At 67.8% G+C, this 48,423-nt stretch carries 47 protein-coding genes and 1 pseudogene (1 of these 48 cut by a window edge); 23 read left to right on the top strand and 25 right to left on the bottom strand.

Annotated elements, in window-relative coordinates:
• The 4 genes from A5767_RS14640 to A5767_RS14655 all read left to right on the top strand — a co-directional run.
• Positions 1-489: the 3' portion of a 1,6-dihydroxycyclohexa-2,4-diene-1-carboxylate dehydrogenase gene (locus A5767_RS14640; RefSeq protein ID WP_006553153.1), read on the top strand. 309 nt of this gene lie to the left of the window's left edge; the window shows 489 of its 798 coding nt (coding positions 310-798); the start codon falls outside the window, past its left edge; the stop codon is at positions 487-489.
• Between the two features lie 100 nt (positions 490-589).
• Positions 590-1,933 carry an MFS transporter gene (locus tag A5767_RS14645; RefSeq protein WP_019288830.1) on the top strand — a complete coding sequence of 448 codons (1,344 nt, stop codon included), beginning with the start codon at positions 590-592 and terminating at the stop codon, positions 1,931-1,933.
• Positions 1,930-4,659, top strand: coding sequence for a helix-turn-helix transcriptional regulator (locus A5767_RS14650; RefSeq protein WP_064852577.1), 2,730 nt, complete (start codon positions 1,930-1,932; stop codon positions 4,657-4,659). The genes A5767_RS14645 and A5767_RS14650 overlap by 4 nt, the downstream gene beginning before the upstream one ends.
• Before the next feature lie 12 nt (positions 4,660-4,671).
• A complete protein-coding gene (locus A5767_RS14655) occupies positions 4,672-5,913 on the top strand; it encodes a benzoate/H(+) symporter BenE family transporter (RefSeq protein WP_064852578.1) in 1,242 nt (413 codons plus the stop codon).
• Here A5767_RS14655 and A5767_RS14660 read toward each other — a convergent pair.
• The 3 genes from A5767_RS14660 to A5767_RS14670 all read right to left on the bottom strand — a co-directional run bounded on the left by A5767_RS14660 (position 5,903) and on the right by A5767_RS14670 (position 9,248).
• Entirely contained in the window at positions 5,903-8,302 is a 2,400-nt protein-coding gene (locus A5767_RS14660; RefSeq protein ID WP_064852579.1) for an ATP-binding cassette domain-containing protein, read from the bottom strand. The genes A5767_RS14655 and A5767_RS14660 overlap by 11 nt on opposite strands.
• A gap of 80 nt (positions 8,303-8,382) precedes the next feature.
• On the bottom strand, positions 8,383-8,793 hold the full coding sequence (locus A5767_RS14665) for a VOC family protein (protein WP_033097560.1): 411 nt from the start codon (positions 8,791-8,793) through the stop codon (positions 8,383-8,385).
• A gap of 5 nt (positions 8,794-8,798) precedes the next feature.
• On the bottom strand, positions 8,799-9,248 hold the full coding sequence (locus A5767_RS14670; protein WP_033097561.1) for a helix-turn-helix transcriptional regulator: 450 nt from the start codon (positions 9,246-9,248) through the stop codon (positions 8,799-8,801).
• A 157-nt stretch (positions 9,249-9,405) separates the two neighbouring features.
• Here A5767_RS14670 and A5767_RS14675 point away from each other — a divergent pair, with 157 nt between their 5' ends.
• Together A5767_RS14675 and A5767_RS14680 are read left to right on the top strand one after the other, a co-directional pair.
• On the top strand, positions 9,406-10,413 hold the full coding sequence (locus A5767_RS14675) for an NAD(P)H-dependent glycerol-3-phosphate dehydrogenase (RefSeq protein ID WP_064256437.1): 1,008 nt from the start codon (positions 9,406-9,408) through the stop codon (positions 10,411-10,413).
• Between the two features lie 110 nt (positions 10,414-10,523).
• The gene (locus tag A5767_RS14680; protein WP_039958294.1) at positions 10,524-11,198 is read left to right on the top strand and encodes a nitroreductase; all 675 of its coding nucleotides are present in this window, start codon (positions 10,524-10,526) and stop codon (positions 11,196-11,198) included.
• A gap of 22 nt (positions 11,199-11,220) precedes the next feature.
• Here the strand turns inward: A5767_RS14680 and A5767_RS14685 are convergent, their stop codons facing one another.
• A complete protein-coding gene (locus tag A5767_RS14685; protein ID WP_006553144.1) occupies positions 11,221-12,408 on the bottom strand; it encodes an ATP-binding protein in 1,188 nt (395 codons plus the stop codon).
• Positions 12,409-12,625: 217 nt separating this feature from the next.
• On the opposite strand from A5767_RS14685, the gene aztD reads away from it, so the two are divergent.
• Both aztD and A5767_RS14695 read left to right on the top strand, forming a co-directional pair.
• Positions 12,626-13,867 carry a zinc metallochaperone AztD gene (gene aztD / locus A5767_RS14690; protein ID WP_064852580.1) on the top strand — a complete coding sequence of 414 codons (1,242 nt, stop codon included), beginning with the start codon at positions 12,626-12,628 and terminating at the stop codon, positions 13,865-13,867.
• Positions 13,868-14,099: 232 nt separating this feature from the next.
• The gene (locus A5767_RS14695) at positions 14,100-15,338 is read left to right on the top strand and encodes a glycosyltransferase 87 family protein (RefSeq protein ID WP_064852581.1); all 1,239 of its coding nucleotides are present in this window, start codon (positions 14,100-14,102) and stop codon (positions 15,336-15,338) included.
• Here A5767_RS14695 and A5767_RS14700 read toward each other — a convergent pair.
• Both A5767_RS14700 and A5767_RS14705 read right to left on the bottom strand, forming a co-directional pair.
• Positions 15,308-15,637 carry a branched-chain amino acid transporter permease gene (locus tag A5767_RS14700; protein WP_064852582.1) on the bottom strand — a complete coding sequence of 110 codons (330 nt, stop codon included), beginning with the start codon at positions 15,635-15,637 and terminating at the stop codon, positions 15,308-15,310. The genes A5767_RS14695 and A5767_RS14700 overlap by 31 nt on opposite strands.
• Positions 15,630-16,328 (bottom strand): AzlC family ABC transporter permease, encoded by a 699-nt coding sequence (locus A5767_RS14705; protein ID WP_006553140.1) that lies wholly within the window; start codon positions 16,326-16,328, stop codon positions 15,630-15,632. The genes A5767_RS14700 and A5767_RS14705 overlap by 8 nt, the downstream gene beginning before the upstream one ends.
• Before the next feature lie 53 nt (positions 16,329-16,381).
• Between A5767_RS14705 and A5767_RS14710 the strand changes: the two genes are divergently transcribed.
• Positions 16,382-17,113, top strand: coding sequence for a M50 family metallopeptidase (locus tag A5767_RS14710; protein ID WP_006553139.1), 732 nt, complete (start codon positions 16,382-16,384; stop codon positions 17,111-17,113).
• On the opposite strand, the gene A5767_RS14715 is transcribed toward A5767_RS14710, so the two are convergent.
• Positions 17,082-18,866: a 2-isopropylmalate synthase gene (locus tag A5767_RS14715; RefSeq protein WP_064852583.1), complete on the bottom strand. Its 1,785-nt coding sequence runs from the start codon at positions 18,864-18,866 to the stop codon at positions 17,082-17,084. The genes A5767_RS14710 and A5767_RS14715 overlap by 32 nt on opposite strands.
• Before the next feature lie 187 nt (positions 18,867-19,053).
• On the opposite strand from A5767_RS14715, the gene A5767_RS14720 reads away from it, so the two are divergent.
• On the top strand, positions 19,054-19,725 hold the full coding sequence (locus tag A5767_RS14720) for a FadR/GntR family transcriptional regulator (RefSeq protein WP_064852584.1): 672 nt from the start codon (positions 19,054-19,056) through the stop codon (positions 19,723-19,725).
• Positions 19,726-19,774: 49 nt separating this feature from the next.
• Here the strand turns inward: A5767_RS14720 and A5767_RS14725 are convergent, their stop codons facing one another.
• Positions 19,775-20,425, bottom strand: coding sequence for a cyclase family protein (locus tag A5767_RS14725; RefSeq protein ID WP_064852585.1), 651 nt, complete (start codon positions 20,423-20,425; stop codon positions 19,775-19,777).
• 19 nt (positions 20,426-20,444) lie between these two features.
• Positions 20,445-21,251: an acyl-CoA thioesterase domain-containing protein gene (locus A5767_RS14730; protein ID WP_006553135.1), complete on the bottom strand. Its 807-nt coding sequence runs from the start codon at positions 21,249-21,251 to the stop codon at positions 20,445-20,447.
• A 59-nt stretch (positions 21,252-21,310) separates the two neighbouring features.
• Between A5767_RS14730 and A5767_RS14735 the strand changes: the two genes are divergently transcribed.
• Together A5767_RS14735 and A5767_RS14740 are read left to right on the top strand one after the other, a co-directional pair.
• Positions 21,311-22,387: a nucleoside hydrolase gene (locus A5767_RS14735; RefSeq protein ID WP_006553134.1), complete on the top strand. Its 1,077-nt coding sequence runs from the start codon at positions 21,311-21,313 to the stop codon at positions 22,385-22,387.
• Positions 22,388-22,424: 37 nt separating this feature from the next.
• Positions 22,425-22,823 carry a histone-like nucleoid-structuring protein Lsr2 gene (locus A5767_RS14740; RefSeq protein ID WP_006553133.1) on the top strand — a complete coding sequence of 133 codons (399 nt, stop codon included), beginning with the start codon at positions 22,425-22,427 and terminating at the stop codon, positions 22,821-22,823.
• A 63-nt stretch (positions 22,824-22,886) separates the two neighbouring features.
• Here A5767_RS14740 and A5767_RS14745 read toward each other — a convergent pair whose 3' ends face one another.
• Positions 22,887-24,299 (bottom strand): FUSC family protein, encoded by a 1,413-nt coding sequence (locus A5767_RS14745; RefSeq protein WP_064852586.1) that lies wholly within the window; start codon positions 24,297-24,299, stop codon positions 22,887-22,889.
• Between the two features lie 70 nt (positions 24,300-24,369).
• On the opposite strand from A5767_RS14745, the gene A5767_RS14750 reads away from it, so the two are divergent.
• On the top strand, positions 24,370-24,882 hold the full coding sequence (locus tag A5767_RS14750) for a MarR family winged helix-turn-helix transcriptional regulator (protein ID WP_006553131.1): 513 nt from the start codon (positions 24,370-24,372) through the stop codon (positions 24,880-24,882).
• A 13-nt stretch (positions 24,883-24,895) separates the two neighbouring features.
• Here the strand turns inward: A5767_RS14750 and A5767_RS14755 are convergent, their stop codons facing one another.
• Together A5767_RS14755 and A5767_RS14760 are read right to left on the bottom strand one after the other, a co-directional pair.
• A complete protein-coding gene (locus tag A5767_RS14755) occupies positions 24,896-25,411 on the bottom strand; it encodes a hypothetical protein (RefSeq protein WP_082937707.1) in 516 nt (171 codons plus the stop codon).
• On the bottom strand, positions 25,408-26,220 hold the full coding sequence (locus A5767_RS14760) for a DUF72 domain-containing protein (protein WP_064852587.1): 813 nt from the start codon (positions 26,218-26,220) through the stop codon (positions 25,408-25,410). The genes A5767_RS14755 and A5767_RS14760 overlap by 4 nt, the downstream gene beginning before the upstream one ends.
• Positions 26,221-26,318: 98 nt before the next feature.
• Here A5767_RS14760 and A5767_RS14765 point away from each other — a divergent pair, with 98 nt between their 5' ends.
• Entirely contained in the window at positions 26,319-26,900 is a 582-nt protein-coding gene (locus A5767_RS14765; protein WP_064852588.1) for an HdeD family acid-resistance protein, read from the top strand.
• A 25-nt stretch (positions 26,901-26,925) separates the two neighbouring features.
• On the opposite strand, the gene A5767_RS14770 is transcribed toward A5767_RS14765, so the two are convergent.
• On the bottom strand, positions 26,926-27,333 hold the full coding sequence (locus A5767_RS14770) for a TIGR03618 family F420-dependent PPOX class oxidoreductase (RefSeq protein WP_006553127.1): 408 nt from the start codon (positions 27,331-27,333) through the stop codon (positions 26,926-26,928).
• Positions 27,334-27,460: 127 nt separating this feature from the next.
• Between A5767_RS14770 and A5767_RS14775 the strand changes: the two genes are divergently transcribed.
• Positions 27,461-27,790, top strand: a complete 330-nt coding sequence (locus A5767_RS14775) for a GYD domain-containing protein (protein ID WP_006553126.1) — start codon at positions 27,461-27,463, stop codon at positions 27,788-27,790.
• Between the two features lie 75 nt (positions 27,791-27,865).
• The gene (locus tag A5767_RS14780) at positions 27,866-29,164 is read left to right on the top strand and encodes an MFS transporter (RefSeq protein ID WP_019288841.1); all 1,299 of its coding nucleotides are present in this window, start codon (positions 27,866-27,868) and stop codon (positions 29,162-29,164) included.
• A 38-nt stretch (positions 29,165-29,202) separates the two neighbouring features.
• Here A5767_RS14780 and A5767_RS14785 read toward each other — a convergent pair whose 3' ends face one another.
• The 5 genes from A5767_RS14785 to A5767_RS14805 all read right to left on the bottom strand — a co-directional run bounded on the left by A5767_RS14785 (position 29,203) and on the right by A5767_RS14805 (position 34,388).
• Complete coding sequence (locus A5767_RS14785) at positions 29,203-30,900, bottom strand: AMP-binding protein (protein ID WP_033097484.1); 1,698 nt, start codon at positions 30,898-30,900, stop codon at positions 29,203-29,205.
• Entirely contained in the window at positions 30,897-31,772 is an 876-nt protein-coding gene (locus A5767_RS14790; protein ID WP_024102387.1) for an alpha/beta fold hydrolase, read from the bottom strand. The genes A5767_RS14785 and A5767_RS14790 overlap by 4 nt, the downstream gene beginning before the upstream one ends.
• The gene (locus A5767_RS14795) at positions 31,769-32,509 is read right to left on the bottom strand and encodes a hypothetical protein (protein WP_064852589.1); all 741 of its coding nucleotides are present in this window, start codon (positions 32,507-32,509) and stop codon (positions 31,769-31,771) included. The genes A5767_RS14790 and A5767_RS14795 overlap by 4 nt, the downstream gene beginning before the upstream one ends.
• Positions 32,506-33,702, bottom strand: coding sequence for an acyl-CoA dehydrogenase family protein (locus A5767_RS14800; protein ID WP_064852590.1), 1,197 nt, complete (start codon positions 33,700-33,702; stop codon positions 32,506-32,508). Before A5767_RS14800 ends, A5767_RS14795 begins: the two co-directional genes overlap by 4 nt.
• A gap of 86 nt (positions 33,703-33,788) precedes the next feature.
• Positions 33,789-34,388 (bottom strand): TetR family transcriptional regulator, encoded by a 600-nt coding sequence (locus A5767_RS14805; protein ID WP_064852591.1) that lies wholly within the window; start codon positions 34,386-34,388, stop codon positions 33,789-33,791.
• A gap of 125 nt (positions 34,389-34,513) precedes the next feature.
• Here A5767_RS14805 and A5767_RS14810 point away from each other — a divergent pair, with 125 nt between their 5' ends.
• The 3 genes from A5767_RS14810 to A5767_RS14820 are packed head-to-tail and all read left to right on the top strand — an operon-like array spanning position 34,514 to position 36,995.
• Positions 34,514-35,011, top strand: coding sequence for a nuclear transport factor 2 family protein (locus tag A5767_RS14810; protein WP_006553119.1), 498 nt, complete (start codon positions 34,514-34,516; stop codon positions 35,009-35,011).
• The gene (locus A5767_RS14815; RefSeq protein ID WP_006553118.1) at positions 35,008-35,382 is read left to right on the top strand and encodes a DUF485 domain-containing protein; all 375 of its coding nucleotides are present in this window, start codon (positions 35,008-35,010) and stop codon (positions 35,380-35,382) included. Before A5767_RS14810 ends, A5767_RS14815 begins: the two co-directional genes overlap by 4 nt.
• Positions 35,379-36,995 carry a solute symporter family protein gene (locus tag A5767_RS14820; protein WP_016692584.1) on the top strand — a complete coding sequence of 539 codons (1,617 nt, stop codon included), beginning with the start codon at positions 35,379-35,381 and terminating at the stop codon, positions 36,993-36,995. The genes A5767_RS14815 and A5767_RS14820 overlap by 4 nt, the downstream gene beginning before the upstream one ends.
• Positions 36,996-36,999: 4 nt before the next feature.
• Here the strand turns inward: A5767_RS14820 and A5767_RS14825 are convergent, their stop codons facing one another.
• From A5767_RS14825 to A5767_RS14840, 4 genes are all read right to left on the bottom strand, one after another.
• The gene (locus A5767_RS14825) at positions 37,000-38,346 is read right to left on the bottom strand and encodes a phosphotransferase family protein (protein WP_064852592.1); all 1,347 of its coding nucleotides are present in this window, start codon (positions 38,344-38,346) and stop codon (positions 37,000-37,002) included.
• A gap of 79 nt (positions 38,347-38,425) precedes the next feature.
• On the bottom strand, positions 38,426-38,608 hold the full coding sequence (locus tag A5767_RS14830) for a hypothetical protein (RefSeq protein WP_006553115.1): 183 nt from the start codon (positions 38,606-38,608) through the stop codon (positions 38,426-38,428).
• Positions 38,609-38,650: 42 nt separating this feature from the next.
• Positions 38,651-39,037, bottom strand: coding sequence for a VOC family protein (locus tag A5767_RS14835; protein ID WP_006553114.1), 387 nt, complete (start codon positions 39,035-39,037; stop codon positions 38,651-38,653).
• Positions 39,038-39,050: 13 nt separating this feature from the next.
• The gene (locus A5767_RS14840) at positions 39,051-39,809 is read right to left on the bottom strand and encodes an arsenate reductase/protein-tyrosine-phosphatase family protein (protein WP_024102393.1); all 759 of its coding nucleotides are present in this window, start codon (positions 39,807-39,809) and stop codon (positions 39,051-39,053) included.
• A 68-nt stretch (positions 39,810-39,877) separates the two neighbouring features.
• On the opposite strand from A5767_RS14840, the gene A5767_RS14845 reads away from it, so the two are divergent.
• The gene (locus A5767_RS14845; RefSeq protein ID WP_064852593.1) at positions 39,878-41,161 is read left to right on the top strand and encodes an APC family permease; all 1,284 of its coding nucleotides are present in this window, start codon (positions 39,878-39,880) and stop codon (positions 41,159-41,161) included.
• 94 nt (positions 41,162-41,255) lie between these two features.
• Complete coding sequence (locus A5767_RS23770; protein ID WP_064061480.1) at positions 41,256-41,459, top strand: hypothetical protein; 204 nt, start codon at positions 41,256-41,258, stop codon at positions 41,457-41,459.
• Here the strand turns inward: A5767_RS23770 and A5767_RS23155 are convergent.
• Together A5767_RS23155 and A5767_RS14860 are read right to left on the bottom strand one after the other, a co-directional pair.
• A pseudogene (locus A5767_RS23155) lies at positions 41,438-42,040 on the bottom strand (carotenoid oxygenase family protein); the annotation flags it as partial. The gene A5767_RS23770 and the pseudogene A5767_RS23155 sit on opposite strands and share 22 nt — an antisense overlap.
• A 342-nt stretch (positions 42,041-42,382) precedes the next feature.
• Complete coding sequence (locus A5767_RS14860; protein WP_006553109.1) at positions 42,383-42,862, bottom strand: TspO/MBR family protein; 480 nt, start codon at positions 42,860-42,862, stop codon at positions 42,383-42,385.
• A 98-nt stretch (positions 42,863-42,960) separates the two neighbouring features.
• Between A5767_RS14860 and A5767_RS14865 the strand changes: the two genes are divergently transcribed.
• Positions 42,961-43,959 (top strand): MBL fold metallo-hydrolase, encoded by a 999-nt coding sequence (locus A5767_RS14865; protein ID WP_039583916.1) that lies wholly within the window; start codon positions 42,961-42,963, stop codon positions 43,957-43,959.
• Positions 43,960-43,966: 7 nt separating this feature from the next.
• On the opposite strand, the gene A5767_RS14870 is transcribed toward A5767_RS14865, so the two are convergent.
• On the bottom strand, positions 43,967-46,342 hold the full coding sequence (locus A5767_RS14870; protein WP_064852594.1) for an FdhF/YdeP family oxidoreductase: 2,376 nt from the start codon (positions 46,340-46,342) through the stop codon (positions 43,967-43,969).
• A gap of 122 nt (positions 46,343-46,464) precedes the next feature.
• On the opposite strand from A5767_RS14870, the gene A5767_RS14875 reads away from it, so the two are divergent.
• Positions 46,465-48,036 carry an FMN-binding glutamate synthase family protein gene (locus tag A5767_RS14875; RefSeq protein ID WP_197483251.1) on the top strand — a complete coding sequence of 524 codons (1,572 nt, stop codon included), beginning with the start codon at positions 46,465-46,467 and terminating at the stop codon, positions 48,034-48,036.
• The last annotated feature ends 387 nt before the right edge of the window (positions 48,037-48,423 follow it).

Raw genomic sequence — 48,423 nt, forward strand, 5'->3', positions numbered from 1 at the left:
AAGCCGTACGAGCACTATGCGCCGGAGGAGATCGAGAAGGAGATCCGGCGGTCGCTGTTCCCCACTCTGTGGACGTGTCGCGCCGCCGCTCCCCATCTGATCGAGCGACGCGCCGGCACGATCGTGAACGTCTCGTCGGTCGCGACCCGCGGCGTCAACCGCGTGCCGTATTCGGCGGCGAAGGGTGGGGTCAACGCGATCACCGCGTCGCTCGCCCTCGAACTCGCCCCCTACGGGGTCCGCGTGGTGGCGACCGCCCCGGGCGGCACCGTCGCTCCCGAGCGGCGGATCGCGCGCGGTCCGTCGCCGCAGTCCGAGCAGGAGAAGGCCTGGTACCAGCAGATCGTGGACCAGACCGTCGATTCCTCCCTGCTCAAGCGGTACGGCACGCTCGACGAGCAGGCCGCCGCGATCTGTTTCCTGGCCTCCGAGGAGGCCTCCTACATCACCGGCACGGTTCTTCCCGTCGCCGGCGGCGATCTGGGCTGACCGCCCCTCGCTCGGCCTCACCGGAGGCGCCAGTCCCCCCGGTGAGGCCACTTTTCTCCCCGAATCCTCTTGTGACTCCACCCACAGACCGGAGCAACGCATGCCCCACGCCACGCAGACCTGGGCCAGTCCACAACATCGGCGCAGCGTCATCTGGATCGTCGCGCTCGCCACCCTCGCGATCATCTTCGACGGCTACGACCTCGTCGTGTACGGCACCGTCCTTCCGACCCTGATGGCCGATCCGACCCAGCTCGGGGAGATCTCCGCCCAGCAGGGTGGTGCCCTCGGCTCCTACGCGCTCATCGGCGTCATGGTCGGCGCGCTGCTGACCGGTGCGTTCGGTGACCGCGTCGGCCGCCGGAAGATGATGTTGATCAACATCGTCTGGTTCTCCGTCGGCATGGGTGCGGCGGCCTTCTCCACGAGCATCACGATGTTCGGCGCGCTCCGCTTCTTCACCGGCATCGGCGTCGGCGGTCTCGTCGCCACCGCCGGAGCCGTGGTCGCCGAGTTCGCTCCGCCCGGCAAGCGCAACCTGTTCAACGCCATCGTCTACAGCGGTGTCCCCGCCGGCGGTGTGATGGCCTCGCTGCTCGCGATCCTGCTGCGCGACGCGATCGGCTGGCGCGGACTGTTCCTCATCGGCGCGTTGCCGCTGCTCATCCTGCTCCCGCTGGCACTGATGAAGCTTCCCGAGTCGCCCGCCTGGCTGCAGTCGCGGGGACGCTCCGACGAGGCGCAGCGTGTGTGCGAGAAGTTCGGTTTCCCACTGCCGTCCGCAGCACCTGTCGCTTCCACCGAGAAGATCGGTTTCGCGGCACTCGCGACCCGCAAGTACGCCCTCGGTACGGGACTGCTCGGCATGATGAGCTTCGCCGGTCTGCTGCTCACCTACGGCCTCAACACCTGGCTGCCGAAGATCATGGCCGACGCCGGTTACAACGCCAACGGCTCGCTCGCCTTCCTCCTCGTCCTCAACGGCGGCGCCATCCTCGGCGGCCTGCTCGCCTCGAAGGTCGCCGACGGCCGCGGACCGCAGTCCGTCATCGTCACCACCTTCTTCCTCGCGGCCGTGGCCCTCGTGCTGCTCACGCTCGGTTTCCCGCTGCCGGTGCTGCTCACCGCCGTCGCGATCGCCGGTACGGGCACGATCGGCACCCAGGTGCTCATCTACGGGTTCGTGTCCAACTACTACGACACCCCCGCCCGCGCTGCGGGCGTGGCGTGGTGCGCCGGCTTCGGCCGCCTGGGCGGCATCGTCGGCCCGGTCATCGGAGGTCTGCTCATCGGCGCGGGCTTCGCGAACAACGTGAACTTCTACATCTTCGCGGGTATCGCGCTCGCCGGTGGTCTGGTCACGTGGTTCGTGCCCCGCCCGGTCCAGTCCGTCTCGCCGGTCCGCAGTTCCGATCGCCCCGTGCCGACTACCGTGGATGTGTGACGGACAACGCTGTGCTGATCGGCCGGAACTCCGAGTTGTTGCAACTCGAACGCCTCCTCGACGAAGCCCGCGCGGGTGTCCCCTCGCTGGTCCTCGTCGAGGGGGCGTCCGGCGTCGGAAAATCCTCCCTCGTTTCGCATTTCGTCGCTCGCCACGACGACCTCGCCGTACACGACGCGACCGGGGCCCGCTGGGAAGCCGGCCATCCGTGGTCCGTGCTCGAACAGCTGCTCGGCGACACCGTCACGGCGGGCGACCCGGTGGGGGCGGCACGCACGCTCCTCGACCGGATCGACGACGCGACGGTGATCGTCGTCGACGACGCGCACTACGCGGATGCCGAGTCGTTGCAGTCGCTGTCGTCGTCGCTGAGGCGAGCGCACGGACGTCCCCTGCTCATGATCTGGATCGTGCCCGACGTGCTTCCCGACGATGTCGCCCCGGCGACCGCCGACCTCCTCTCGAACAGCCACCGCGTGGACACCCTCCACGTCGGCGCGCTGGCGCCCCCGGATGTCGCGCAACTCGCACTGCATCGCATCGGCGTCGACCTGTCCGCGTGGACGGCGCGTCGCCTGCAGGAACACACGCTCGGGAACACCCGCTCGATCCTGCAGCTTCTCGACGAGATCCCTCGCGACGAATGGCACCGCTGGCAGGCGCGTTTCCCAGCACCGAGACAACACGCGGGGAAAGTGGGTCGCATCCTTGCCCGGTGTTCACCGGACACGCGCGCGCTCGTCGAATCGGTCGCCGTCCTGGACACCGCCGCGACACGGGGAGCCACCGAATCCCTCGCGCTCGTCGCCGAACTCGCCGAGGTCGGCGACACGACCAGGCCGCTCGACGAGGCCCACCGGCTCGGTCTGCTCACGATGCGTGAACAGCGTGGCGTGGTGTCGTTGTCGTTCCCCGACCCCATGACCCGCGCCGCCGTGGCCGACGAGATCGGCCCGGCCCGCTGGCACAGCCTGCACGCGCGGGCCGCTTCGCTCGTCGACGACGAGGGCGCCCGGTTGTTCCACCTGGTGTCCGCGACACCGACCGGAAACGAGGAACTCGCCGCCGACCTCGACGCTTACGCCCGGCGATGCGCCGCCGACGGCGCCTGGTCCCAAGCGGCCGAAGCGCTCATCACCGCGAGCCGTATCACTCTCGACCGAGAACTACGGACCCGCAGGATGATCCGCGGTGTCGACGCACTGACCGGTGCGGCGGACCTGCCCCAGGCCCAGACGTTCGTCCCCGAGATCGAGAGCGTGCCGAGCGGACCGATGCGCAACGCCGTGCTCGGCTATCTCGCGATCCAGCGGGGGCGGGCCGCGGAAGCGCACCACCTTCTCACCGAAGCGTGGTCGATGCTCGACGATCCGGAATCCGAACCCGAACTCGCCGCCACTATTTCGCAACGCATGGTGTTGCATTCGTTGGCACGGCTGCGCGGCGACGATCTTGTCCTGTGGGCCGATCGTGCCGCGGACACCCTCCCCGAGACGGCTCCACCCGTCGTCGAGTCCCGGGCCATCCGCGGACTCGGGCTGGCGATGACCGGTCGCGTCGATGAGGCCGTCGAGTCGTATTCGGCTCTGTCCGATGTCATCCGGCTCGGAGCGCAGAGCCAGCGCATCCGCATGGCCGAGGGGTGGCTCGCATTGGTGCTCGACCGGCCCGATCTCGCCCGGACCGAACTCGAGGCGGCCGAACCGACCATCTTCCGCGGCGGGTCGCTGCGCATCTCGCTGTGGGCGCAGGCCTGGCTCGCGCGAACACAATTCGCGCTCGGTGCGTGGTCCGACGCGCTGCGCACCGTCGATCGCGCGGCGGCGCAGCTCGACGCGACACAACTCGATCTGCTCCGACCGCTCGTCCACTGGACCGGCGCCCAGGTCCAGGCGCTGCGCGGGAACTGGACCGCGGCACGGGAACACGCCCACCGTGCCCGCGCCGGGAACAACGACTACCCGCTCATGCTCGTACCGGCCTGCCTGTGCCTGGCGCAGTGCGCCGAGGTCGTCTCCGACTACACGAGCGTGTTGCGCTATCTGGAACCGATCGTCACCATGCGCGAGCGGGGCGCCGTCGACGAACCCGGCCACTGGCCGTGGCCGGATCTCTACGGCAACGCCCTCGTGATCACCGGACGCGTCGACGAAGCGGACGAATTCCTGCGGCCGCACGAGGAACTCGCCGCCGAACGCGGTCACCGCTCCGCCAAGGCCCGCCTCGGTTACGTGCGCGGTCGCATCCTCGGAGCCCGCGGCGACATCGACGCCGCCCGCGACGCTTTCGAACACGCACTCGACGAGATCGACACGCTGCCACTGCCCTACGACCGTGCACGCATCAACTTCGCGTACGGCCAGACGATGCGCCGCGCGGGGCGTCGCCGCGACGCCGACGCGGTGATCCGCACCGCCCGTGAGCTGTACGCGTCGCTCGGCGCCGTCTCGTACGTGGAACGTTGCGACCGGGAACTCAAGGCCGGTGGTCTTCGTACCGGCGACGGCGAGACCGAGACCCCGCGTTCGGATTTCACGACCCTCACTCCGCAGGAACGCGCCGTGGCCACACTCGTCGCGTCGGGCCGCACCAACAAGGAAGTCGCCGGTGAGCTGTTCCTGTCCGTCAAGACCGTGCAGTACCACCTGACCCGCGTGTACTCGAAGTTCGGCATCCGCTCGCGCAGCGAGCTCGCCGCGAAGTTCCGACAACAGGATCGAGGTTGATCATTGACCGCCGTGGACGATCGCCCCACCGCCGAGACCGATCTGTTCGAACGCCCCGTGCGTCCCGTCGTCGGACCGCGCGGGATACTCCGGGATCTCGGCCCACGATACGCCGCGAACGGCTTGATCGGGCTCGTCTTCTCGTGCACCGGACCGGTCGCCGTGATCCTCGCCGCCGGCGCCGCGGGCGGGCTGAGCGCACCGCAGTTGGCGTCGTGGATCTTCGGGGTGTTCGCCCTCAACGGGCTGCTCACCATCGTGATGAGCGTCGCCTACCGGCAACCGCTCGGGTTCTTCTGGACCATCCCCGGCACCGTGCTGGTCGGCGGGTCGCTCACCCACCTGAGCTGGGCGGAGGTGGTCGGCGCATTCTTCGTGACAGCGGCCGTCGTGACGGTACTGGGGGCCTCGGGACTGGTGCGCCGAGTGATGGAAGCGTTGCCGATGCCCATCGTCATGGCGATGGTCGCGGGGGTGTTCCTGAAGTTCGGCATCGATCTGGTTTCGGCGCTCGGTTCCGACGTCGCCATCGCCGCACCGATGGTGATCGTCTTCCTCCTGCTCAGTTCCGTTGCGGTCCTCGGTAAGTGGATGCCTCCCATCCTCGGCGCTCTGCTCGCCGGGGTGGGCGCGGTCGCGCTGTCGGGCCGGTTCTCACCGTCCGGGACCGACAGCGCGGTCTTCGCCGCACCGGTGTTCACCGCCCCGCAGTTCACGTGGTCGGCGATCCTCGAACTCGTCGTGCCGCTCGCGATCACCGTGCTGGTGGTGCAGAACGGGCAAGGCATCGCGGTGCTGCGCTCGGCCGGGCACAATCCGCCCGTCAACGTCTCGGCGATCGCGTGCGGACTGTGGTCCTTCCTTGCCGCGTGCGTCGGCGCCGTGTCGACCTGTCTGACCGGACCGACCAACGCGCTGCTCGTGTCGTCGGGCGAACGGTCCCGTCAGTACACCGCGGCGATCACATGCGGGACGCTGGCGATCGTCTTCGGACTGTTCGCGCCGCTGTTCGTCCGGTGGATGATCGCCGCGCCCGCCTCGTTCGTCGCGACTCTCGGCGGCCTGGCGATGCTCAAAGCGTTGCAGGGCGCCTTCGTGGCCGGGTTCGCGAGCAAGCACACCATGGGTGCGCTCGTCGCGTTCGTGGTCACCGCCTCGAACATCACCGTCTGGAACATCGGCGCGGCGTTCTGGGGGCTCGTCGCGGGTGTGGCCGTGTCGTGGCTGATGGAGCGTCCGGACTTCAGCCGCTGACCCCGACCCCGACGTACTCGGAGAGATGCTCGCCGGTGAGCGTCGACCGCTCCTCCACGAGTTCGCTGGGGGTGCCCTCGAAGACGATGCGTCCACCGTCGTGGCCGGCGCCGGGACCGAGGTCGATGATCCAGTCGGCGTGGGCCATCACGGCCTGGTGGTGTTCGATGACGATCACCGACTTGCCGGACTCGACGAGCCGGTCGAGCAGACCGAGCAGCTGTTCGACGTCGGCGAGGTGCAGGCCCGTGGTGGGTTCGTCGAGGATGTAGGTCTCCCCCTTCTCGGCCATCGCGGTGGCGAGCTTGAGCCGCTGCCGCTCACCGCCCGACAGGGTGGTCAGGGGCTGGCCGAGCCGCAGATAGCCGAGGCCGACGTCGGACAGTCGCTGCAGGATCTTCGACGCCGCCGGGGTGCGTGCCTCGCCGTCGGCGAAGTACTCCTGGGCCTGCGCGACGGACATGGCGAGCACCTCGGCGATGTTCTTCCCCGCCAGGGTGTAGTCGAGCACGGCGGTCTGGAAGCGCTTGCCCTCGCAGTCCTCGCAAACCGATTCGACGGTGGCCATCACCCCGAGGTCGGTGTAGACGACACCGGCGCCGTTGCAGGTCGGGCAGGCGCCCTCGGAGTTGGAACTGAACAGGGCCGGCTTGACACCGTTGGCCTTCGCGAACGCCTTGCGGATCGGTTCGAGAAGACCCGTGTAGGTCGCGGGGTTGCTGCGACGCGAGCCCTTGATGGGGCTCTGGTCGATCGTGACCACGCCGTCGCCGTCGGCCACCGAACCGTGGATCAGCGAACTCTTGCCCGATCCGGCCACGCCGGTCACCACGACGAGCACGCCGAGCGGGATATCGACGTCGACGTTCTGCAGGTTGTGCGTGTCTGCGCCGCGGACCTTCAGGGCTCCGCTCGGGGTGCGCACCGTCGGTTTCAGCGACGCCCGGTCGTCGAGGTGACGACCGGTGAGGGTGTCGGCACGCCGCAGTTCGTCGACGGTGCCCTCGAAGACCACCTGTCCGCCCTCGGTGCCGGCGCGCGGGCCGAGATCGACGATGTGGTCGGCGATCGCGATGGCCTCGGGTTTGTGTTCGACGACGAGCACGGTGTTGCCCTTGTCGCGCAGTTGCAGCAGCAGGTTGTTCATCCGCGCGATGTCGTGCGGGTGCATGCCGATCGTCGGTTCGTCGAAGACGTAGGTGATATCGGTCAGCGACGATCCGAGATGGCGGATCATCTTGATGCGCTGCGATTCTCCGCCGGACAGGGTGCCGGTGGGACGATCCAGCGACAGATATCCCAGCCCGATGTCCGCGAAGGAGTCGAGCAGATGACAAAGGTTCTTCAGCAGCGGGGCAACCTGCGGAAGATCCAGTCCGCGCACCCATTCGGCGAGATCGCTGATCTGCATCGCGCACACATCCGCGATGCTCCTGCCGTCGATCTTCGACGACCGCGCCTCGGGGGCGAGACGCGTCCCTTCACAGTCCGGGCATGTGGAGAAGACGACGGCCTTCTCGACGAACGCACGGATGTGCGGTTGCATCGCGTCGAGATCCTTGGACAGGAACGACTTCTGGATCTTCGGGATCAGGCCCTCGAAGGTGACGTTGACGCCCTCCACCTTGATCTTGGTGGGTTCCTTGTAGAGCAGGTCGTGGAGTTGCCGCTTGGTGAACTTCGCGATCGGCTTGTCGGGATCGAAGAAGCCGCAGCCGCGGTAGATCCGGCCGTACCAGCCGTCCATGCTGTAGCCGGGGATCTTCAGGGCGCCCTCGTTGAGGGAGAGACCGTCGTCGTAGAGCACGGTCAGGTCGAAATCGGAGATGTTGCCCTTGCCCTCGCATCGCGGGCACATGCCGCCGAGCCGGTTGAAGGTCACCTTCTCGGCCTGGGTCTTCCCCGCGCCCCTCTCCACCGTCACCGCACCACTGGCCCGCACCGACGGCACGTTGAACGAGTAGGCGTTGGGCGGACCGATGTGCGGCTCCGCAACCCGGCTGAACAGGATGCGAAGCATCGCGTTGGCATCGGTGGCGGTGCCCACCGTCGAGCGCGGATTCGATCCCATCCGTTCCTGGCCGACGATGATCGCCGCGGTGATGCCGTCGAGCACGTCGACGTCCGGGCGGGCCAGGGTCGGCATGAATCCCTGCACGAACGCGCTGTACGTCTCGTTGATCAGGCGCTGCGACTCGGCGGCGATCGTGCTGAACACCAGCGAACTCTTGCCCGAGCCGGAGACACCGGTGAACACCGTCAATCGCCGCTTGGGGATCTCCACGCTGATGTCGCGGAGATTGTTCACGCGCGCTCCGTGAACCCGGATCGCATCGTGGGTGTCGGCGACGTGCGCTGCATGTGCCGGTGTGTCCTTCGTCGAGGTCATGTTCGAAGACTCCAGTGGTCGTACGGATGCGGGGCGGAACGGGTGCGACGATCGGAGAGTAAGGCCGATCGTGGGATCGGTCAGCGCAATTGCTGGATGCGGACCATGTTTCCCGCGGGGTCGCGGAGAGCGCAGTCGCGGACGCCGTACGGCTGGTCGGTGGGTTCCTGAACGATCTCGGTGTCGCCGGCCTGCAGCTGCTCGAACGTCCCGTCGAGATCCTTCGTCGCGAGGATGATCGATGCGAAGGTGCCCTTGGCCATCATCTCGGCGATGGTGGCGTTCTCCTCCTCCGTGATGCCGGGGTCGGCGTCCGGCGGGTACAGCACCAGGGACGTGCCGGGAGTGTCGCTGCGGCCGAGGGTGATCCAGCGTTTCCCGGCGTAACCGACGTCGTTGAGGACCTCGAAGCCGAGGGTGTCGCGGTAGAACGCGAGGGACGCCTCGGGATCGGTGTGCGGAAGGAATGTCTGGTGAATGGTGATGTCCATGCCGATCACGGTATGACCGGCGGACCCGTCCGCGCTTCTCGATTCCTGATCGGTCTGGTGACATTCTTCGCCACGCACGACGGGATGCCGTTCGTCTCCTCGCCCGCCTGCTTGCGGTACACGCTCGGGGGCACGCCGACGAGTTCCGTGAACCGGGTACTGAAGGTGCCGAGCGACGAACAGCCCACCTCGAAGCACACCTCGGTGACGGTGAGGTCGCCGCGTCGCAGCAACGTCATGGCCCGCTCGATACGCCGGGTCATGAGATACGAATAGGGCGACTCGCCGTACGCGAGCCTGAACTGGCGGCTGAGATGGCCGGCCGACATGTTCACGCCGCGGGCGAGGGCCTCGACGTCGAGGGGCTGGGCGTACTCGCGGTCGATGCGGTCGCGGACGCGGCGCAGCAACGCGAGGTCGCGCAGACGCTGATCGGTGACGGGTTTACCGGGCACGGGTCCGATCGTGCCACGATGCGCCGCCTCGATCCTGTCGTCGTGCGCCTCCACAGCACATCCGCCCCGCGAGGATCCCGGGACCACAAACCGGACCCGCCGGGACCGGAAAACTGACACTCTGTCGATACCTGCCCGTACGGACGAAAGGTCACCGATGGCTCGTGCGGTTCGCGTCGTCGTTCTCGGATCGGGATCGTGGGGAACCACGATCGCGTCGTTGGCCGCACGCAACACCCCGGCGACGTTGTGGGCCCGCAACGACGACATCGCGCGTGAGATCGACACCGAGCACCGCAACCGTCGATATCTCGGCGAACGGCCACTGCCGCAGGGCCTGCGCGCGACGTCCGATCTAGAAGAGGCCGCCCGCGAAGCCGACGTCCTGGTAATCGGTGTGCCGTCGCATGCAGTGCGCAAGACACTCGAGCAGGTCGTCGACGAGATCCGCGCGTGGGTTCCGGTCGTCTCGCTCGTGAAGGGCCTCGAGCCGGGCACCCGCCTGCGGCCCACCGAGGTGATCGCCGAATGCCTTCCGGGGCACCCCGTCGGGCTGCTCGCGGGTCCGAACATCGCCGGGGAGATCGCCGACGGCATGGCCGCCGCGTCGGTGGTCGCGATGCAGGACGAAGCGGTGAGTGCGGCGCTGCAACCGCTGTTCGCCACGTCGTTGTTCCGCGTCTATCGCAATACCGACGTGCTCGGCTGCGAACTGGGCGGGATCCTCAAGAACATCGTGGCGATCGCGGCCGGCATGGCCGAAGGACTCAGCGTCGGCGACAACACCCGCGCGATGGTCCTCGCCCGTGGGCTGGCGGAGATGACGCGTCTCGGTGAGGCCATGGGTGCGGATCCGCGCACGTTCGCGGGCCTCACGGGGATGGGTGATCTCATCGCGACGTGCACGAGTCCGTCGTCGCGGAACCGCCGGGTCGGTGAGGCGCTGGCGCGCGGGCTCAGCATCGACGAGGCCGTCGAGGCGCTGGGGCAGGTCGCCGAAGGGGTGAAGACCGCGCCGACGGTCATGGAACTCGCCCGCGAGTACGGGGTGGAGATGCCGATCGCCGCCGAGGTCGCGGCCGTGGTGACCGGGAAGAGCACCCCCACCGATGCCTATCGGGGGCTGCGCCGGGTCACACCCGGCGACGAGAGGGACATCGTCTGACCTTCTCTACAGCTTTCTCGGACGGATCGTAGAAAGCCGAATAGTCGCCTGTAGTGTGCTCCCGACCGGCTGAACGAACGCTCGGTGAAGTGATGTGCCATCGTGGTGACATGACTTCTGCCGCCGACACGCTGTCGTCCCTGCTCGACACCCGTTTCAGCTGCCGCGCCTTCCTGACGAAACAGGTCCCGCGCGAGGACATCGAACGCATGCTGCAGATGGGTCAGCGCACCGCGTCCTGGTGCAACTCCCAACCCTGGCACGTGCACATCGTCAGCGGCGACGCCACCAACCGCCTGCGCGACGCCGTCTACGCGCAGGCCACCTCGGGGAACATGGATCCCGACATCCCGGGACCCGCCGAATACCGCGGCGCCTATGCCGAGCGTCGCCGCGGCGCCGGCTACGCCCTGTACAACGCGCTGGGCATCGCCCGCGACGACTACCAGCGCCGCACCGAGCAGATGCTCGAGAACTACCGCTTCTTCGGCGCACCGCACGTCGCGATCATCACCTCCGACAAGGCCCTCGGCGTGTACGGCGCCGTCGACTGCGGTGGCTACGTCTCGACCCTGCTGCTCGCCGCCGAGTCGCTCGGCATCGCCGCCGTCCCGCAGGCCGCCGTCGCGATGACGGCCACCGCGCTGCGACGCGAACTGAACATCGGCGACGACCGCGACATCGTCTGCGCCATCTCGTTCGGTTACGCCGACGAGGCGCACCCGGCCAATGCGTGTCGCACGAATCGCGCGTCGCTCGACGAGACCGTCGAGTGGGTCGACTGAACTTTCGATCACCCCGGCCGGGTCAGTCGTTCTGGGCGCGCAGGTACCGCCCGAAGTGCGGAACGGTGAACCCGATGAACCCGCGCTCGGCGGAATAGATCAGGCCCTTCTTGATCAATCCGTCGCGCGCAGGTGACAGGGAGGCAGGCTTCCGTCCGAGTTCGACGGCGATCTTCGAGGTCGCGACAGGCCCGTCGTCGCCCGCCAGATCCGCCATGGCCCGCATGTATTCGCGTTCGGCGGGGGTCGCCCGTTCGTAGCGGGAGCCGAAGAAGCCGACGGCGAGTTCCTCTTCCGCAGTCGGTGCCGCGACCCGCACGTCGTCGGCGGTGATCGGCGAATCCGCTGCGACGTCCCAGGTCGTCTTACCATAGGCCTGCACGAAATACGGGTAGCCGTCGGCGGTTTCGTACAGCAGGTCGAGGGCGTCCTGCGTGAACTCGACGTCCTCTCGTGCCGCAGGCGCGATGAGCGCGAGATCCGCTGCCGCACGGTCGAGCCGGTCGATGCGGTGGTAGGTGAACAGCCGCTCGGAGTAGGACTTCGACGCCGACAGCACCGCGGGCAGGTGCGGCAGACCGGCCCCGACGACGATGAGCGGCGCGGCGTCCTGGCTCAGCTCGTGGCAGGCCCCGCAGATCGCTGAGACGTCGTCGGAGCCGAGGTCCTGCATCTCGTCGATGAACAACGCGATGCCCACGCCCACGTCGCGTGCGAGTCCTGCTGCGTCGACAAGCAGTTCGACGAGGTCGATCTCGATGTCACCCGAGTCGGCCCGCCCTTTCACGGCCGGAGCATCGATGCCGGGTTGCCAGCGTTCGCGCATGCCCTTGTCGGCGGTAGCCCGCAGCGCGAACGACTTGAGCACCCCGAGGAAGTACTCCACCGATTCCGGATCCGGATGCGCGGCGGCGATCTCGCGGACCGCCATGTGCAGCGCCGACGACAGGGGGCGTCGCAGTCCTTGATCGGGACGGGCCTCGATCTTGCCGGTGCCCCAGCTCTTCGCGATGGCGGCGGAGCGCAGATGGTTGAGAAGGACGGTCTTGCCGACACCGCGGAGGCCGGTGAGGACGACGCTGCGTTCGGGTCGTTCCCGGGCGATCCGTTCGAGGACCACCTCGAACGCGGTGAGTTGCTTCTCGCGGCCGGCGAGCTCGGGCGGGCGCTGTCCCGCGCCCGGGGCGTACGGGTTGCGGACAGGATCCATCCGTCGATGCTAACGGCGAACTCATCGGATTCTGAGCTCATCTAGTGCGTGTCGTAGACGGCCGTATTCGCGTATGTCCGAGCTCGAAACCGCAGTTGTTGTCGACATTTCGGCGATTTCTCGACAACAACTGCAACCTCGGCCGCCCGGAGCGACATGCACGCATGCGCATTTCAGACTTTGACATTCATTTTCGATAGTAGCTATTTCTTTCCCCATGACAACGCTCTCCCGCTACGGCGGCGCCGCCCTCACCGTCGTCGCTGCGACCTTCGCCGCCGCCTGCGGCGGTACGACCGAGGCCGACACCACTGCGGCCGACACCCCCGAGACGACGACCTCCGCCGCCGCTTCCGAAGTGGCGACGGCGCAGCCGCGCCTCGCCCTGACCTACGACGGCGGCGTCCTCGTCGTCGAGGAAGAAGAACTCACCGTCGTCGACGACTTCGCACTCGACGGTTTCAACCGCCTTTCCCCTGCCGGCGACGGACGCCACGTGCTGATCTCCACCGAAGGCGGATTCCGCGTGCTCGACACCGGCAGCTGGACGGAAGCCCACGGCGACCACGGTCACCACTACACCGGCGCACCCACGCTCACCGACCTGACGTTCGCCGCCGAGAAGCCCGGACACGTCGTGCCGCACGCCGGGGTCACCGCCCTGTTCGACGACGGCACCGGACGCATCGACGTGTTCGACCCCGCCGATCTCGCCTCGGCGACCGACCTGCCGGATCTCGACAGTCGCGCGCTCCCCGAGGCCCACCACGGCGTGGCCGTCCCGATGCCCGACGGCGGCATGCTCGTCACCCTCGGCGATTCCGAGGATCGGACCGGTGTGGCGCTGCTCGACGAGAACGGCACCGAGATCACGCGCACCGAACAGTGCCCGGGTGTGCACGGTGAGACGGTCGCGGCCGACGGGGTCGTCGCCTTCGGATGTGAGGACGGCATGGTGATCTTGCGCGACGGAACGTTCACGAAGGCGCCGGTGCCCGACCCCTACGGCCGGATCGGGAACCAGGCCGGCAGCGAGGACTCGCCCGTCGTCCTCGGCGACTACAAGACCGATCCCGACGCCGAGCTCGAGCGTCCCGAGCGCGTCGCGCTCGTGGACACCCGCACGGCGTCGGTGCGTCTCGTCGACCTCGGTACGAGTTACACCTTCCGCTCCCTCGGTCGCGGACCGGCAGGGGAAGCACTCGTTCTTGGCACCGACGGCAACCTCCACGTGATCGATCCCGACTCCGGCGAGATCGTCCGGCGGATCGAGGTGCTCGAGCCGTGGACCGAGCCCGACGAGTGGCAGGCACCTCGGCCCGCACTCGAGGTGCGGGGCGATACGGCGTTCGTCACCGATCCCGCCACCGATTCCCTGTACGCGGTGGACGTGACCTCGGGTGAGATCCGCTCTGCCGAACTGCCGCACACCCCGAACGAGATCAGCGGCGTCGCCTGACTCCGCTACCGGAGTATTCGTCTTTCTAGCTGTGGAGCTAGAAAGACGAATACTCCCCTCACGTCCGGCCGGTCGAGATCTTTCCGCAACGTGATCCGTCTCACTCCCCAAGTTCGCGAAACGGATTTCCCGACCAAAACGGTTGGGGAGGCGATATTCTCGGCGCCTGATCCCGAAGACAACGATTGTGTAACGTGGCGACGCACCTGTTTCCTACCGGGAGGTACCGCCCGTGCTGTTGACCGAAGTCCGTACCCGACCTGTTCGATCCTTGTTGATCGCCATCGGTCTGACGGTCTCGGCGCTGGCAGTCGCGGGATACCTGCGCGACGCGCTGAACGAGTACCTCATGGATCTCGACGTCTTCCGCGATGCCGGCTGGGCCTTCCTGCACCACACCCCGCTGTACACCGAGGGGTTCTTCAGCCATTCCGGTTTCCGGTTCATCTACCCACCCTTCGCGGCGTTCCTCTTCGCCCCGATGGCGTTGGTGGGCAGCACCGCCCTGCAGGTGTTGTGGACGATCGGACTCATCGCTCTCGTGTGGTGGGTGCTCGAGGTCGTCTACCAGCGACTCGACATGTCGCAGCCGAGCCTGATCGCAGCCGCGTCGCTCGGACCGGTGCTGTGGCTCGAGCCGTTCCGCTCCAACTTCACGTTCGGCCAGATCAACATCGTGCTCATGGCACTGGTGGTCGCCGACCTGCTCGGTGTGATCCCGAAGCGCTTCCGCGGTGTCGGCATCGCGCTGGCCGCCGCCATCAAGGTGACCCCGGCCGCCTTCGGCCTGATCTTCCTGCTGCGCCGCGACTGGCCGTCGGCATTCCGCGCGCTGAGCGCCTTTGCCGCGACCGTCGCGTTCGGCTACTGGCTGCGCCCCGATTCGACCGTCTACTTCTGGACCACGGAGTTCTTCGCGACCGACCGCGCCGGCGACCCGTCGTTCTTCCGCAACCAGGCGCTCACCGGTCTCATCGCCCGTTTCGACTTCTCCGACGGCACCGCCAAGGCGCTGTGGCTGGCCGGTGCCCTGGTCGTCGTGGCCGGTACCGCATGGGCCGCCTACCGCTTCCTGCGTGCCGACGAGCCCGTGGTCGCGGTGGCCCTGGTGGGCCTGGCGTCGCTGCTCGCCGCTCCGATCGCCGTCACCCACCACTGGGTGTACGCGCTGTGCCTCGTGCCGCTGCTCGTCGCGCCGGCCTACCGCCGCTGGTGGCCCGTGCTGGGGCCCGCCACCGTGGTCTTCCTCATCGGACCCAACCACCTGCTGCGTGAGGCGTCCTCCGGCGGCTGGGTCGAGCAGTTGCTCCTCGAAGTCCTCGGGACCTCGCAGTGCCTGGCCGCGATCGCAGTCTTCGTCGCCGCGATGGTCGCCGCGCGCCATCGTCGCCCCGGTGCCGAGAACGCCGTCGAGCGCGAGGAGACCGTCGCCGCGCCGGCTCAGGTCCAGAACGCCGACGCGACGAGATAGAGACCCGTCCCGACAACGGTGCTCAGCGCGGCGTTGCGTCGCCACAGATGCACCGCGATCGTGCCCGCGAGACCGACGGACGCGGGTAGCCAGGTCGACTCCCCCACGTCACGCAGTGTGTACATCACCAGGATCACCATGACGCCCGCGGGCATCGTACGGCCCAGGAAATCGACGAAGGCGGAGTTCTTCAGCGCCGACAACGCGAGGAACGGCGCCGCGCGCAACGCGACCGTCACGACGAACATCACCGCCAGAGCGCCGAGGACATATCCGGCGCTGGGCACCGACTCAGGCACGGGCCACCTTGTTCCGGTAGACGAAACGCACGAACAGGCACACCACGAACAACCCGAGCCCGACGACGAGCATCTGGCTTTTCGCGACCAGCAATGCGACGAGACCGCAGACCAGCGCGAGCACCGGCGCCGGCACGTCGCGGTTGGCGCGGAAGGCATCGATCGCAAGCACCGCGAACAGTGCCGTGAGGGCAAACTCGAGTCCGGCGAGCCCGTCGGGGAGCACTGCCCCGATCAACGCGCCGATCGTGCCCGACACGACCCACATCAGCTGGCAGAGCACCTGGACCGTGAGGATGCGGGTACCCGAGAGCGGCTCACGTGCCTTGGGGGCGACGATCGCGTACGACTCGTCGGTGAGCGCATAGACGCCGTAGAGACGCCCGAGCCGGCTGCGGATGCGGTGCAGCGGGAACGACAGGCCGTAGAAGACGTGCCGGAAGTTCACCAGCAGTGTCGCCGCGGCGACCGAGGCGAGCGGCGTGACCGCCGCGATCAGACCGATCGCGAGGAACTCCATCGACCCCGCGTAGATGACGGTGGAGAAGATCGGCGCCCACCACCATTCGAACCCGCCCTGGGTGAGAACCACACCGAACGCGAGCCCCAGCGGGATCAGTCCCAGCCCGACGGCCCAGGAGTCCTTGATACCCGCGCGGATCTCGAGGGTACGACGGTCGGGCATGCTCATCAGGCTATCGCCGGGCCGGAAGTCTCGGCGCCCGGCCCGGAGGAAGGTGATCTGTGTCCACCTCGTTCACGGAGGTCGTGTCCTCCGCCTGGCAGGCCGTGTCGACCGTCGACCAGCCTGCTCCGACGGTGGTCGTCGTCGGAACGGCGATCGTCGCACTCGTGCTCGTCACCGTTCGGCCGCTGTGGCTGAAGACCCGCCATGTCGTCACGCAGGCGCACGAGGGGTCGCACGCGCTGGTCGCGGCGCTCGTGGGCCGAAAGCTGTCGGGCATCCGTCTGCACAGCGACACCTCGGGGGTGATGGTGTCGTCCGGCAACCCGCGAGGCCCCGGCATGGTCGCGACCACCTTCGCCGGGTACACCGGTCCGGCCGTGCTGGGATTCGCGGCGGCGACGCTGCTGACCCTGGATCGGCCCGCCGCGGTGCTGTGGTCGATCCTCGCCGCGCTCGCCGTCCTGTTGCTGCTGATCCGCAATCTGTACGGATTCGTCTCGGTGGTGATCGCGGGTGCGCTCGTCGGTGCGGCCGCCTATCTCGGGGACCCGATCGTCCGGTACACCGCGGCGTACCTGATCACATGGGTCTTGCTCCTCGGCGCGACCCGCCCGGTCCTCGAACTCGCCCGCACCCATTCGCGCGGTCGTGGCCGGGGTTCGGACGCCGACCAGTTGCGCGGACTGACCCGCGTTCCGGCGGCCGTATGGATCGCGCTGTTCGCGATCGTCACGGCGGGTACCGCCTTCTACGGCGTCACACGGATCGTGGTGACCCAGCTGTCCTGAGTGGCCTCGGGATGCAGGCGGCAGCACGGACGACCGCGTGCAGGCTCGCGGTGAGCACGGAGCGGTGACGCCCCGCTGCCCACCGTGTGTCGTCGCCGCTGCGGAATTCGATCAGGGTGAGTGCGTCGGTGCCGACGCTGCTCTGATGGAGGCCGAGCACCTCGATATCGATGCCGAGACGGGCGAGAGCGTCGGTCGATGCTTCGACGGGACCCACGCCCTCGTGGACACTGCGGTGTTCGGTGCCGCCGACACCCAGCATGATCGTGGTGCCCGCGTCGGTCACGTCGAAGGCGCGCAGCACCGGTGCACCCGGGACGTCCGGCCGTGCGAGATATGCGGTGTCGAAGATCTCCCACAGTTCGGTCGCAGTGACCTCCCCGCCGCTGGTGTCGGTGTGGTCTTGCACGTGGCGAGTGAAGTCGATCTGGAGCCGACGCGGAATTCCGATGCCGTATTCGCTCTCGAGCAGGTAGGCGACCCCGCCCTTACCGGATTGCGAATTGACACGGATCACCGCGTCGTAGGTACGTCCTATGTCGGCGGGATCGATCGGCAGATATGGTACTCGCCAATCGATCTCGGACTCGGGACGGCCCTCGGCGACGGCGCGTGCCCGGTGCTCGGCGAACCCTTTCCTGATCGCGTCCTGATGAGTGCCGCTGAAGGCGGTGTGCACCAGGTCGCCGACATACGGGTGCCTCGGGTGGATCTCGATGCGATTGCAGTATTCGACGGTGCGGCGGATCTCGTCGATGTCGGAGAAATCGATCATCGGATCGATGCCCTGTGCGTGGAGGTTCAGTGCGAGTGTCGCAATGTCGACGTTGCCGGTGCGTTCCCCGTTGCCGAACACGCACCCTTCGACCCGCTGCGCCCCGGCGAGGACGGCGAGTTCGGCGCACGCGATACCTGTGCCGCGATCGTTGTGCGGGTGCACGGACAGGATCACCGCGTCGCGTCGCGCGAGGTTGGTGTGCATGTACTCGATCTGGTCGGCATAGACGTTCGGGGTCGCGATCTCGACGGTGGCCGGAAGATTCACGATCACCGGCCGTTCGGGGGTCGCGTCCCACAACTCGGTGATCGCGTCGCACACCTCGAGCGCGTAGTCGGGTTCGGTGAGGTTGAAGACCTCGGGTGAGAACTCGAACCGCACGTTCGGCAGGTCGCCGGCCAGTTCCAGGACGTCGCGGCCACCGGCGACGATCAGTTCCGTCAGCGCGGGACGGTCGCGGTCGAGGACGACCTCGCGCCAGGTGGGAGCGGTCGCGGTGTACATGTGGACGACGACCTCGTTGCGGACACCCCGGACGGATTCCACCGTCCGCTCGATGAGGTCGCGACGTGCCGGGGTGAACACCACGATGGTGACGTCCGGCGGCGCGATGTCGGTCTCGACGATCAGGCGCACGAAGTCGAAGTCGGTCTGCGAGGCGGACGGATAACCGACCTCGATCTCCTTGTATCCCATCGCGACCATCAGCTCGAAGAAGCGGCGTTTGCGGCCGGGATCCATCGGTTCGGCCAGTGCCTGGTTACCGTCGCGCAGGTCCACCGGCACCCACAGTGGGGCCGCGGTCAGACGTTGTGTGGGCCAGTTCCGTTGCGCCAGTGGAACCTCCACGCGAGAGTACACATCGCGGTAGCGATGTGAGGGCATGGCGGAGTGCCGCTGCCTGTTCCAGACGGGGGCGTCGGCAGGAACCGGACCGGCAGGAGTGAAGATTCGCGGGAACGTGCTGGTGCTCATCGGAGAAGTCCTTCGTCGATCGTCGTTACGAGGGACCGGCGCGTGTTCGACTCCACGACGGGGAGCCGGTCCGGCTAGGCCCCGCCGTGGCGGCGAAGGAGAAGGAACGCGAAGGAGCGCATGTCCCGAAGGCTAACATAACTCCTCGGACAAGTAGAGGAGTAGGCGACTCTGCGATGATGGAACCATGACCGTCGTCCGCCGCGAGCCTCTCGCCGACCAGGCCGCCGAACTGCTCCTCGAACGCATCCGATCCGGAGAATGGCCGCTCGGCGCCAAGCTGCCCGGCGAGACGACGCTGGCTCCGCAGCTCGGCGTCGGCCGCTCCACCGTCCGCGAAGCGATCCGTCAGCTCGCCGGACGCGGCATCCTGACCACCCGGCAGGGCGCCGGCGTGTTCGTCACCGCTCTCGACGCACCCGAGGACTGGACGCGCACGGTCGCGCGCGCCGACATCCTCGCCGTGATCGAGGCCCGCATCGCCGTCGAGGTCGAGGCCTCGGCCCTTGCCGCCGCGCGCCGCACCCCCGCCGAACTGCGGGCATTGAAGAAGTCACTGCGGGAACGCGAAACCCATCGCACGGCCATCGAGGAACACGTCGACACCGACATCGTCTTCCACCGCACCATCGTGGTCGCCGCACACAACCCGATCCTTCTCGACCTGTTCGACGGCTTCACACCCCGTAACCGTCACGCTATGATCGGAATGCTCCGCACGCGCGGCACCCACGGGGACGACGCCGACCACGATACCCACCGACGCATCTACGACGCCATCGCGGACCGTGACGGGGTGACCGCCGCCGCCGTCACCCGCGACCACTTGTCCTCGCTGACGACGGCACTCGGCCGATAGCCGGGCCGGTTCTCTGCGGACGGTTCTCGACCTCCCGGGTGCGGGACGGTCACTTCTCGATCTGCATCGCGACCGCCCTCACCGGGGCCCCGTCGACGCCCGCGAACGGGATCGGCAGCAAGGACACGAGCGGATCCGCGAAGTCGATCGCGTCGAGATTGCGCAGGTTCTCGCAGATGATCGCCCCCGCGTCGGCGAGCACGTGGTGCGCTGCGAGCGTCTCGTCGCCCGTGGGATCCACGCTCGGCGCGTCGATTCCGACCGTGCGGACGCCGCGGTCGAGCAACCACCGGCACGCGTCGACGCTCAGGGCCGGATGCTCGAAATAGCGGTCGGTGCCGAAATACCGCGACCAGCCGGTGAGGACCAGCGCGATGTCGCCGGAGCCGATCGCAGACCCACCCCACATGTCGGCGGTGACGAGCGCACCGGCGCCGACGCGGGCGCGCACGTCGAGCACCACTCCGCGTCCCACGAAGTTCTCCGGCGGTACCGCGTCGATCGCGGCGCTGCCGCTGCGCACGTGTCGCGGCGCGTCGACGTGGGTGCCGGTCTGCGATCCCATGTCGATGCGCATCAGGTCGAATCCGTCGGTCTCGACGGTGGCGTGCGGTGTGAACGTCGGTGCCGGATCCCCGGGATAGACCTGGATGGCCGGGGAGACGATGTGGGTCAGGTCGACGATCCGCCGAACACGCATGACATCACTCCTGTTCGGGTCAGCCGAAATCGACCTGCCGCTGCGCATTCGCGAGCGCGGTGACCACACCGGTGCCGAACGCGCCGAGACGGTCGAACAGCACCGCCGTGCCGACCGCGATGCCCTCGCTGCTGATGTGGTTGTCGGCCTCGATACCGACCTCCGGTCCTTCCGGCAGACGGGACAGTGCCAGGGTGACATCGGAATTGATGTAGCCGACACCTTTGTCCGACCAGTTGGTCACGAACGACGTGCCCTCACCGACGGTCGCGGTGTTGACGAACGGCGACAGCTCCTCGCCGACGATGATCGGCAGCTGCCGCGACCACAGGCGCTTGCGATCGGAGTTCTGGTGTTCCGACCGCACCCGCGTCCATCCCGGGCCGTCGCTGCCGTACCACGACGAGTACTCGAGCGGCCCGGGCTGCGTCTCCGGGGAACCGGGAGGAGGCGTCGGGGACTCGCCGCGCAACCACACCGACCCGGGCGGCGGCGCCGACTTGCGGAGGAAGGTGAGCGTCGCGCGCGCCGACACCTCTCCACCCTGCATCAGGTTCGCGTCGGCGACGCGGATGCGGTTGCCGTCGCGCACCCGGGTGGTGGTGAAGGTGATCGGCTCGTTGCGGACCGGCCTGAAGAGATCGAGCGTGAACCGGGACGGGACGAAACCCTCGACGGCATGGTGGATCTCGAGCTCACGCGCCACCAGACCGCTCACACACGGCCCGTTGAGCATCGTGTCCGACCACGGGCTGGTCGCATACTTCGTGGGCAGGTAGACACCGTCGTCCTCGGTGAAAAAACCGCGGTTCTTGCGCTCGTGCATTCGGGAATTCTCCCAGCACCGGCCGCGGTGCGTTCATCGGGATACCCGAAGATGGGATCGTGCATGTACACGAACCCGATGTTCCGGCTGCCCGTACCCGCCTGATCGTCGACGTCGACACCGGCATCGACGACGCTCTCGCCCTGCTCTATCTCGTCGCGAGCCCGGAAGCCGAGATCGTCGCCGCCCTGTGCACGGCGGGGAACGTGCCGGTGGACCAGGTCACCGCCAACACGCTGTCGTGGCTCGAGGTGTGCGGTCGGTCCGATATCGAAGTGGCTGCCGGATCGCAGGTTCCGCTGGTCGCGCCACTGATGACCACCGAGGACACGCACGGTCCACAGGGGATCGGGTATGCGGAACTCCCCGCTGCGTCGCAGTCGCGGTCGCCGCGATCGGCCGCGCAGGCGTGGGTCGATCTCACCCGCGAGCATCCGGGAGAGCTCACCGGGCTCGTCACCGGCCCGCTCACCAACCTCGCCCTCGCCCTGCGCATCGACCCGGAACTGCCGTCGCGGTTGCGTCGCCTCGTGATCATGGGTGGGTGTTTCCACCATCCCGGTAATACGACGCCGACCTCGGAATGGAACGTCGCGGTGGATCCGGAGGCCGCCAAGGTCGTGTTCGACGCGTTCTCGATCGTCCCTCCGGACCGGCGACCGATCGTGTGCCCGCTCGATGTCACGGAGTCGATCGAGATGCATCCCGAGCATGTCGCGCAGATCGGGGACGTCGTCGGTGTGCCCCGATCCGGGGAGCTGTCCCCGGACGCTCCGCGCGGTACGCGGTCGACGGCCGATGTCCCTCTCGTCCGCCACATCTCCGATGCACTGCGGTTCTACATGGAATTCCACCGTGACCAGGGCCTGGGCTTCCTCGCGCACGTGCACGACCCGTTCGCCGCGGCGGTCGCGCTGGGCACGGTTCCCTACACCTCCCGGCCCGCGACGGTCGACGTCGAGCTCGACGGACGGCTCACCCGGGGCACGACGGTCGCCGATCTGTCCGGTATGTGGCAGAGGACGCCGAACGCGGATATCGTGGCGGGCACCCGTCCGGCAGAGTTCTTCGATCATTTCGTCGAGCGGGTGGGATCGTACATTCGCGACTTGAACCTACCCCCGAGTAAGAACTAGCGTCGACAGCGCACAGTTCGGGGACAAGGAGATAAACGTGGCACAGAAAGTGCGCGTCCAATATTTCGACGATATCGACGGCCAACCGATCATGGACGGCCTGGCGCAGTCGTTCCGCATCACGGTCGACGACGACGAGTACGAAATCGACCTGCGGCCGGCGAACGCAGACAAGTTCCTGGCGGTACTCCGCCCGTGGTTGCACGAGAAGGCACCTGAGAAGCCCGCTTCGAGCACCCGCACCATCACGCCGAAGCAGACGGCAACGAAGGCCCGCACACGGACGGCGGGGACTCACAAGGCGATTCCGCCCACCCGGTCGCCGGAGCAACTGGCCGCGATCCGGCACTGGGCCCGTAACAAGGGTTACGACGTCAGCTCGCGCGGCCGGATCCCGCGTCACATCCTCGAGCGGTTCGAAGCCGCACACTCCTGAGCATCACCCGGCTGCCTCCCCCGCGGCAGGCCATGAACGCCACCGACGACCGGTGCCGCCTCGTCACGCGACGAGATGGTGCCGGTCGTCGCGTCGGATGGTCACCGCAGCGACGATCACGCCCACGACCACGCCGATGACGGTGTCGGCGACCCGGTTGACGGCGAGGCCCGGACCCGCGTGCTGCCCGAGACCGGTGAGCAGCAACGCCATCGTCGTCACCCCGACCGAGGCGAGCCCGTAGTTCCGGGTCACCGTGAGTTCGGTGAGCGTCTGGAACAGCACGGCGGCCGCGACCACCGGCCAGTAGCCCAGGTCGAGCGCGAGCAGCACGGCAGCGATCATGGCGCCGCCGACATTTCCGATCAGACGCTGGATACCGCGCTGAACAGTGTTGCGGTAGTTCAATCCTTGCAGCGCCGCCATGGCACCCATCGCAGCCCACAACGGATGGTCGAGCCCGATCGATGCGGCGAACGACGCGGCGAGCAACGACGCCACGAAGATCCGGGCCGCTCCGATCAGCACGAGACGGTCGAGCAGACGACCGCATCCTGCGCGGACGAAGCCGGGCGGCGTGGGCAGCACCGGCCGCCCCTCGGCATCGACACGCGGAATCTCGATGTCGCGCCGCGCTTTCCGAAGTTCCTTCTCGAATCGGGAGAAATCGTCGCAACGTGCGCGGGAGGTGTCGTGCGACCCGCTGTCGAGAACCGTCTCGGCCGCGTCGAGCAGTGCGGCCAGTTCGTGGACATGGGCGTCCGGACGTCGCGGGGCGTTCAGTGCGACGGTCTCGCGCGCCTTCCGGATGCTCTGTCGCGCAGCGGGAACGGCGTCCGCACCGCGGATCTCGACGGCGGAGACCGCCGCGAGGGCGCGTGCGACCGCCAGACGAGCGGGCGTGTGGGGATGGGAGAGCGCGGGGAGCATCGCGATGACATATCCGAGCAGCGCACCGATGGTCGCCGCGGCGGTGACCAGGCCCGCATCGCCCCATCCGTCGGAGAAACCGGCGGCGCCGGCGGCCGCGAAGATGAGGATCACCGGGCCGGGGCCCATGAGCGAGAAGGCCGTGAACACCCAGTACGCGACGGCCGAGCCCAGCGAGAGCGCAACGATCTGCACCCACAGCGGGGCGCCCATCGCGCCGAGCGCAGCCCCGAAGGCGGTGTAACCGACGATGCCGAGGCCGACCCACGGAAGGCGCACGGCGAGACGCGGATACGGTTCGTATCGCAGGAAGGCACTGGTGAGTGCGCCGAGGGCGGCGAAGCCGGCGACTTGTCCGTAACCGAGCAGACCGCCGCCGACGAGGGCGAGCATCGTCGCGAACCCCACGCGCAGCGCCACGGCCACGGTCGGATCGCCGCGCCGCACTTCGAGGGCGTCCTTCCACGCGCTCGCCGACAGCGGATGCGCGAGCGCTCTCCGGGTGTGACGGAGCTGAGGGCGGTCGTCGAGTCGGCGGTCCAGCATCCGTCCACCCTATTGTTTCACTAGTAAAATATCTATGAAATTGTTCGTCCGCTGCCGTTAGACTTGCCACATGCCCTCCGAGACGCCCCAGCCCGATTACGTCGATCGCGTACGTCTCGGATGGACCGCCCACTACCCCGGCCTCGACCTGCGCCCCATCGACGTGATCGGTCGCATCACCCGCATCGGGTCGCTCGCGCTCACCTACTTCGATCGGGAACTCGAACCGAGCGGCATCAGCCGCAGCGAGTTCGAGGTACTCAGCGCGCTCGCCCGCAGCGACCACCCGTTACGCGCCAGCGAGGTCACCTCGATCACGGGGATCTCCGGTGCGTCGACGACGAAGCACACCGAGCGACTAGCCAAACTCGGTCTCGTCGAACGCACACGACTCGAACGCGACGGCCGCGTCGTCCTCCTCACCCTCACCGACGACGGGCGCGCACTCGTCGAGAAGGAGTTCCCGCGACGCCTGGCACGCGAGCGGCAGATGCTCGACGGACTCGACGACGACGAGGTTCAGGTCCTGTCCGACCTGTTGCGCAAGGTCGTCCGCAACGTCGAGAACCACTATCCGGCCTGATCCCCCGAACAGGTCAGGGCATCTCCTGCGTCTCGGCCCGTTCGATCTCGCTCACGGCGCGGCGCAGATACGCCTCGGGAGCCACGCGGCGTGCAGCGACGAGATCGGCGACGACGAGCAGGCCCGCGGCCAGATACTGCTCGGGACGGATCTTCGGGCGTTCGGCGTCGGAATCGGACACTCCGAGCGCACCCGTGAGCACAGCAATAACGGCTTCGGGTTCGAGCGATGGCAGCCATCGCAGTCCGGAACGGACGGAGCGTTCGAGCACGGCCTGCACGTCCTCACCGGCGAGACCGTCGGGATGCAGTTCCTCGAGCAACTCCCGGACCATGCCCGCGTGCACGGCCGTGACCTGCTCGTAGGGCAGGTCGACCAGTACCGCGACCGCCTCGTCGAAGGGCTCGGCCGACTCGCTGCGGGCAGCGGCGAGCGCATCGGCGGTGGCCGCCGCGATCTCCCGCGGCGTTCTCGGCCAGTGGTCGGGCCACACAGCGATCTCCTGTCCTTCCTCCGGACGCCCGGTCACAGGCGTTCCTGCAACGCGAGCGCGTCGTGCGGTGCACAGCCTTTCATGTCGTTGTCGAAGTACACGTAGACGTCCCGGCCGTCGCCCAGCCATCCGCGGATCCGCTCGGCCCACACGTCGAGAACGTCGGGGGTGTACCCGCTCGCATACAGCTCCTTGTCGCCGTGCATCCGCACGTAGACGAAATCGCTCGTGACGTCGGTGAGGAACGGGAACTTTCCGGCCGTGTCGGCGACGACGAGCCCGATGTCGTGCGCGCGCAGCAACTCCACGGCCTGCGGGCTCGCGAGGTCGGGATGCCGCACCTCGACGGCGTGCCGCAGCGGACGCTCGGCGTCCACCTCCACCCACACCCGATCGTCGGCGAGTTTGCCGGTGTGCCGGCGGGCGAGTTCGCCGGCGGCCATCGTCGTGCGGGGCAACCGGGTGAAGAAGTCCGCGAACCTGTCCTCCTCGAAACCGAGGGTCGGCGGGAGCTGCCACAGCACCGGACCGAGTTTCGGGCCGAGCGCGAGCACACCGGAGGCGAAGAAATTGGCGAGGGCGTCGTCGACGCCCGCGAGCCGTTTCATGTGGGTGACGAACCGCCCGCCCTTGACAGCGTAGACGAAGTCGTCGGGTGCGGCGTCCCGCCACGCGAGATAGCTGCTCGGGCGCTGCAGCGAATAGAACGAGCCGTTGATCTCGATCGATCCGAACCGCTGGGCGGCGTATTCGAGTTCCCGGCGTTGGACGAGTCCTTCCGGATAGAAGTCTCCGCGCCAGCCCGGATAGCGCCATCCCGATATCCCGATCCTCGCCCCGGCCACGTTTCCGAGCGTAACCTCGGCTTCGATTCGGCGCGCGAAGCAGCACGATCGCGCTTATCCTCTGGGCTACAAGATCACATCACACGCCAGGAGCCGTCATGTCCACGAGCTCGGTTTCTTCCAACGATCCGTTCCGATCATTACTGAAGCAGATCTGGTGGGTGGTGCTGCTGCGCGGCATCCTCGCGGTCCTCTTCGGTGTCGTCGCACTCGTCTGGCCCGGCATCACCGTGTGGGCGCTGGTGGTCGTCTTCGCGGCCTACGCGATCATCGACGGCATCGTACTGGTCGTCCAGTCGGTCCGTGACAAGCCCGAGGGCTGGGGCTGGTGGCTCGCCATGGGCGTCGTCTCCGTCCTCGCCGGCCTCGTCGCACTGTTCTGGCCCGGCATCACCGCACTCGCACTGCTGTACGTGATCGCGTTCTACGCCATCCTGTTCGGCATCACCGGCATCGTCGGCGGCATCCGTTTCCGGAAGGTCCCCGAGTCCGGATGGGTGTGGTCGGTGCTCGCCGGCGTCGTCGCCGTCCTGTTCGGCATCGTGCTGCTGATCTTCCCCGGCGAGGGCATCCTGAGCCTGATCGTCCTGCTCGGCATCTACGCGATCCTGTTCGGCGTGCTGCTCGTCATCCTGGCGTTCCAGGCACGCAGTACGGCGAAGAAGGCCGGCGTCATCTGACCACCGGCCTTTTCCCCGATCGATCTCAGGCGTTGCGCAGGCGACCCCACGCGTGCCAGCGGTCGATCTCGATCCACGCGTTGACGCGCTTGCCGTCGCGCGCGTGGTACGGCTTGCCCGTGTAGTGGCGAGCGATCCGGTCGATGTCCTCCAGGGACGGATCGTCGGTGAATTCGACGACCCGCCCCTGGAGGCTCACGTGCGTGATCCAGTCCTGCGGATCCATCGCCGACAGGCTCACCCGCGGGTCGTTCCGCAGGTAGTCGAGGCGCTTACGGGTGGAGTCCATGTTGACGAGGATGCGGCCGTCCTCGTAGACGTACCAGGTCGGAACGGACACCGGATGACCGTCCGGGCGCAGAGAGCTGATCGTGGCGTAGTTGGGCTGGGTGAGGAATTCTGCGACGGCCCCGGGCACGGGTCGTTTCGGCACGGCACTCCCTTTCGATGCGGTGGATGGATCTCGATATCGAGACTAGGCCGCGATTCCCGGCGAAACCGTCCCGGGTGACGAGGGGAGGACCGACCATGGAGGTCGGGATCCTCGAAAGGAGACGATCATGCCGCGATATCTCTGGCAGGTGAACTACACCGCGGACGGCGCACGCGGGTTGCTCACGGACGGCGGTACGTCCCGGCGCGACGCCATCGTCCGGATGGTCGAAAGTGTGGGCGGGACGGTCGATTCGGTGCACTTCGCGCTCGGTGGTCACGATCTGTACGTGCTCGGCGAGGTGCCCGACGAGATCGCGGCCGCGACACTCGAACTCCGCACCATCGCCTCCGGCGCCGCGCGCTCCACGCCGATCGCCCTGCTCACCCCCGAACAGGTCGACGAGGCCGCGCGCCGCGACGCGAGTTACCGGACGCCGGGGAGCCAGGACGGCTGACCGCTCGCCTCCCGCGACGCACTGCTGGGTATCGTCTGCTCATCCTGTTGCTTTCTCGAAGAAAGTGAATTCGTGATGAGCGTGCGCCCGGCCCAGCGCAGTGACCACCGACCGGCCCGCATCCACCCGGCATGGTGGGTCGCCGCGGTGGCCTTCCTCGCGTTGTTCGGCGCCGCCGGCTTCCGGGCGGCACCCGGCGCGCTCATGGTGCCGCTGCACGACGAGTTCGGCTGGTCGACGAGCGTCATGTCGCTCGCGGTCAGCATCAACCTCGTCCTGTTCGGACTCGTCGCACCGTTCGCCGCCGCCCTGATGGACCGGTTCGGCATGCGCCGGGTGATCTCGTCGGCGCTGTTCCTGGTGGCCCTCGGCGCCGGTGGCAGCGTCGCCATGACCGCCTCGTGGCAGTTGCTCGTGTTCTGGGGACTGCTCATCGGTACCGGCACGGGGTCGATGGCCCTGGTCCTGGCGGCGACCATCGCCGACCGGTGGTTCGTCGAGCGGCGCGGCCTGGTGATGGGCATCCTCACGGCCGGTTCCGCGACCGGCCAGCTGGTGATCCTCCCTCCCGTGGCCGCGCTCGCGGAGAACGTCGGGTGGCGGCAGGCCTCCCTCGTGATCGCCGCGGCGGCGCTCGTCGTCGTCCCGCTGGTGTGGGCGGTGATCCGCGATCATCCCGACGAGCGCGGCGTCCTGCCCTACGGGGCCGACCCCGAGACCTACATCGCGCCGGCGCGGGCGACCGGTGGTGCCGTCGGCCGCGCTCTCGAAGGGCTGGTCTTCGCGGTGCGTCACCGGGCGTTCTGGGCCCTCGCGATCGCCTTCGCCATCTGCGGAGCCACCACCAACGGACTCGTCGGCATCCACTTCATCCCGTCGGCCCACGACCACGGCATGCCCACGACCACCGCGGCGAGCCTCATGGCCGCCGTGGGGATCTTCGACATCGTCGGCACCATCGCCTCCGGATGGCTGACCGACAAGTTCGACCCCCGCAAGCTGCTGGCCTTCTACTACACCTTCCGCGGCGTGGGTCTGCTCCTGCTGCCCTGGTTGCTGCAGGAGTCCGTGCACCCCAGCATGATCCTGTTCGTCGTGGTCTACGGCCTGGACTGGGTCGCCACCGTGCCGCCGACTGCGATGCTGTGCCGCCGGATCTTCGGCGACCGCGGAACCATCGTGTTCGGCTGGGTGTTCGCCTCCCACCAGATCGGTGCCGCGGCGGCCGCTTTCGGAGCCGGGGTCATCCGCGACAACCTCGGCACCTACACCTACGCGTGGTGGGCCGGAGCGTCCCTGTGCGCGGTCGCCGCGTCGCTGTCGATTCTCACCAGGGGCCGCGTCGCCACGACCGCACCGATGGGCCGCAACTGAGCGACGCGACCGCGTGCGGATCGTGACGACGCAGGACGCTATCCGGCTCGGAAGTCGCGTTCGCTTCCGGCCCACTCGCGGGCCCACTCGCGCAGTTCCACGGCGCGGATCTTCGAGCCGTTGCCCCCGACCGTGGTGGGCATCCGTTCGATGACATGGATCGCCGTGGGCACCTTGAAGGCGGCGAGGGTCTCGCGGCACCAGGCCCGAAGGGTCACCGACGTCGTGTCCGCGGGTGCGTCGTCGGTGGGGACGACGAAACCGATCGCCTCCGTGTAGCCGCCGTCGCCGGTGATGCCGACGACCTTGGCCGTGGCCACGCCGGGATGCTCCGCCAGACGCGTCTCGATCTCGGCGGGGTCGACGAGGAAGCCGCGCAGGCGCAGGACGTCGCCCATCCGGCAGACGTAACGGAAACCCCCGTCGCCGAGGTCGACGGCGAGGTCGCCGCTGCGGAACCAACCGTCGGCCGTGAACGCGCGCGCGGCGGCGTCGGGGTTGCCGAGATAGGCGTCGACGACGTTCGGGCCGCGGAACTGCAGTTCGCCCTGTTCGCCGGCCGGGAGGACCCGATCGTCGTAGGGATCGGCGACCCGCAGTTCGATCGCCGTGTCGACCGCGCGTCCGCCGCCGTTCCAACGCACCGATTCCGGATCGTCGGCGTTCCACAGCATCGCGAGGGCGAAGACCTCGGACGAACCGAACACACCGGAGGTGTGGGTGCCGAATTCGTCGCGCAGCCATCGGGCGATCTCGTGGGAGCGGCCGAGGAAGTCGGCGATGCCGACCCAGCGCAATGACGACAGATCGACGCGTTCGCCGTCGTGCCAGGCGTCGTAGAGACGGCCGAACAGGTCGTCGGCGCCCACCGCGTGCGTGACCCCGACCTCCCGCATCCGGCGCAGAACCGCATCCGGATCGAAGACCGTCTCCATGAGCAGCGCTCCCCCACCGGCGAGCGCCGCCATCGCGGTACTGAAACCGAAGACACCCGAGACCGGGAGCACGCACAGCGCCACGTCGCCCTCGGCGACCTTCATGATCGCGGCGTCGGCGCGTCCGTGACGGACGACCGCGTTGCCGCGATGTGCGGCCAGCTTGGGCACGCCCGTGGAACCGGATGTCGTGAACGCCACCGCGATCCGATCCTCGGGATCGTCGTCGATCCCGGCCGGGGTGAGTGTCGCGGTGTCGGGGGTCTCGGGAGCGCTCGCGCCACGCGTGTCGCCGCTGCCGGCCGTCCACGCGCCTCCACCGAGATCGAAGTCGGCCGGGGACGCCGAGGGGTTCGCCGGTCCGGGCACCACCGCAACCACCGGGGTGGCCACATCGGGCACGGACGCCGCGGCCTCGGTGAGCCGACCGAACAGGTCGAGTCCGTGGAAGGCGGCCGGCACGGACACGACGGCAGGTCGTGCGGCGGTGAGTATGTGCGCGACCTCACGGGTGTTGTAGCGGGTGTTGACACCGATGACGTGGGCACCGAGCGCGGAGGCCGCGAACTGCCACACGAGTGCGTCGGACCAGTTCGGCAACATCACCGCGATGCACTGGCCGGCGCGCAGGCCGATGCCGTCGAGTTCGCTGCGCACGGCCTCGACCCGGTCGCGGAACTCTCCGCGGCTGCGGGCCACCGCCACGTCGTCGACGATGTCGTAGGCGATCGGGGCATCCGGATTCGCGGCGACGAGCCCGTCGAGCAGTGCGGGCAGGGTGTCGGTGCGGGTGGTGGTCACAGCGCTGCCTCCTCGGGAACAGCGACCCGGCGCAGTTCACCGATCCAGGTGTCGGCGAGCGCGGCGAAGTCGTCGATCTCCTCCATCGGATAGTGCCCGATACCGGCCAGTGCCGTGAAGCGGGCGCGTCCGGGAAGTGCGTCGTTGATGGTGTCCGCTGCCCGGGCCACGGCGTCGGGGTCGATCCACGGGTCGTCGACGCCGGCGACGAGGTGGATCGGTGCGGTCACCCGGTCGAGGCGGTCGCGCACGTCGTGGGTTCCCCAGCCGATGAGGTCGGACGACGAGATCTCCGGGTCCTCCCGCTTGTGCATGAGCGCGATCGTGTGCGCCTTCACCTCCGGAACCGAACGTCCCACGGATGCAAGAGTTCCCAGATAGGTGCGCTCGGAGCGCGACGGTCCGGCGACGTCCTCGAGTTCGCGGCGCAGACCGGTGACGTTGACGCGGCCCGGGCCGGGCTCGGCTTCCATCGCCACGGCCCCGGACAGCGGACGGTCCGGGCGGGTCGCGAGTTCGAGTGTGAGCTTGCCCCCGATCGAGCAGCCCATGACGAACGGCCGGTCGATCCCGAGCGCGTCGAGCACCTCGCACAACCAGTCGCCGTAGGTGATCAGGCTCGTGACGGGGCCGCCGGGTGCCGGTTCGGAACGTCCGTGGCCGGGCAGGTCGGGGACGACCACCCGGTAGCCGCGGTCGGCGAGATCCCGGGCCGCGTGGCGCCACTGCACGCCGCTCTGGCCCGCAGTGTGGATACACAGGACGGTGGGCAGGTCGGTCGCGTCGAGCGCGTTGCCGGATCGTGCGTCGGGAGTGACGATCTCGACGAAGCCGAGCGCTCCGCCGATCTCCAGGTAGCGGGCCTCGATCATGAGCGGGCCTTTCGGGCGAGGGCACGGGCGTGCCCGATGATCGTGTTGAGCGGCTTGGTCAGGCGCAGGTATTCGTATCCGTCTCCGGTGGAGGAGAATTCGCCGCGGATGGCGCGGCGCATGAAGTCGTTCTCCTCGGACAGGACGAGATCGGCCCAGGCGTGGTCGGGTGCGACGAAGGTGAACGTCGCGCCGTGCGGGGTGCGCCGGGTGACGTCGACGATGCGCCCCTTGTAGATGCGCAGGTGCAGTTCGATCTCGCCGCTGCGCAATCCGATGGTGCCGTCCCAGGTGGACAGCGACGAAGTGAATTCCCGGTCTTCCGCGAGGCTCTCGGCGAGCAACGCTCCCCAGGCCGGTGCGCAGAAGTCCAGTTCGGGAACCGTCGGCTGTTCGTCGTCGAAGGTCCATGTCTCGGTGCCGGATTCACGCACCGCGCCGGCCCGGTCCACGAGCCGGATGTAGCGGCGCGCGGTCCGTCCGGATACGCGGGTGATCACGGTGTCCGCGGACACGACGTCCGAGACGGAGACCGGATCGTGTGCGTTCCAGTCGAATACGGTCGGGACGCCACCGGGAACGGGCGAGACGAGCGAGGCGACGGCCAGGGCACCGAGGACGGGTGAGTTCGGCGGTGCCACCGCACCGGAGCCGGTCAGGACATCGGCCACGGTGCGGGGTTCCGAGGAGGTGCGGTCCCCGACGGTGAGCGGGCGGGTGACGGTGTGTGCGCTCATGCCTGCTCGGGCCTTCCCAGGAGTTCGTCGGAGATGATGCGCATCTGGATCTCGCTGGTGCCTTCGAAGATCTTCGTCAGACGCGCGTCGCGCCAATGGCGTTCGACCTGGAAGTCGGTGGTGTAGCCGGCGCCGCCGTGGATCTGCACGGCCTCACTGGTGACCTGCTCGGCCATCTCGGTGGCGACGAGCTTGCACATCGACGCCTCGAGCGAGCACCGCCGGCCGGTGTCGATGTCGGTGGCGACCGAGTACATCAGCTGACGCGCGGCCTCGATGTCGGCGGCCATCTTCGCGATCTTGAACCTCAGATGCTGGAAATCACCGATGGGACAGCCGAACTGGCGGCGGGTGTGCACGTACTCGATCGAATCCTCGAGCGCGGCGCGGGCGAGACCGATCGCGCGGGCGGCGGTATGGGCGCGCCCCACCTCGAGACCGGAGACGGCGAGATAGAAGCCCTTGCCCTCCTCACCGAGCATCTTGTCGGCCGGGATGCGGAAGTTGTCGAACGACAACTCCCAGGTGCTCCACCCGAAGTAGCCGATCTTGCGGACCTTGGTGCCCGAGATGCCCTCGGGGAAGACGCCGCGTTCCTTCTCGACGAGGAAGGCGCTGATCCCGCGGTGCGGCTTGGCCGGGTCCTTGTTCGGATCGGTGCGGGCGAAGAGCACGAGGTAATCGGCCTCGTCGGCATAGGTGCACCACATCTTGGTGCCGTTGACGACCCACTCGTCACCGTCGCGCACGGCGCGGCACGAGATGTTCGCGACGTCGGATCCGGCCTCGGCCTCCGACAGGGCGTACGCGCCGAGGTATTCACCGCGGGCGACCTTGGGCAGCAGTGCCGCCTCCTGCTCGGGGGTGAAGCCGCCGCCCATGCCGTTGCCGCGGGCGAGCAGACCCGACACGCTCATCCATGCCCGCGACAGTTCCTCGGCCACGAGGCAGTACTCGAAGACGCCGAGCCCGAGGCCGCCGTGTTCCTCGGGGATCATGATCCCGAAGAAGCCGATCTCGGCCATCTCCTTCTTGAGGGAGTCGGGGATGGCGCCCTGGACCGGGTCGAGTTCGTTGGCGACGGGCAGCACCTTCGTCATCGCGAAGTCGCGGGCGAGGTCGCGGATCGCGAGGCGTTCCTCGGTGAGATAGCGCGGGGAATCGGTGCGCGGCTGCGAGGGGCGGTGGGTCATGGGAGGTGCACTCCTTCGATGGACCGGAGTAGGTCATTAACGCTTGTTCACCCAGTACAGCACGGCACCCATGACCCGTCAACGGTTCAGCGCGAATATCCGACCAGATTGAGCGCGTATCCGGCGAAATCGTCGGCGACCTCCTGTGCCGAGAGGGGTCCGCTCTCCCGGAACCAGAGGGGGATGCCGGCGCACATCGTCAGCACCGCGGTGACCCCTTGATGCACTCGTTTGATCGTGAAAAGTCCCTGCTCCACACCGTCTTCCGCGATATCGACGAAGAGTTGTTCCTGCGCGTCGCGTGAGCCCACCACGCGCTTGCGGTCGAGCGGGCCGAGATACCGCAGTTCCGAATTCGCCACCAGGCAGGCCCGCGGATTCCGCGCGGTGTACAGCGCGTGGGCCGCGACCGCCGCGCGCCACCGCTCGGCCGGATCGTCACCGACCTTGCGCAGCGCGTTGCGGGTCGCCGTGAACTGCTCGTCACTCGCGCGGCGGAGAATTTCCACGAGCAGTTCCGACTTGTTCTCGAAGTGGTTGTAGACGTTGGCAGCGCTGCAACCTGCGGCGTTGGCGATATTGCGCATCGTCGCCCCGTGGAATCCGCACTCGTAGAACTCGTCGAGCGCGGTCTCGAGAATCCGTTCCCGAATGGACGAGGACGCTCCGTTCGACCGGCTGTTCATCCCTGCACAGTAGGCACACATCGCGCCGACCAGCAAGAACCTTCCCGTTGACGGGCATGCGCACGCTTGTTATGGTCCAGCTCACATGAACGGACGTTAATAAAACGCACAACGGAGGATCTGCCGTGTCCAGTCCCCATCCCGGACCGTCCCTGCTCGACCGCATCACCCACCTCGAAGACCTCGAGGCGATCCGGAAGCTCGATGCGCAGTACTGCCGCCACCTCGACGACGGCAACTGGGACGCGCTCATGGAGCTGTTCACCGATGACGGCGAGTTCGACGGCCTGTCCCACCCGCAAGGAAAGGAGGAGATGCGCACCTTCTTCGCGGGACTCGCCGACGGCGGCCTGACCTCCTTCTGGCACTTCATCACGAACCTCGAGATCGACCTCGACGGTGACCGCGCCACCGTGCGCTCGTTCCTGTGGCAGCCGTGCGTCACCGACGGCACCCCCGCGATCGCGGCCGGTCGCTACAACGACGAGGTCGTCAAGGTCGACGGCCGCTGGCTCTACAAGGTCAAGCAGGTGCGTTTCCACTTCTTCGGACCGCTCGAGGCCGGGTGGGACGAGAACCTCTTCGCGCTCGACAGCGCCCGCGGCGCGGCGGTGCGGGCATGACCGACACCGTGAACGGCGTCCCCACCTCGTCCCCGGAGGACGAGCTCGTCTGGACGCGGATGCTCCGTCTTCCCGAGATCGCCGAGTTGCGTCGCCGACGCGCCCGCGTGACCAACACGCTCGGTGGCATTACCGTCGTGCTGTTCACGTCCTTCCTCGTCGCCTTCATCGGGTTCCCCGACCAACTCGGCGCCACCGTCGTCCTCGGCATCCCGCTGTCGCTGTGGGTGGTGTTCTCCCAGTTCGCCGGAACCTGGGTGCTGGTCTGGGCGTACTTCCGTCTCTCCCGCACCTACATCGGCCCCGCCGTCGACGACGCCGTGGTGGCCGTCGAACGGAACCGTCCCGCATCCGAGGAGGTCGCATCATGACCGGTGACGCCGATTATCTCGCCATCGCGATCTGCAGCGCCGTCATCTCCCTGACCCTATGGGTGACCTTCGCTGCATCCCGGCGCGCGAAGAGCGCCGACGGATTCTTCGCCGCAGGTCGCTCGATCTCGAGTTGGCAGAACGGATTCGCCATCGCGGGCGAATTCATCTCCGCCGGCAGCTTCCTCGGCACCACCGGTCTGATCTTCTCCAAGGGCGTCGACGGCACCGTCATCCTGTTCACGTCCGTCATCTCGTTCCTGCCGGTGCTGTTCCTCCTCGCGGAGAAGATGCGCAATCTCGGCAAGTACACCCTCGCCGACGTCCTCGTCTTCCGCACCGACTCGCGGAACGTGCGGGTCGCGGTCGCGCTGAGCACGATCGCCACCGGCACCTTCGTGCTGCTCGCCCAGCTCGTCGCCGCGGGTGTGCTCCTCGAATCCGTCTCGGGCATCCCGTTCTGGCTGTCGGTGGTGGTCGCCGGATCGCTCATGGGCATCTACGTCTTCGTGGGGGGCATGCTCGCCACCACCTGGGTGCAGGTCATCAAGTCGACGATCCTGTCGGTGCTCGCGATCATCGTGTGCTTCGGCATCCTGGCGCAGTTCGGGTTCGCATTCCCGAAGGTCCTCGACGCCGCAACCGACAACGCCGTCGCGGGCGACGCGATCCTGTCCCCCGGCCTGATCTTCGGCCAGACCAGCGCGATCAACCTCGTCTCCTACGCGCTCGCGTTCGCCCTGGGCACCGCCGGAATGGCGCACATCCTCATCCGGTTCTTCACCGTCCCCGAGGCCACGACGGCACGTCGCTCGCTCGGCTGGACCGTCGCGCTGTGCAGCCTGTTCTATCTGATCGTCATCGTGATGGGCTTCGGCGCCGCGGCCGTGCTCGGACCGAACGGCACCGATCTCGTCGGGCCCGGTGGCAACCTTGCGGCACCCGTCCTCGTCACCGAACTCGGTGGCGGAGCCGGCACGGTCGGTGGGTCCATCGCGCTCGCACTCGTCGCCGCGGTCGCCTTCGCGTCCATCGTCGCAGTGGTCGCCGGTGTCGTGATCTCCGCGGCCGGCACCTTCGCCCGCGACGTGTGGCCGGCGGTCACGCGGAAGGAACCGATCGAGAATCTCGACGCGGACGAGCAGGCCCGGGAGGACCAGGCCCAGGCCCGCATCGCCCGGTACGGGGCCGTGTCCTTCAGCGTCCTCGCCATCGGCCTGGCCATGCTCATCGGCGACGACACCAACATCACCTTCTTCATGGGCATGGCGTTCATGGTGGCCGGCAGTGCGCATCTGCCCGCTCTCGTGCTGAGCCTGAACTGGCGGCGCTTCAACGCCACCGGCGCGGTCTGGGGTGTGCTCACCGGTCTCGTCTCGACGGTCGTGAGCCTGATGTTCACCGAGGCCCTGTGGATGGGCAGCGGCCCCGCTCCCCTGACCATCCAGCTCCCGGTGATCGTCACCATGCCGCTCGGCATTGCCGCGTGCGTGATCGGATCGATCGTCGGCGAGAAGCGTCGGGGACGAGGCCGCCTCGAGGACGAGAAGTTCGCGGAGATGCTGGTGCGCGCGGAGACCGGCATCGGCGCGGAGGTCGCCGCCACGCACTGATCCGTCAGCGATATTTCGGGTTCGCGACCTTCAGCCGGTTCGCGGCCAACCCCCTGACCACCTCGGCGACCTGCGGGTCGTCGAGGTGATCTCGTCCTGCACGCACACCGAGGGCGAGTTCGGCTTCGGAGCGGTAGCCGAGCCCGGCGAGCCGCACCCGATAGGTCTCCCGCACCGCCGGGGCGAAGAGGGCCTCCCGTGCGGCGATGCCGAGAACGTGCGCCGCCACCCGGCTGCGGTAGCGGGTCTTCGCATCGGCGCCCGCCCCGACCTCCAGGACGAACTCGCGCACTGCCCCGAGCAGCTCCTCGACGGGCGGTGCTCCCAGGAACTGTGGGGTGGCGGGCGGAGTCTCCGTCTCGTCGGGGGGAGGGACGTCGAGCAGGTCCAGCAGGTCGTGTTCGCACTCGGCGACGCGCCGGCCGATGGCGAGCAGTTCGAGGGTGTTGTCGCCTCCCGTCGCCGCTGCGGCGGCCTGCATCCGGCAGATCACCGCCCACCGCAGCGAGCCGTAGACCTCCCACCAGTGGAGGACCTCGGGGTCGGGACTCTCGCCCGATTCGTCGGCGTACCCGCGGAACAGGTCGTCGCGGGAACCGAATCCGCCCACCGGATGCGGCGAACCGAAACGCCAGGTCCGGGTGCACAGCCACCCGAGGTCCTCCATCGGGTCACCGACGTGCGCCAGTTCCCAATCGAGCACCCCGCGCACGCCCTCCGCGTCGACGAGGAGGTTCCCGTTGCGGAAGTCGCCGTGCACGAACGCTTTCCCGGTCGCCGGTGGACGGTTGCGGAGGAGCCACGCGAACGCGGCCTCGAGCGTCGGCACGGGGTTGCCGTTGGTGAGGTACTCGTCGAACAGGGAGGTCAGCGGGTCGTGTTCGGGCAGGTTCGGTACGGCCTCGATGTCCATGCGGTGGATCCGGGCGAGGATGCGTCCGAGTTCGTAGGGCAGTGCGGCGCGGACCTCGGCCAGATTCTCGTCGCGCAACAACTTCTGCGGCAGTGCCTCGCCGGGCACCTTCGACATCACGAGGTAGGCGCCGATCCCGGGGTGCGGTTCGTCGCCGCTGCGGTCGATCACGTCGGGCACGGGCACGCCGATGCGGGCGGCCTCGTCGAAGGACGCCGCTTCCATTGCGATCCTGCGTGCGTCCTCGCGTCCTGGCGGGTCGCGGCGCAGGATCAACTCCCGGGTGTCGCCGGTGGCCGACACCGCGGTGATCGCCCAGGTCTCGCGGCTCGCACCACCGGTGAGCCGTTCGATGCGCCGCAGCGTCCAACTGCCGTCGAGTACCGACGAAAGACGCTTCGTCAGTTCGTCTTTCAATTCACCGCTGACGCCACCCACCGCGACCTCCCTGTTCGGTTTCCTGCGGTGGATACTTCCACGGTGATCCGCGGTGTGCGAGTACTTCGGCCGTGGAGGGTCAGGCCGCGAACCCCACCGCGCCGATCACCGGGATGATCGTCATGAAGACGATGGCGAGCGCGAACAGCGTGATCGTGATCTTCTTGTCCCAGCGTGATCGCGTCCCCGTCGCGGCGAGCATGAAGAAGACGAACCCCACGCAGATGGATCCGATACCGATGACGACGGGTGTTTCCAGCATGCCTCCATCATTACCCATCGCGGGTCGGCGCTTCGGGGTCGGTCATCTGTCGGCCGCCGGCTGGAACAGTTCGATCGGATTGCCGGCGGGGTCGGCGAGCAGGATCTGACGACCGCCCGGACCGGTCACCACATCGCTTCGGAGTTCTATGCCGGCACCACGCAGGCGAGCGATCTCGGCGTCGAGGTCGTCGACGACGAGGTGGATCCGGTTACGGCCCGGACCGACGAACTCCTCGGGGGTGGCGCGGGCCCCGGAACTCGCCGGCCCGGACAGCAGCAGCCGCAGCGAACCCCTGATCACATCGGCGAAAGCGGGCGCGGGGTGGGTGAGCACGGTGAAGCCGAGATAACGGGTGTAGAAGGCGACGGCCGCGGGCACGTCGTCGACGAGGTATCGGACGCTGACGTATTCGTCGGTAGTGGTCATCGGTTGCTCCTGGTCATGTTGTGACGGCATGGGTCTCGCACAGATATCGGATGCGGGTGTCGATCTCGGCCGCGATGACACGGAAGGCCGGATAGGTCTCTTCGTCGGCACCGCCGGCCGCCGCCGGGTCGGGGATACTCCAGTGGATCCGGCGAGTCTCGCCGTCGAATTCGGGGCATACCTCGCGGGCCTTGTCGCACAAGGTGATCACCGTGCCGAACCGGCGGCCGGCGAGGCTGTCGAGGTGGCGGGGATGTCGGTCGGCGATGTCGATCCCGAATTCTTCTCGCAGCACCCGCACCGTGTTCGGGTGCATGTTCCGTTTCGGGCAGGTGCCTGCGCTGGTCGTGTCGACGGTCCCGCCGGTGCGCTGCCGGAGCAGAGCTTCCGCGATTGCGGAGCGCGCACTGTTGCCTGTGCACACGAACAGCACCGGTGAGGGCGTCTCGGATGTGAACGTCACAGGCGGGCGGTTGCACCCCAACCCCGGATGCAGTGCGGCACCTACGCCGGCCAGCATCTCGGTGCACCGGTCGAGGTCGAGGTGGTAGTAGCTGTCGCGGCCGTCGAAGCTGCTGCGGGAAACCCGCACCAGCCCGCCGTCGCGGAGCAGGCGGAGGTGATAGGAGACGAGGTTCTGCGGCTCCCCGACCAGTGACACCATCTCCCGGACCCGATAGTCGCCGCCGGACAGCGCCGCGAGCAGCTGCCACCGCACCGGGTGGGCGGCCAACTGCACGAAGGCCGGGACAGGTTGACGCACCGACTTCATCACCCGATGATAGCACCAGATACATCAAATCATTTTGATTCAATTTGGATGCGCGCGAAGGAGCCGTGATGTCGGAGACGACAGGGACGGGCACGCCCGAGGGGTTACAACGGCGCCTCGGGGCGGCCGACGCAGTCGTGATCGGCCTCGGATCGATGCTCGGGGCGGGGATCTTCGTGGCCCTGGCGCCCGCAGCCGGAGCTGCGGGGTCGGGCCTGCTGATCGGGCTCGCGGTGGCGGCAATCGTGGCGTACTGCAATGCGTCCTCGTCGGGACGGCTGGCGGCACGGTACCCGGTCTCCGGTGGCACATATGTGTACGGACGCGAACGGCTCGGCGAGTTCTGGGGATATCTGGCAGGCTGGTGTTTCGTGGTCGGCAAGACCGCCTCGTGCGCGGCCATGGCGTTGACCGTCGGCCTCTACATTTGGCCCGAGCAGGCGCACGCGGTTGCGGTCGCCGCGGTCGTGTTGCTCACGGCGGTGACCTATCGCGGTGTCCAGAAGTCGGCACTGGCGACCCGGATCATCGTGGCGATCGTGCTGGCCGTACTCGCCGCGGTGGTTGTCGCAGGGTCTACCTCCGGCTCCACCGAGGTGGCCCGACTCGGGTTCGGCACCGACATCACCGTGGGCGGGGTGCTGCAGGCGGGCGGGTTGTTGTTCTTCGCCTTCGCCGGGTACGCGCGGATCGCCACCCTCGGCGAGGAGGTACGCGAACCGGCGCGCACGATACCGCGCGCGATCTCGATGGCACTGGGCGTCACCCTGCTCGTCTATCTGGCGGTCGCTTCGGTCGCGCTGCTGGTACTGGGCCCTCGCACGCTGGCCGAAGCGACTGCACCGTTGTCGAGTGTGGTGACCGCGGCCGGGGTCGAGTGGTTGGAGCCGGTGGTGCGCGCCGGGGCCGTCGTTGCCGCTCTGGGTTCACTGCTCGCCCTGGTGCTGGGAGTGTCGCGCACCACCTTCGCGATGGCACGGGACCGGCATCTGCCGCACGCGCTGACCGCGGTGCACCCCCGGTTCGCGGTGCCACATCGAGCCGAACTCGCTGTCGGAGTGATCGTCGCGGTCGTCGCCGCAACCGCAGATGTCCGTGCCGCGATCGGATTCTCGTCGTTCGGGGTGCTGGTCTACTACGCCGTCGCCAACGCCTCCGCCTGGACGCTTCCGGGCGGGCGACGCGGGCGCATCATCGCTTCACTCGGGCTGGCCGGATGCCTGACCCTGGCGTTCACGCTGCCCGGCTCATCGGTGCTCACCGGTACGGCCGTGATCGCAGTGGGCGCGCTGATCTACGCCACACGTCGGCGCTTCAGGTACCAGCCGGAACCGGTTGAACCGCAACGGTAGATCCGTCAGAAATGAGATGCCCATCGGCCTACCGCCGGTCGGAGGTAGCGCCACTGTCGGGCCGAAACGCGCCGTGGGAGGTCATCGGCACGTAGTGCTGCAGGATCACCGCCGCGGCCGGTCCGTCGCCCGGTCGGTCGGCGCGCAGGACGAGAAGCCTGCTGCCCCTGCGCGCAGGCTGGTGTTCGAGCGTCAGCGATCAGCCGCCGCCCTCGGCGTCGCTGCCGGTGCGAACAGAGGTTCACAGACGGTGGTGCCGGCCTCGGCCGTGTACCGGTTCGTCGTGCCCGTACGGTGATCGATCATGGTGACCGAGTCGGGATCCCCTCCCGGGACCGATGCCGACGCGGTGTAGCTGTAGCGATGCTCGGTGGTGGCGAACCGCGGGTCGAGTCGAGGGAATTCGCATCCGTGATCGTCGAGCGCGGTGGCGGTGATGCGGCGGGCCCTGCGGTCGACGGTCAGCCGAGTGAGCGTACCGCCGAAGGCCGGTCCGGCATCGCCCCGATAGTTGCGCAGGTGACCGTTCTACCCTTCCCAGCCGCCGGCCGGATCGTGCGCGACGAGTTCGACGACGGTGCGATCGCCGGCCTCGTGGGCGTTGGTGACGTGAAAGTGGAACAGCGCGTCGTGTTCGAAGGTCGCCGGGTCACCACCGTCCCGCGACACCAGGACGATGGTGGTGCCGAGTTCCGGTCGGTACGACAACGCATCGTCGAAGGGCGCAACCCCAGTGCAACCGGGACGGGATTCCGAACCAGCAAGGGTCCCAGCACGAACACCATGTGCCGATCGGTCAGCGCGAAGTCGTGGACGAATCCGAGCTCGGGAATCGGGATCGTCGCGGGCCCGTGCAGCCGACCACCACGGTCCAACCATCTATCGCCGGTACGCATCGAAGGGCCATCTGCTGGGCGTCATCGTGAACCACGAGCTCGACACTCTCGAACAACTTGTCCTCGGTCGCCTGCGATTCGCCGACGAACCGTGGCTCATCCGCTCCGAAAGGGCAGCACACTGGTCGACATCGTCACCGAGGGGGCACTGAAGCACATCACCGGCCCACCCCCTGGCTGCGCACCTCGGGCCGACCCCGGAGACAGCAGTGGAATTCATGGTGGGCGTGGTCTTCAGCCAGTTGCTCTCCCCGCCCGGCACATGACCCACGCCGACGTCGCCGCGTATGTCACGAACGCGATCTACCGTCCTGACTCACGCGGATCAGCGGTTGAGCTGCGCGATCCGTCCGGTCAGCAGCGTGGCGAACGCCGTCCACGCCGAGTACGGAGCCAGCGCGGCCCCCGCAGCCGGATTCGCCTCGGCCGTCCGGCGGGTCAGATCCGCGGTACTGGCGGCGAGTAGGGCGGCGACCACAGTGGCAGGCATCAACCGATGCCACTTGAAGAACACCCACGACCACGACGCGTTGAGAACGAGATTCGTAGCCAGAGCCGCGATGTAGTTGCGACGACCCGCGTAGTCGTCGGCGTCGGTGTACTCGTCGATCGCGACGGCCGAGGTGACAGCGATATCGGCATACAGCGCCGTCCAGACGATCGGGAACGCCGCGGCCGGAGGCTGGAAACCGGGCTTGCGCAACTTGCGGTACCACCGGGAGTCCGTGTCCTGGGAGGCGATCGATCCGACGATCGCGGTGGTCGTGGTGGCAGCGGCGGTCGCGAGAACGGTACTGAGTCTCATGTCTGTCGGCTCCTGTGGATGACGGTTGATCGTCGGCTACCCGAGCCGAAGGCGCACGAAACGGACACCTCGGTAGGGTGGCGGGCCGGGAGGTCGACATGAGTGGATTGCAGCAGGTCGGTGACGGGGTCTGGGCGTTCGTGCGCACCCCGGGCGGTTGGGGTGAGGCCAACACCGGGTTGGTCGTCGCACCGGGAACGGCGTCGCTGGTCGTCGATACCGCATGGGACGTCGCATGGGCGCAGCGCATCGCCGAGGCGCAGGCACCGCTGGTCGCCGATGCTCCGATCACCGACGCGGTGAACACCCACAGCGACGGTGACCACTGGTGGGGCAACGACACGCTGCCGCCCGACGCGCGGATCACCACCAGCGCCGCCGCACTGGACGGGATGCGCGAGGATCTTCCACCGCGCGCCCTCACCGTGCTGGCCGGCACGGGCTCCCTGATCCGGCGCGTCCCCGGCCCCATCGGTGCGGCCGGTGCCTACATGGCGCGGGTCCGCGGCGGTGCCCGATTCCCGCGCCGCACCCCGCGGATGCCCGACACGACCTTCGCGACCGCCACCTCACTGGACATCGGTGGTCGCACGATCGAACTCGAGCAACTCGGACCGTGCCACACGGCCGGCGACCTCGTCGTCCGCGTGGCCGATGCCGGGGTCGTCTTCACCGGCGACCTGCTGTTCATCGGGTCGACGCCGATCCTGTGGCACGGCCCGCTCGACAACTGGTTGTCGGCGCTCGATCGGCTGCTCGGCTGGGACGCCGACGTGTACGTACCCGGGCACGGGCCGACCTGTGGTGCGGCGGAGATCCGAGCACTGCGCGACTACTGGCTGTGGCTGCGCGATGCCGCCCAGGATCATCACCGGGCCGGACTCACCCCGCTCGAAACAGCGCGGAAACTCTTGCTCACGAAAGATTTCGATGCGTGGCGTCACTGGGAGTCGCCGGAGCGCATCGCACTGAGCCTGAGCACGCTGTTCGACCAGTGGAACGGCAACCCACCGGCACCGCCCACCGTGAGGCGACGCGCTGCGGCCTTCGTGACGGCCGAAACACTGCTGCGCGAAGGAGCATTCGAGGCGTCCTGATCGACGGTCAGGACAGGTGCTTCGGCTCCGGGGTCGTCTTGTGCGACCAGTCCGATCCCGCGGGCGCGGTTCCGAGCACATCCGGGCACTCGTCGTCGCGACTTCCGGCGGGCGTCAGGGAGATCACGATCGACTTGTAGGTGGGGCAGTTGCTCTTCAGTGCAGTCGAATCGAGCGGGACGAGAGGGTTGGTCTCCGGATAGTAGGCGGCCGCACTTCCCCTCGGCAGGTCGTACTCGACGATCCGGAACCTCGTGGCGCACCGTTCGCGGTCGTCGCCGTCCCATCGTGTGAACAGGTCGACGAAGTCTCCGTCGTCGAAACCCAGTGCGGCGATGTCGTCCCGGTGCATGAACACGACGCGACGGCCGCCCTCGATGCCGCGGTAGCGGTCGCTGAGGCCGTAGATGGTGGTGTTGAACTGGTCGTGGCTGCGCATCGTCTGCAGCAACAGATGCCCCGGCGGGACCTGAACCACCTCCACCGGCGAGACGGCGAATTCCGCTTTACCCGAATCGGTCTCGAAGCTTCGGGTGTCGCGGGGCGGATGCGGCAGGATGAACCCTCCCGGACGCCGGACGTTGACCTCGTACCCTTCACAACCCGGGACGACGCGGGAGATGCGCGAGCGGATGTTCGCGTAGTCGTCGCGCATCGCCTTCCAGTCGATCCCGTAGCGGTCGCCGAGCGTGGCCTCGGCGATGCCCGTGATGATCGCGACCTCCGAACGCACGTGCTCGCTGGGCGGTTTCAGCGGTCCTCGGGAGGCGTGGACCGCGCACGTCGTGTCCTCGACCGACACGAACTGCGGCCCCGAGGCCTGGACGTCCTTGTCGGTACGCCCGAGCGCCGGGAGGATCAATGCCGTTCTGCCGCAGACCAGATGGGAACGATTGGGTTTCGTCGAGATGTGCACCGTCATGTCGATACCTGCCATCGCCTCCGCGGTGACAGCGGTGTCGGGTGCCGCCTGCACGAAGTTGCCGCCGAGGCCGAGAAAGAACCGCACCTTGCCGTCGCGCATCGCCTTGATCGAATCGACCGTGTCGTAACCGTTCTCACGAGGAGGATCGAAACCGAACTCCTTCTCGACCGCGTCGAGGAAACTCTGCGGCGCGCGTTCCCAGATCCCCATCGTGCGGTCGCCCTGGACGTTCGAGTGTCCGCGCACGGGCATGAGGCCGGCGCCGCGCTTACCGATGTTGCCCTGCGCGAATGCGAGATTGCAGATCTCCTTGATGGTCGCGACCGCGTTGCGGTGTTGAGTCAGGCCCATGGCCCAGCAGAAGACCGTTGCCTTCGAGCGTCGCAGCATCTGCGCGGCCTCGGTGATCTGCTGACGCGACAGGCCGGTCGCGGCGACCACCTCGTCCCAGTCGATGTCCCGGACGTGTTCGACCCATTCGTCGAATCCCCGGGTGCGGCTCTGCACGAAGTCGTGGTCGAGCGCGTCCCATTCGACGAGCAGCGACCCGAACGCCTGCAACAGCGCGAGGTCGCCATTCACCTTGATCGACAGATGCAGGTCGGACAGATCCGTTCCCCGACCGAGCACGCCGCGCGGTGTCTGCGGGTTCCGGAAGTTGACCAGCCCCGCTTCGCGCAGCGGGTTGATCGTCAGGATCTTCGCGCCGTTCTGCTTGGCCTCTTCGAGTGCGGTGAGCATGCGCGGGTGGTTGGTGCCGGGGTTCTGCCCCTGCAGGATGATCAGCTCGGCGTGGTGCACATCGTCGAGCGTGACGCTGGCCTTGCCGATGCCGATCGACTCCTGCAGCGCGATGCTCGTGGACTCGTGGCACATGTTCGAGCAGTCGGGCAGATTGTTGGTCCCGAACGCCCGCGCGAACAGCTGGTACACGAAGGCCGCTTCGTTCGATGCCCGTCCGGACGTGTAGAAGGTGGCCTGATCGGGGCTGTCCAGCGACTTCAGCTGTTCACCGATGAGGGTGAAGGCCTCGTCCCACTCGATCGGGGTGTAGTGCGTGGCGCAGGGCCGCTTGACCATCGGATGCGTGATGCGGCCCTGCTTGCCGAGCCACAGCTCGCTGTGCTCGGCCAGTTCCGCGATGCTGTACCTGGCGAAGAAGCTCGGGTCGGCACGTCGCTTGGTGCCTTCCTCGGCGACGGCCTTGGCGCCGTTCTCGCAGAACTCGGCGATCTTGCGATGACCGGGGTCCGGGTCGGGCCACGCGCAACTCGGGCAGTCGAACCCTTCGGCCTGGTTCAACTCGAGCAGTGTCTCGACCGAACGCACCAGCCCCATCTGCTCGAGGGATCGCTTCACCGCCACGGCGACGCCGGTGACACCCGCTGCGGCCTTCTTCCGGTCTTCGACCTCGAGGTCGCCTTCGTCGTAGTCGGCCCGCCGGTCACGGTTCCGCATTCGATCACCTCTCCCCACGCACGGTTTGCCGAGGAGTACCCCGGTCCGCCGCCTGCCGAAACGGGTCGGCGATTACGCCCGGACCCGCATCGCGCAGCCCCACCCGGACGTACTCTCGGGAAATGGGACGGTCGAAAATGCTCGGAATCCCGGCCGCTGCGGCGGCCGCTGTCGGTGCCTACGATCTTGTGCAGAAGCGCCATTCGCTGCTACGCAACTTCCCGATTCTCGGGCACGGTCGCTATCTGCTGGAGTCGCTGGGACCCGAACTGCGGCAGTACATCACGACGAACAACAACGAGGAACGGCCGTTCAACCGCGATCAGCGCCGGTGGATATACGCTTCGTCGAAGAACGTCACCAACACCTTCGGATTCGGCAGCGACAACGACATCGAGTACACCGACGGGTACACGATCATCAAGCACCGCACGTTCTCGGACCTGCCGCCGTCGAGTGCCCCTCACGGGGGCGACAAGGTGTCGCTCCCGTCCGCGAAGGTGCTCGGCGCTGCCCGGGGACGTACCCGTGCCTTCCGTCCCGAGTCGTTCGTCAACATCTCGGCGATGAGCTTCGGTTCGCTGTCCGGTGCCGCCGTGGAAGCACTCAACCGGGGTGCCGGGACGGCCGGATGCCTGCAGAACACCGGTGAAGGCGGCCTGACGACGTACCACCGCAACGGCGGAGAATTGATCTTCCAGATCGGCACCGGCTATTTCGGGTGCCGCGACGAGGACGGACACTTCGACCTCGCACGACTGAAGCGGGTCGTCGAATCGGCACCCGTGCGTGCCCTGGAGATCAAACTCAGCCAAGGCGCCAAGCCCGGACTGGGCGGATTGCTACCCGGAGCCAAGGTCACCCCGGAGATCGCCGAGGTCCGTGGAATCCCCGTCGGCAAGGACTGCGTGAGCCCGTCGCGGCACACGGAGTTCCACGACATCGACAGCCTGCTCGACTGGGTCGAACTGCTCGCAGCCGAAACGGGACTTCCCGTGGGGATCAAGTCCGCCGTGGGCGACACGACCTTCTGGGACGAACTCACACGCCAGATGAGCGAGACCGACCGCGGAGTCGACTTCGTCACCATCGACGGCGGCGAAGGTGGAACCGGCGCTGCACCATTGGTGTTCGCCGACGCCGTATCGCTTCCGTTCCGCAGCGGCTTCGCGCGGGTCTACGCGACATTCGCCGAAGCCGGCTTGACCGACGACGTCACCTTCATCGGTGCCGGCAAACTCGGCCTGCCCGACAACGCGGTGGTGGCGATGGCGCTCGGATGCGACATGGTCAACGTCGCCCGCGAACCGATGTTCTCGATCGGATGCATCCAGGCGCAGAAATGCCATACCGACCGGTGCCCCACCGGCGTGGCGACGCAGAACCGTTGGCTCACCCGAGGACTCGACGTCCCGACCAAGGCCGACCGCGTCGCCGACTACATCGAAACCCTCCGCCGCGACGTGTTCAAGATCGCGCAGGCCACGGGAGTGGCGCATCCCGGCCTCATCACTGTCGACGACATCGAGATCGCCGACGGCAATCGACGCGCCGTCACCCTGCGGGAGCTGTACGGCTACCGAGACGGGTGGGGACTGCCGTCGCAGGCGGACCGGGAGGAGATCACGCGTCTGATGACAGCGGAAGCGGTGACGACACCGGGTGGGACGGAGGAGTCGACGGCGACCTCGTAATCACCTGTGGTCAAAAGATCGACAAAGCGATGCGGCCGATAATGCCTCGTTATGTTAACTAGCGACTTTAAGATGTTCCATGTCATGGCCGATCCGCCTGCTCGTTCGTTGGTACTCGTCGCGGCGTATCCGGAAAGTCGAGCCGGCCTCAGTCTTGGCCGTGACTCCGCGAATCCGTCACCACAGCGGTTCGTGCCACCGGGCCGGTCACCGCGTATGCGCCGACACCGATTCGCAGCGACACGCGAATGCCGTGTCCGTTGCAGCAACGCCGCGCTGCCGGTGGCGCTGCACATACGACACCGTGGCGCTAATCCGAAAATGAGGTGACCTGCCCCGGGAATGGACACGTGGCTAATCCGAAAATGAGTTGACCTGCCCCGGGAA

This window comes from Rhodococcus sp. 852002-51564_SCH6189132-a (assembly GCF_001665495.1).
In the GTDB taxonomy this organism is placed as follows: Bacteria; Actinomycetota; Actinomycetes; order Mycobacteriales; family Mycobacteriaceae; genus Rhodococcus; species Rhodococcus pyridinivorans.

What these genes read in the sequence shown, in the direction of transcription:
- A5767_RS14645 (WP_019288830.1), top strand. Translation starts at nt 590, where the DNA reads ATGCCCCACGCCACGCAGACCTGGGCCAGTCCACAACATCGGCGCAGC.
- A5767_RS14660 (WP_064852579.1), bottom strand. Translation starts at nt 8,302, where the DNA reads ATGACCTCGACGAAGGACACACCGGCACATGCAGCGCACGTCGCCGAC.
- A5767_RS14665 (WP_033097560.1), bottom strand. Translation starts at nt 8,793, where the DNA reads ATGGACATCACCATTCACCAGACATTCCTTCCGCACACCGATCCCGAG.
- A5767_RS14675 (WP_064256437.1), top strand. Translation starts at nt 9,406, where the DNA reads ATGGCTCGTGCGGTTCGCGTCGTCGTTCTCGGATCGGGATCGTGGGGA.
- A5767_RS14680 (WP_039958294.1), top strand. Translation starts at nt 10,524, where the DNA reads ATGACTTCTGCCGCCGACACGCTGTCGTCCCTGCTCGACACCCGTTTC.
- A5767_RS14685 (WP_006553144.1), bottom strand. Translation starts at nt 12,408, where the DNA reads ATGGATCCTGTCCGCAACCCGTACGCCCCGGGCGCGGGACAGCGCCCG.
- aztD (WP_064852580.1), top strand. Translation starts at nt 12,626, where the DNA reads ATGACAACGCTCTCCCGCTACGGCGGCGCCGCCCTCACCGTCGTCGCT.
- A5767_RS14705 (WP_006553140.1), bottom strand. Translation starts at nt 16,328, where the DNA reads ATGAGCATGCCCGACCGTCGTACCCTCGAGATCCGCGCGGGTATCAAG.
- A5767_RS14715 (WP_064852583.1), bottom strand. Translation starts at nt 18,866, where the DNA reads ATGAGCACCAGCACGTTCCCGCGAATCTTCACTCCTGCCGGTCCGGTT.
- A5767_RS14720 (WP_064852584.1), top strand. Translation starts at nt 19,054, where the DNA reads ATGACCGTCGTCCGCCGCGAGCCTCTCGCCGACCAGGCCGCCGAACTG.
- A5767_RS14725 (WP_064852585.1), bottom strand. Translation starts at nt 20,425, where the DNA reads ATGCGTGTTCGGCGGATCGTCGACCTGACCCACATCGTCTCCCCGGCC.
- A5767_RS14730 (WP_006553135.1), bottom strand. Translation starts at nt 21,251, where the DNA reads ATGCACGAGCGCAAGAACCGCGGTTTTTTCACCGAGGACGACGGTGTC.
- A5767_RS14745 (WP_064852586.1), bottom strand. Translation starts at nt 24,299, where the DNA reads ATGCTGGACCGCCGACTCGACGACCGCCCTCAGCTCCGTCACACCCGG.
- A5767_RS14750 (WP_006553131.1), top strand. Translation starts at nt 24,370, where the DNA reads ATGCCCTCCGAGACGCCCCAGCCCGATTACGTCGATCGCGTACGTCTC.
- A5767_RS14765 (WP_064852588.1), top strand. Translation starts at nt 26,319, where the DNA reads ATGTCCACGAGCTCGGTTTCTTCCAACGATCCGTTCCGATCATTACTG.
- A5767_RS14775 (WP_006553126.1), top strand. Translation starts at nt 27,461, where the DNA reads ATGCCGCGATATCTCTGGCAGGTGAACTACACCGCGGACGGCGCACGC.
- A5767_RS14780 (WP_019288841.1), top strand. Translation starts at nt 27,866, where the DNA reads ATGAGCGTGCGCCCGGCCCAGCGCAGTGACCACCGACCGGCCCGCATC.
- A5767_RS14790 (WP_024102387.1), bottom strand. Translation starts at nt 31,772, where the DNA reads ATGATCGAGGCCCGCTACCTGGAGATCGGCGGAGCGCTCGGCTTCGTC.
- A5767_RS14795 (WP_064852589.1), bottom strand. Translation starts at nt 32,509, where the DNA reads ATGAGCGCACACACCGTCACCCGCCCGCTCACCGTCGGGGACCGCACC.
- A5767_RS14800 (WP_064852590.1), bottom strand. Translation starts at nt 33,702, where the DNA reads ATGACCCACCGCCCCTCGCAGCCGCGCACCGATTCCCCGCGCTATCTC.
- A5767_RS14805 (WP_064852591.1), bottom strand. Translation starts at nt 34,388, where the DNA reads ATGAACAGCCGGTCGAACGGAGCGTCCTCGTCCATTCGGGAACGGATT.
- A5767_RS14815 (WP_006553118.1), top strand. Translation starts at nt 35,008, where the DNA reads ATGACCGACACCGTGAACGGCGTCCCCACCTCGTCCCCGGAGGACGAG.
- A5767_RS14820 (WP_016692584.1), top strand. Translation starts at nt 35,379, where the DNA reads ATGACCGGTGACGCCGATTATCTCGCCATCGCGATCTGCAGCGCCGTC.
- A5767_RS14830 (WP_006553115.1), bottom strand. Translation starts at nt 38,608, where the DNA reads ATGCTGGAAACACCCGTCGTCATCGGTATCGGATCCATCTGCGTGGGG.
- A5767_RS14835 (WP_006553114.1), bottom strand. Translation starts at nt 39,037, where the DNA reads ATGACCACTACCGACGAATACGTCAGCGTCCGATACCTCGTCGACGAC.
- A5767_RS14840 (WP_024102393.1), bottom strand. Translation starts at nt 39,809, where the DNA reads ATGAAGTCGGTGCGTCAACCTGTCCCGGCCTTCGTGCAGTTGGCCGCC.
- A5767_RS14845 (WP_064852593.1), top strand. Translation starts at nt 39,878, where the DNA reads ATGTCGGAGACGACAGGGACGGGCACGCCCGAGGGGTTACAACGGCGC.
- A5767_RS14860 (WP_006553109.1), bottom strand. Translation starts at nt 42,862, where the DNA reads ATGAGACTCAGTACCGTTCTCGCGACCGCCGCTGCCACCACGACCACC.
- A5767_RS14865 (WP_039583916.1), top strand. Translation starts at nt 42,961, where the DNA reads ATGAGTGGATTGCAGCAGGTCGGTGACGGGGTCTGGGCGTTCGTGCGC.
- A5767_RS14870 (WP_064852594.1), bottom strand. Translation starts at nt 46,342, where the DNA reads ATGCGGAACCGTGACCGGCGGGCCGACTACGACGAAGGCGACCTCGAG.
- A5767_RS14875 (WP_197483251.1), top strand. Translation starts at nt 46,465, where the DNA reads ATGGGACGGTCGAAAATGCTCGGAATCCCGGCCGCTGCGGCGGCCGCT.